This window comes from Neptunitalea chrysea (genome assembly GCF_027924145.1).
GTDB classification, from domain to species: Bacteria; Bacteroidota; Bacteroidia; order Flavobacteriales; family Flavobacteriaceae; genus Neptunitalea; species Neptunitalea chrysea.
Genome location: NZ_BRVP01000015.1, coordinates 57,672 through 106,057 on the forward strand (window position 1 = coordinate 57,672; position 48,386 = coordinate 106,057).

The 48,386-nt window shown below is 33.7% G+C and carries 51 protein-coding genes and 1 riboswitch (1 of these 52 only partly in view); of the genes, 29 read left to right on the top strand and 22 right to left on the bottom strand.

The window, feature by feature from the left end; translation table 11 throughout:
* The 3 genes from NBRC110019_RS11550 to NBRC110019_RS11560 form a co-directional block, all read left to right on the top strand.
* Window positions 1-458, top strand: partial view of an HAD family hydrolase gene (locus tag NBRC110019_RS11550; protein ID WP_281755005.1) — the 3' portion only. It extends 364 nt beyond the left edge of the window; the window shows 458 of its 822 coding nt (coding positions 365-822); its start codon lies beyond the left edge, outside the window; it ends in the stop codon at window positions 456-458.
* A gap of 80 nt (window positions 459-538) precedes the next feature.
* Window positions 539-2,428 carry a M61 family metallopeptidase gene (locus tag NBRC110019_RS11555; RefSeq protein ID WP_281755007.1) on the top strand — a complete coding sequence of 630 codons (1,890 nt, stop codon included), beginning with the start codon at window positions 539-541 and terminating at the stop codon, window positions 2,426-2,428.
* Between the two features lie 136 nt (window positions 2,429-2,564).
* The gene (locus NBRC110019_RS11560; protein WP_281755009.1) at window positions 2,565-3,287 is read left to right on the top strand and encodes a DUF4369 domain-containing protein; all 723 of its coding nucleotides are present in this window, start codon (window positions 2,565-2,567) and stop codon (window positions 3,285-3,287) included.
* 27 nt (window positions 3,288-3,314) lie between these two features.
* On the opposite strand, the gene NBRC110019_RS11565 is transcribed toward NBRC110019_RS11560, so the two are convergent.
* Complete coding sequence (locus NBRC110019_RS11565) at window positions 3,315-4,469, bottom strand: cysteine desulfurase family protein (RefSeq protein ID WP_281755011.1); 1,155 nt, start codon at window positions 4,467-4,469, stop codon at window positions 3,315-3,317.
* An 89-nt stretch (window positions 4,470-4,558) separates the two neighbouring features.
* Here NBRC110019_RS11565 and NBRC110019_RS11570 point away from each other — a divergent pair, with 89 nt between their 5' ends.
* Window positions 4,559-5,458 (top strand): hypothetical protein, encoded by a 900-nt coding sequence (locus NBRC110019_RS11570; RefSeq protein ID WP_281755013.1) that lies wholly within the window; start codon window positions 4,559-4,561, stop codon window positions 5,456-5,458.
* Window positions 5,459-5,463: 5 nt separating this feature from the next.
* Here NBRC110019_RS11570 and NBRC110019_RS11575 read toward each other — a convergent pair whose 3' ends face one another.
* Complete coding sequence (locus NBRC110019_RS11575) at window positions 5,464-6,003, bottom strand: DUF8465 domain-containing protein (RefSeq protein ID WP_281755014.1); 540 nt, start codon at window positions 6,001-6,003, stop codon at window positions 5,464-5,466.
* Window positions 6,004-6,071: 68 nt separating this feature from the next.
* On the opposite strand from NBRC110019_RS11575, the gene NBRC110019_RS11580 reads away from it, so the two are divergent.
* On the top strand, window positions 6,072-7,946 hold the full coding sequence (locus NBRC110019_RS11580; protein ID WP_281755015.1) for a DUF8693 domain-containing protein: 1,875 nt from the start codon (window positions 6,072-6,074) through the stop codon (window positions 7,944-7,946).
* A 72-nt stretch (window positions 7,947-8,018) separates the two neighbouring features.
* On the opposite strand, the gene rocD is transcribed toward NBRC110019_RS11580, so the two are convergent.
* The gene (gene rocD, locus NBRC110019_RS11585; protein ID WP_281755016.1) at window positions 8,019-9,263 is read right to left on the bottom strand and encodes an ornithine--oxo-acid transaminase; all 1,245 of its coding nucleotides are present in this window, start codon (window positions 9,261-9,263) and stop codon (window positions 8,019-8,021) included.
* Between the two features lie 208 nt (window positions 9,264-9,471).
* On the opposite strand from rocD, the gene rlmD reads away from it, so the two are divergent.
* From rlmD to NBRC110019_RS11600, 3 genes are read left to right on the top strand one after another with little or no spacing between them, the layout of a single operon-like run.
* Window positions 9,472-10,884, top strand: coding sequence for a 23S rRNA (uracil(1939)-C(5))-methyltransferase RlmD (gene rlmD / locus NBRC110019_RS11590; protein ID WP_281755017.1), 1,413 nt, complete (start codon window positions 9,472-9,474; stop codon window positions 10,882-10,884).
* Between the two features lie 5 nt (window positions 10,885-10,889).
* Complete coding sequence (locus NBRC110019_RS11595; protein WP_281755018.1) at window positions 10,890-11,399, top strand: DUF6452 family protein; 510 nt, start codon at window positions 10,890-10,892, stop codon at window positions 11,397-11,399.
* Window positions 11,365-12,153 carry a DUF6048 family protein gene (locus tag NBRC110019_RS11600; protein WP_281755020.1) on the top strand — a complete coding sequence of 263 codons (789 nt, stop codon included), beginning with the start codon at window positions 11,365-11,367 and terminating at the stop codon, window positions 12,151-12,153. Before NBRC110019_RS11595 ends, NBRC110019_RS11600 begins: the two co-directional genes overlap by 35 nt.
* A gap of 16 nt (window positions 12,154-12,169) precedes the next feature.
* Here the strand turns inward: NBRC110019_RS11600 and NBRC110019_RS11605 are convergent, their stop codons facing one another.
* Both NBRC110019_RS11605 and NBRC110019_RS11610 read right to left on the bottom strand, forming a co-directional pair.
* On the bottom strand, window positions 12,170-12,400 hold the full coding sequence (locus NBRC110019_RS11605; protein ID WP_281755022.1) for a hypothetical protein: 231 nt from the start codon (window positions 12,398-12,400) through the stop codon (window positions 12,170-12,172).
* A gap of 11 nt (window positions 12,401-12,411) precedes the next feature.
* Window positions 12,412-13,572, bottom strand: a complete 1,161-nt coding sequence (locus NBRC110019_RS11610; RefSeq protein WP_281755023.1) for a THUMP domain-containing class I SAM-dependent RNA methyltransferase — start codon at window positions 13,570-13,572, stop codon at window positions 12,412-12,414.
* 89 nt (window positions 13,573-13,661) lie between these two features.
* On the opposite strand from NBRC110019_RS11610, the gene NBRC110019_RS11615 reads away from it, so the two are divergent.
* From NBRC110019_RS11615 to NBRC110019_RS11625, 3 genes are read left to right on the top strand one after another with little or no spacing between them, the layout of a single operon-like run.
* A complete protein-coding gene (locus NBRC110019_RS11615) occupies window positions 13,662-14,408 on the top strand; it encodes a class I SAM-dependent methyltransferase (RefSeq protein WP_281755024.1) in 747 nt (248 codons plus the stop codon).
* Window positions 14,408-15,091, top strand: coding sequence for a ZIP family metal transporter (locus tag NBRC110019_RS11620; RefSeq protein WP_281755026.1), 684 nt, complete (start codon window positions 14,408-14,410; stop codon window positions 15,089-15,091). Before NBRC110019_RS11615 ends, NBRC110019_RS11620 begins: the two co-directional genes overlap by 1 nt.
* Before the next feature lies 1 nt (window position 15,092).
* Window positions 15,093-15,518, top strand: a complete 426-nt coding sequence (locus NBRC110019_RS11625; RefSeq protein ID WP_281755027.1) for a DUF4268 domain-containing protein — start codon at window positions 15,093-15,095, stop codon at window positions 15,516-15,518.
* Here the strand turns inward: NBRC110019_RS11625 and trhA are convergent.
* Window positions 15,515-16,141 (bottom strand): PAQR family membrane homeostasis protein TrhA, encoded by a 627-nt coding sequence (gene trhA / locus NBRC110019_RS11630; protein WP_281755028.1) that lies wholly within the window; start codon window positions 16,139-16,141, stop codon window positions 15,515-15,517. The genes NBRC110019_RS11625 and trhA overlap by 4 nt on opposite strands.
* Before the next feature lie 130 nt (window positions 16,142-16,271).
* Between trhA and NBRC110019_RS11635 the strand changes: the two genes are divergently transcribed.
* The 5 genes from NBRC110019_RS11635 (at window position 16,272) to thiD (ending at window position 20,889) form a co-directional block, all read left to right on the top strand.
* A complete protein-coding gene (locus NBRC110019_RS11635; RefSeq protein WP_281755029.1) occupies window positions 16,272-17,570 on the top strand; it encodes an alkaline phosphatase family protein in 1,299 nt (432 codons plus the stop codon).
* Window positions 17,571-17,844: 274 nt separating this feature from the next.
* Window positions 17,845-17,935, top strand: a riboswitch (TPP riboswitch).
* A 78-nt stretch (window positions 17,936-18,013) separates the two neighbouring features.
* Entirely contained in the window at window positions 18,014-18,817 is an 804-nt protein-coding gene (gene thiM, locus NBRC110019_RS11640; protein ID WP_281755030.1) for a hydroxyethylthiazole kinase, read from the top strand.
* Complete coding sequence (thiE, locus tag NBRC110019_RS11645; RefSeq protein ID WP_281755031.1) at window positions 18,807-19,430, top strand: thiamine phosphate synthase; 624 nt, start codon at window positions 18,807-18,809, stop codon at window positions 19,428-19,430. The genes thiM and thiE overlap by 11 nt, the downstream gene beginning before the upstream one ends.
* Window positions 19,427-20,083 (top strand): thiaminase II, encoded by a 657-nt coding sequence (gene tenA, locus NBRC110019_RS11650; RefSeq protein WP_281755032.1) that lies wholly within the window; start codon window positions 19,427-19,429, stop codon window positions 20,081-20,083. The genes thiE and tenA overlap by 4 nt, the downstream gene beginning before the upstream one ends.
* Complete coding sequence (gene thiD / locus NBRC110019_RS11655; RefSeq protein WP_281755033.1) at window positions 20,071-20,889, top strand: bifunctional hydroxymethylpyrimidine kinase/phosphomethylpyrimidine kinase; 819 nt, start codon at window positions 20,071-20,073, stop codon at window positions 20,887-20,889. The genes tenA and thiD overlap by 13 nt, the downstream gene beginning before the upstream one ends.
* Before the next feature lie 21 nt (window positions 20,890-20,910).
* Here thiD and NBRC110019_RS11660 read toward each other — a convergent pair whose 3' ends face one another.
* The 3 genes from NBRC110019_RS11660 to NBRC110019_RS11670 form a co-directional block, all read right to left on the bottom strand.
* Window positions 20,911-21,912: a 2-hydroxyacid dehydrogenase gene (locus tag NBRC110019_RS11660; protein WP_281755035.1), complete on the bottom strand. Its 1,002-nt coding sequence runs from the start codon at window positions 21,910-21,912 to the stop codon at window positions 20,911-20,913.
* 372 nt (window positions 21,913-22,284) lie between these two features.
* Window positions 22,285-22,941, bottom strand: coding sequence for a response regulator transcription factor (locus NBRC110019_RS11665; protein WP_281755036.1), 657 nt, complete (start codon window positions 22,939-22,941; stop codon window positions 22,285-22,287).
* A gap of 185 nt (window positions 22,942-23,126) precedes the next feature.
* On the bottom strand, window positions 23,127-23,816 hold the full coding sequence (locus tag NBRC110019_RS11670; protein ID WP_281755037.1) for a Crp/Fnr family transcriptional regulator: 690 nt from the start codon (window positions 23,814-23,816) through the stop codon (window positions 23,127-23,129).
* A gap of 118 nt (window positions 23,817-23,934) precedes the next feature.
* Here NBRC110019_RS11670 and NBRC110019_RS11675 point away from each other — a divergent pair, with 118 nt between their 5' ends.
* The 8 genes from NBRC110019_RS11675 (at window position 23,935) to NBRC110019_RS11710 (ending at window position 32,636) form a co-directional block, all read left to right on the top strand.
* Complete coding sequence (locus tag NBRC110019_RS11675; protein WP_281755038.1) at window positions 23,935-26,307, top strand: heavy metal translocating P-type ATPase; 2,373 nt, start codon at window positions 23,935-23,937, stop codon at window positions 26,305-26,307.
* Window positions 26,308-26,380: 73 nt separating this feature from the next.
* Window positions 26,381-26,554, top strand: coding sequence for a cbb3-type cytochrome oxidase assembly protein CcoS (ccoS, locus tag NBRC110019_RS11680; RefSeq protein WP_281755039.1), 174 nt, complete (start codon window positions 26,381-26,383; stop codon window positions 26,552-26,554).
* Between the two features lie 2 nt (window positions 26,555-26,556).
* Window positions 26,557-28,761, top strand: coding sequence for a cytochrome-c oxidase, cbb3-type subunit I (gene ccoN / locus NBRC110019_RS11685; RefSeq protein ID WP_281755041.1), 2,205 nt, complete (start codon window positions 26,557-26,559; stop codon window positions 28,759-28,761).
* 5 nt (window positions 28,762-28,766) lie between these two features.
* Window positions 28,767-28,964, top strand: coding sequence for a CcoQ/FixQ family Cbb3-type cytochrome c oxidase assembly chaperone (locus NBRC110019_RS11690; RefSeq protein WP_281755043.1), 198 nt, complete (start codon window positions 28,767-28,769; stop codon window positions 28,962-28,964).
* Entirely contained in the window at window positions 28,961-29,911 is a 951-nt protein-coding gene (locus NBRC110019_RS11695; RefSeq protein ID WP_281755045.1) for a cbb3-type cytochrome c oxidase N-terminal domain-containing protein, read from the top strand. Before NBRC110019_RS11690 ends, NBRC110019_RS11695 begins: the two co-directional genes overlap by 4 nt.
* A 35-nt stretch (window positions 29,912-29,946) precedes the next feature.
* Window positions 29,947-31,368 carry a cytochrome c oxidase accessory protein CcoG gene (ccoG, locus tag NBRC110019_RS11700; protein ID WP_281755047.1) on the top strand — a complete coding sequence of 474 codons (1,422 nt, stop codon included), beginning with the start codon at window positions 29,947-29,949 and terminating at the stop codon, window positions 31,366-31,368.
* Between the two features lie 110 nt (window positions 31,369-31,478).
* Window positions 31,479-31,931 (top strand): FixH family protein, encoded by a 453-nt coding sequence (locus NBRC110019_RS11705; protein WP_281755049.1) that lies wholly within the window; start codon window positions 31,479-31,481, stop codon window positions 31,929-31,931.
* A 3-nt stretch (window positions 31,932-31,934) separates the two neighbouring features.
* Window positions 31,935-32,636, top strand: a complete 702-nt coding sequence (locus NBRC110019_RS11710; protein ID WP_281755051.1) for a sulfite exporter TauE/SafE family protein — start codon at window positions 31,935-31,937, stop codon at window positions 32,634-32,636.
* 103 nt (window positions 32,637-32,739) lie between these two features.
* Here the strand turns inward: NBRC110019_RS11710 and NBRC110019_RS11715 are convergent, their stop codons facing one another.
* The 10 genes from NBRC110019_RS11715 to NBRC110019_RS11760 all read right to left on the bottom strand — a co-directional run bounded on the left by NBRC110019_RS11715 (window position 32,740) and on the right by NBRC110019_RS11760 (window position 42,320).
* Window positions 32,740-33,561, bottom strand: a complete 822-nt coding sequence (locus tag NBRC110019_RS11715) for a universal stress protein (RefSeq protein WP_281755053.1) — start codon at window positions 33,559-33,561, stop codon at window positions 32,740-32,742.
* A 33-nt stretch (window positions 33,562-33,594) separates the two neighbouring features.
* Window positions 33,595-34,959 carry an oxygen-independent coproporphyrinogen III oxidase gene (gene hemN / locus NBRC110019_RS11720; protein ID WP_281755054.1) on the bottom strand — a complete coding sequence of 455 codons (1,365 nt, stop codon included), beginning with the start codon at window positions 34,957-34,959 and terminating at the stop codon, window positions 33,595-33,597.
* 195 nt (window positions 34,960-35,154) lie between these two features.
* Window positions 35,155-35,328 (bottom strand): hypothetical protein, encoded by a 174-nt coding sequence (locus NBRC110019_RS11725; protein WP_281755056.1) that lies wholly within the window; start codon window positions 35,326-35,328, stop codon window positions 35,155-35,157.
* Between the two features lie 53 nt (window positions 35,329-35,381).
* Window positions 35,382-35,990, bottom strand: a complete 609-nt coding sequence (locus NBRC110019_RS11730; RefSeq protein WP_281755058.1) for a DUF6705 family protein — start codon at window positions 35,988-35,990, stop codon at window positions 35,382-35,384.
* A gap of 10 nt (window positions 35,991-36,000) precedes the next feature.
* Window positions 36,001-37,503: a hypothetical protein gene (locus tag NBRC110019_RS11735; RefSeq protein WP_281755060.1), complete on the bottom strand. Its 1,503-nt coding sequence runs from the start codon at window positions 37,501-37,503 to the stop codon at window positions 36,001-36,003.
* A gap of 190 nt (window positions 37,504-37,693) precedes the next feature.
* Entirely contained in the window at window positions 37,694-38,308 is a 615-nt protein-coding gene (locus NBRC110019_RS11740) for a DUF6705 family protein (RefSeq protein ID WP_281755062.1), read from the bottom strand.
* Window positions 38,309-38,319: 11 nt separating this feature from the next.
* Window positions 38,320-38,934, bottom strand: coding sequence for a DUF6705 family protein (locus tag NBRC110019_RS11745; protein ID WP_281755064.1), 615 nt, complete (start codon window positions 38,932-38,934; stop codon window positions 38,320-38,322).
* Window positions 38,935-39,552, bottom strand: a complete 618-nt coding sequence (locus NBRC110019_RS11750; RefSeq protein ID WP_281755065.1) for a DUF6705 family protein — start codon at window positions 39,550-39,552, stop codon at window positions 38,935-38,937.
* A 101-nt stretch (window positions 39,553-39,653) separates the two neighbouring features.
* The gene (locus NBRC110019_RS11755) at window positions 39,654-41,012 is read right to left on the bottom strand and encodes a pyridoxal-phosphate dependent enzyme (RefSeq protein WP_281755066.1); all 1,359 of its coding nucleotides are present in this window, start codon (window positions 41,010-41,012) and stop codon (window positions 39,654-39,656) included.
* Window positions 41,013-41,084: 72 nt separating this feature from the next.
* Window positions 41,085-42,320 carry an ABC transporter permease gene (locus NBRC110019_RS11760; RefSeq protein ID WP_281755067.1) on the bottom strand — a complete coding sequence of 412 codons (1,236 nt, stop codon included), beginning with the start codon at window positions 42,318-42,320 and terminating at the stop codon, window positions 41,085-41,087.
* Window positions 42,321-42,325: 5 nt separating this feature from the next.
* Here NBRC110019_RS11760 and NBRC110019_RS11765 point away from each other — a divergent pair, with 5 nt between their 5' ends.
* Entirely contained in the window at window positions 42,326-43,585 is a 1,260-nt protein-coding gene (locus tag NBRC110019_RS11765) for an exo-beta-N-acetylmuramidase NamZ family protein (protein ID WP_281755068.1), read from the top strand.
* Here the strand turns inward: NBRC110019_RS11765 and NBRC110019_RS11770 are convergent.
* Window positions 43,582-44,076: a YkgJ family cysteine cluster protein gene (locus NBRC110019_RS11770; RefSeq protein WP_281755069.1), complete on the bottom strand. Its 495-nt coding sequence runs from the start codon at window positions 44,074-44,076 to the stop codon at window positions 43,582-43,584. The two genes, NBRC110019_RS11765 and NBRC110019_RS11770, sit on opposite strands and share 4 nt — an antisense overlap.
* Window positions 44,077-44,129: 53 nt before the next feature.
* On the opposite strand from NBRC110019_RS11770, the gene NBRC110019_RS11775 reads away from it, so the two are divergent.
* Entirely contained in the window at window positions 44,130-44,843 is a 714-nt protein-coding gene (locus tag NBRC110019_RS11775; RefSeq protein ID WP_281755070.1) for a class I SAM-dependent methyltransferase, read from the top strand.
* A 9-nt stretch (window positions 44,844-44,852) separates the two neighbouring features.
* Here NBRC110019_RS11775 and NBRC110019_RS11780 read toward each other — a convergent pair whose 3' ends face one another.
* Window positions 44,853-45,281: a DUF2059 domain-containing protein gene (locus NBRC110019_RS11780; protein WP_281755071.1), complete on the bottom strand. Its 429-nt coding sequence runs from the start codon at window positions 45,279-45,281 to the stop codon at window positions 44,853-44,855.
* An 83-nt stretch (window positions 45,282-45,364) separates the two neighbouring features.
* On the bottom strand, window positions 45,365-45,997 hold the full coding sequence (locus tag NBRC110019_RS11785) for a 7-carboxy-7-deazaguanine synthase QueE (protein ID WP_281755073.1): 633 nt from the start codon (window positions 45,995-45,997) through the stop codon (window positions 45,365-45,367).
* A 224-nt stretch (window positions 45,998-46,221) separates the two neighbouring features.
* Between NBRC110019_RS11785 and NBRC110019_RS11790 the strand changes: the two genes are divergently transcribed.
* Genes NBRC110019_RS11790 through NBRC110019_RS11800 form a run of 3 tightly spaced genes read left to right on the top strand, consistent with a single transcriptional unit; the run spans window position 46,222 to window position 48,379 of the window.
* The gene (locus NBRC110019_RS11790; RefSeq protein ID WP_281755075.1) at window positions 46,222-46,788 is read left to right on the top strand and encodes a hypothetical protein; all 567 of its coding nucleotides are present in this window, start codon (window positions 46,222-46,224) and stop codon (window positions 46,786-46,788) included.
* 10 nt (window positions 46,789-46,798) lie between these two features.
* Window positions 46,799-48,010 carry an ATP-binding cassette domain-containing protein gene (locus NBRC110019_RS11795; RefSeq protein ID WP_281755077.1) on the top strand — a complete coding sequence of 404 codons (1,212 nt, stop codon included), beginning with the start codon at window positions 46,799-46,801 and terminating at the stop codon, window positions 48,008-48,010.
* Between the two features lie 3 nt (window positions 48,011-48,013).
* Entirely contained in the window at window positions 48,014-48,379 is a 366-nt protein-coding gene (locus NBRC110019_RS11800; protein ID WP_281755079.1) for a cupin domain-containing protein, read from the top strand.
* Window positions 48,380-48,386 lie beyond the last annotated feature (7 nt).

Below are 48,386 nucleotides of genomic sequence, written 5' to 3' on the forward strand. Positions count from 1 at the left end.
GGGCTAAAAGAGAAGAAAACAACACTAAAGTTACACCAGAAATAAAGTCTAATAAAGAGGCGTTATCTAAGTGGAAATTAGAAGGTAAGGGTGCACATAAAATAACATGCATGGGCGATGAGCATCTTATAGACGCAGCCTTTAAGCATTTTGCAGAGAAATTTGAAGGAATACTCCATTTATACAGGGCTAAAGATACCTATATAGAAATAGCTCCAAGAGAAGTATCTAAACTAACTGGTATTAAAAAACTACTAGCAAACAAATACACCACCTTAAATTTGAGTGATGTTATTGCCTTTGGCGACAATTATAATGACACTGAGATGATAGCAAACGTAGGATATGGAATTGCCGTATCTAACGCCCGTGAAGAGGTAAAAGCTGTTGCTAAAGACATCACTTTAAACCATAAAGAAGACGGTGTTGCTGTTTATTTAAAACAAATCTTTTCATAAATTTTTGCTTTAACTGTAACATATCTGTTTATTTACGTCGTATAGAGTAATTTTTGATAAAAACGAAACGAACAATCGCAATGAAGAAAATTGTAGTATCCTTATTTGCAGCTGCCTTAGTGTTAAGCTGTACTCCTAAAGTAAATGATCTCGCTACAGAAACTCCTGTAAAGGCGCTTATAGATCTTACAAATGTTAAAGATGACAAAGTAATGTCTACTATAGACCCGGGTAGATTTACTGAAGAAACAGTTACTTTCTACATTCCTAAAACTGTACCAGGAACCTATAGTGCAGACAATTACGGACAGTTTGTAGAAAATTTGAAAGCTTATGATTATGACGGAAATGAGTTAACAGTTACCAAACCAGATGTAAATTCTTGGGTAATTAGTAATGCTACTCAATTAGATAAAATTACGTATTGGGTTAACGATACCTTTGACTCTGAATCTGGCGCTTCTTTTACGGAAAGAGAAGATGTATTCTCTCCTGCAGGAACTAATATTTTAGAAGGAAAAAATTTCTTTTTAAACCTTCATATGCTTGTTGGATACTTCAAAGGACTATCCGAAAGACCTTATGAATTAACTTTTAAACACCCATCTGAGTTCAAAGCTTCTACATCTTTATCTGCTGAAGAAGGAAAAATTTCAACTGCTGATACTGATGTTTTCTATGCTTCAAGATATTTTGAAGTAACAGACAACCCAATTATGTACTCTAAATTAGATCAGGCTAAATTTAAAGTAAATGATATTGAAGTTACTTTATCTTTATACTCACCTACTGGAGCCATCAAAGCAAGTGACCTTAAAGATGCTATGGAAACTATGATGAAAGCTCAAAAAAGCTTCTTAGGAGAAATTAATAGCACGAAGAGTTATGACATCCTATTGTACCTTTCTACAATGGAAGACGATGATGCTAAAGGGTTTGGAGCTTTAGAACACCATACCTCTACAACAGTAGTTATGCCTGAAAGAATGGGAATAGAAGCACTAAAATCTACCTTAATAGATGTTGTATCTCATGAGTTTTTCCATATTGTTGCTCCATTAACAATTCACTCTGACGAAATTCAATACTTCGATTACTATGATCCACAAATGTCTGAACATTTATGGCTGTACGAAGGTGTTACAGAATACTTTGCTAATCTTTTCCAAATTAACCAAGAGTTAATTACAGAAGATGAGTTCTATGAAAGAATATTAGAAAAGCTTGACAATTCTAAAGCTATGTTTGACGACAATATGTCGTTTACTGAAATGAGTAAAAATGTATTAGTAGAGCCTTATAAAAAGGATTATGCTAATGTATACGAAAAAGGTGCTTTAATTGGTATGTGCATAGACATTATTATTAGAGAGCAAAGCCATGGAGAGAAAGGAATTCTATGGTTAATGAAAGAACTATCTGCGAAATATGGCATACACAAATCATTTAAAGATGATGAAATTATTGCTGAAATTACTGCGATGACCTACCCTGAAGTAGGAGACTTCATAAACACCTATGTAGTAGCTGCAAACCATCCAATACCATACGATGTGTTTTTTGATAAAGTTGGTTTAGAAAAATCTGCTATGGAGAGCGAAATATTTAACTTCTTCTTAAAGAATCAACAAACTCCATATATTGATATTAACATGGATGACAAGTCTATCTTCTTTAAAAAAGAAATTGAATTAAACAGCGCTATTAAGGCGTTAGGTATTCAACCAGGAGATATCATTAAATCAATGAATGGTACAGATTACAACTATGAAAATGCTCGTCAAATGATCATGGCTTCCTTTGGCTGGACCGTAGGTGATGAAATTACATTTGTAGTTTTAAGAGACGGGGAAGAAGTTACCTTAACAGGTAAGTATACCACTCCAAAAGCAACTGTTGAAGTTCTTACGGCGATACCAGACGCTACTAAAAAACAAAAAGACCTTAGAAATGCTTGGTTAAAAAACTAAGTTTCACATAAGAAAATACTATTATTTTAAAGGCAACCTTATAGGTTGCCTTTATTTTTTTCATAATGGGAAAAAAATTTCCTTTTTTTTAAAATATCATTGATATTTGCCTCATTAAGAACTAGACCTAATTAGCATGAAAAAATATATCACGGCTATTCTTCTTACTGCAGTATTAATTTCTTGTGGTAAAGACGAAAACACAATGACCATTAATGGTAATATTAAAGGGTTAAAACTGGGGACTCTTTATTTTCAACGTTTGAGCGATTCTGCTACCTATGTTAATATTGATACTTTTAAAATTGATGGTGATGGAAAATTCACCTTTGAAACTCCCATTGAAGAACCCGAAGTATTTTTTATCTACCTAGATAAAAAAGATCAAAATCCGTTAAACGACCGATTAATGGTATTTGGTGAGTCAGGAGAAATTAACATTGAGTCTACTAGAGATTATTTTACAGTAAATGCTAAAATCACAGGCTCTAAGCTTCAAGAAAAATATGACGAATACCGTCAAATAAAATCAAAATATTCTCATAAGAATTTAGACTGGATAGAACAGAAATTTAAAGCTGCTAAAAGAGACAAAAAAGAAAAAGTAGATTCTTTAAACAAACTTATAGACCAAAATACAAGAAGAAGCTATTTATACAGCATCAACTATTGTATTAACAATAAAAATTCAGAAGTAGCTCCTTATGTAGCGTTAACAGACTTAACACAAACCAGTGTAAAATATTTAGATACAATCAACAATTCACTTTCAGACAATGTAGCCTCCAGTAAATACGGAAAACTATTGAACGAATATATTGGTGAAATAAAAAAAGTAAAAGATAGTCTTAAGAAATAACTTCTCAAAAGCCCCGAATATCGGGGCTTATTTTTTGTCAAAGTCTATTAATTTTTGCACCGTATAATCAATGTCTTCTGTTGTTGTTTCTTTTGAGAAAGAAAATCGAATAGATGGTTTAGCTAAATCATCTTCAGACAATATAGCAGTTAACACATGAGACGGCTTATTACTACCAGACTGGCAAGCACTACCTGCGCTACAGGCAATACCTCCAAGCAAATCAAGATGAAACAATAATAATTTTCCTTTTTCAGCCGAGAACGGGAAGCATACATTTAAAATCGTATTAACACTATTTTCAATTACTCCTGAATTCCCATTAAAAGTAACTCCAGAAAAATGTTCTGTTAGCCTATTCATAAAATATTGCTTTATAAAGGTAAGCTGTTCTTCTGTTGTATCACTTGTAGAGACAGCCTTAACAAAGGCAGTTTCTAAACCAATAATATTATGCACTGCCTCTGTACCTGCTCGTAAACCTCGCTCCTGCTCTCCACCAAAGAGTAATGGTTTTATACCCAATCCTTTTTTAATATAAGTAAACCCAACACCTTTAGGTCCATGAAATTTATGAGCAGAGGCCGTTAAAAAATCGACATTCATGTGTTGTAAATCAAAAGAAAAATGAGTAATAGACTGCACGGTATCTGAATGAAAATATACTCCATAGGCCTTACATAGCAGCCCAACTTTTTCAATAGGTAATATATTCCCAATCTCATTATTTACATGCATCAAGCTAACCAACACCTTTCGCTCTTCATTTTCACCTAAAAGCCGCTCAAATTTGGTTAAATCTACATTACCGTTGGTATCTAAATCCACATACAAAACTTCTATACCATAATCACTCTGTAGCTGTAACACAGTATTCAATACCGCATGATGCTCTATATTAGAGGTAATAATAACTTCAACCTTTAAATCCCTAACAGCAGACCGTAAAATCATATTATTAGCCTCGGTTCCGCCAGAAGTAAAAATAATCTCAGTAGTATCTGCTCCTATGCATTTACTTATACTCTTTCTAGCCTTCTCCACCATTGTTTTGGCAGATTTACCAAAACTATGTGTAGATGAAGGATTTCCATAAAAATCCGTTAATACCTGACTCATTTTTTGAATCACCTCTGCATCAACCTTTGTAGTAGCTGCATTATCCAAATATACCTTTTTCATATAGCAAAATTACTTCAAATAAAATTATTTACAATTAACTTCGTTATAAACCTGTATTCAGTTATTTTTGCTTTGTTAAAAAATTGTAGATGAAAAAAGTTGTTTCTATTTTTCTGGTTATAAGTATGTTTTTTAGTTGTGATGACGGCGATATCGCTGTAGCCGATATCGATTTTTCTGATAGCGATATAGAGCTTTGCGGAGAATATCTTTTTTACAAGCTAAGAAACGATGACTCCGAATCGCTTTCGTTACACATAACTAACTCTAGTGAAGATATCACCAGACTTATTGGAGAAGAAACATATACCATAAACAATACTACCAACACCTTGATATACCGAGTATATAATGGTGTTGCTTCTGATTATTTTTGCAATGAACTACAACCTTCTACACCGATTGTAACCTCTGAATGGGCTGTTTTAAGTGGTACTGTGAGTATTACAACAACCCTTACTGAAGACGATAATGATGGTGTTGACTTTGATGATGAAGAACCTGGCTCTATGAACTCGGATGGGGAATATCCTGATGCTATAGATACAGATGGTGATGGATTGCCTAATTATAAAGATTTTGATGACGACGGAGATAACATACCTACAGAAGATGAAGACATTGACGAAGATGGCGACCCGACAAATGATGACACCGACGGTGACGGAATTCCTAACTATTTAGATAATGATGATGATGATGACGGTATATTAACCATTAACGAATCAATTGACGGAGACTTAAACCCTGCTAATGACTATGCAGCAGGTAACAATTTACCAAACTATTTGCTTAACACGGAAACTACAGCACTTATTGCTGCACAATACATTGAACATACGTATTACAAAACATACGAAAACTACATATTGCCAGATGATAACATCTCATTCACAAGTGACGACGGAATTGAACTTAGATTAGAGTTATTAGAGTTTGGAACGTATGAAGAAACAGAAACGGAAGAAATAACCCCTGATTTTAATTAGGAACTTTAGCTATTTTGTAATATGTAAATTTCCATAGCGCCTAACCCATACTTACTATAGTCGGCATCATAAAATTTAATATTATTATAGCGCCCAAACATGTACTCAAGTTCTGTTTTAAGAACTCCCTCTCCTACGCCATGTATAAACACTACTTTTTGTATACGTTTACGCATAGCAAAATTTAATTGACGCTCAGCCGTTTCTAATTGTAAATTCAATATATCAAAATTTGTCATACCACGAGTAGAAGGCACTAATTTTTCAATATGAAGATCTACCTCTAACCGAGGATCATCTCGTCTCTTTTTAGGTGTTACTTTTACAGTTTTCCGTCTCTTATTTTCCTTTTCTTTCATTGCCGCAGACACCTCATAATTTGCTACCGACATTATCTCATTTATAACAACTAACTCATTTTCAAGAAACGTCATTTCGAATCCATCTGGTGTTTCAAAGGTAACTTCATTTGTATTCACCCTCAAAACCTTACCACTTATCGAATCATCTAGTACTTCTACCGTATCTCCTTTTTTTATTTTCATTTTTAAATTAATTTTGTTATGTTATAAGATATTACACAAATAGTAGCTTCACATCAATTTAATGAGTTATGAAAAAAATAATTTTACTTTTTACACTTTTACTGGCAACAGCTTCAGTATCTTATGCTCAATTACGAGTTAATGATAGCTCATTTGTATATGTCAAAGATACATACCTTTATGTAAAACAAGACATTGATTTAAATGATGACGGATATTTGTACTTGAGAGAGAACGGTCAATTGTTACAAGGAACCAACGGTACTTCTTCTAACAAAGGAAATGGAAATATATCTATTATACAAGCAGGAAATGCGACTCAATACACCTATAATTACTGGAGTAGTCCAGTAGGTAGCGTTGTAGATACTACACAAGGGAATGGCAAATTTTACCCTTTACAATCTGGAACTATTAATGATTCCATTGGTTTAATTAACAGTAATCCGGCTGGTTTTACAAGTGGTTATAACGGTACTTCTGATTCTTTAATTATTTCCAGAAGATGGCTTTACAAATTTAACCAAGGTTCTTCTTACAATCAATGGTCGTTTATTGGTCATAGTAATGGCACCGGATACACTAATCCAGGATATGGTTTTAGTATGAAAGGAACTGATATTTCAGATCACAAACAACCATACGATTTTAGAGGTCGCCCAAACGATGGTGATATTCAAGTTGTTATTAAACCAGGAAATGAAACCTTAATAGGTAATCCTTACCCTTCTGCTATTGATATTGCCGCATTTCTTTTAGACCCTGACAATATTGGCAAGGTAGATGCTGCTTCTATATTATACTGGCAGCAAGACATGACTACTGCCAGCCACTATGTAGCAGACTACGTTGGTGGATACGGTGTTTGGGTTCCAGATTGCTCTAATGTAAATGATTGCGAAAAAGGAACTTATGCCTTAAGCACCTATAATTCCTATGATGACAATGGAAACATTACAGGTACTGCTAGTGCGACTATAGACCCCAATGCTATTTACAGCGGAAGAAGATTTGCTCCTGTTGGTCAAGGTTTTATGGTAAAAGGAAATGCTTCTTTAAGCGGCCCAACAACATTAACATTTAAAAACTCTCACAGAGTATTTTATAAAGAAGATGATAATTCATACTCAACTTTTAATAGAATTGGTAACATTAATGCTAAAAACATAGGTAACAACACTACTGCAAATGTAAACATTCCTTCTTATGAAGTTGTTTACAACAACGGTGCTGGTACACAAGCATTATCTAGCTATGAAAGACCTAAATATGTATTTCAGGTAATTGTAAACGAAACGTATACTAGAGACTTACTTTTAACATTGAATGATAATGCTACTATAGGTTTTGACTACGGTTTTGACGGTATTTCACCTTCTGAACTAGATACAGATGCTGCCTTTGATATTAATGGACAAGATTACTTTATTCAAAGTACTGCTTTTAATGTAAATGATTTAATTCCGTTACACTTTAAAACCAACGGAAGTAATACTACATTTAAAATATTAATTGGTTCATACATCAATGTAGATGCCAATCAGAATGTTTATATTTATGATAGTGCTTTAGACTTGTACACCCCTATTAGTGATTCTAGTATGTTTACATTTTCGTCTTCTGATGCCGATATTTCTAACAGATACTACGTTGCTTTTACAAGTTCTCCTTTAAGTGCGGAAACTGTATTATCTAGCAGCGATATTTATGTACATCAAAATAACGACTCACATGTTTTATTAGTTAAGAATCCAAGTTTATACACCTTAAAAAATGTTGAATTATTTAGTATGACGGGTCAACAAATTTTTAATGAAGGAGATTTAGGAACCGAAGAAAGTTATACATTTAATACATCTAACCTTACTACTGGAGTGTATTTGGTAAACATTACTACCACCAACAATCAGGTTGTAACTAAGAAAATAGCTATTAAGAATTAACAATATACTAATATATGTAAATAGAAGAGGCCGTCTAAAAAGACGGCCTCTTTTCATATAAAGAGAAAATTATTACTTCTCAAATTCTTTTAATGTTTTTACAATGATTGCAACACAATCTAACAATTGCTCTTTAGTCATTACCAATGGTGGTGCAAAACGTATAATATTACCATGAGTTGGTTTTGCTAATAAACCATTTCCTTTAAGGGCAACACAAATATCCCATGCAGTAGAACTATCTTCTGCATCGTTAATTACAATTGCATTTAACAACCCTTTACCTCGCACTAACTTTACAATATTAGAATCTTTAATGTAGACATTCAATTCACTTCTGAATAATTGACCTAACTCCTCAGCATTAGCGGCTAATCCTTCTTCCTCTATAACTGTTAAAGCAGCCATAGCTACTGCTCCTGCAACAGGATTACCACCAAAGGTAGAACCATGCTGACCTGGTTTAATAACCTCCATAATATCGTCATTAGCAAAAACGGCACTTACCGGATAAACACCTCCGCTAATCGCCTTCCCTAAAATTAAAACATCAGGCTTCACTTCTTCATGATCTACCGCTAATAATTTCCCGGTACGTGCAATTCCTGTTTGCACCTCATCTGCTATAAATAACACATTATGTTTTTCACATAATTCTTTTGCTTTCTTTAAATATCCTTCAGAAGGCACATATACGCCGGCTTCCCCCTGAATAGGCTCTACCAAGAAACCAGCTATATTTTCTTCTTCTATTAATACCTTTTCTAAGGCAGCTACATCATCATAAGCTATTTTTACAAACCCTGGTGTATAAGGCCCAAAGTTCTTTCTGGCATCTTCATCATTAGAGAAAGAAATAATAGTAGTAGTTCTACCATGAAAATTATTTGCACAAACCACTATTTTAGCTTCGTGTTCTGCTATCCCTCTTTTTTCATATGCCCATTTTCTACATAGCTTTATAGCAGTCTCTACGGCTTCTGCCCCTGTATTCATTGGTAATACTTTATCAAAACCAAAGAAACTAGTTGCAAATTTTTCATACCCCCCTAGCACATCGTTATAGAATGCTCTAGATGTTAATGTCAACTTTTGTGATTGCTCTGTTAAAGCATTTATAATCTTAGGATGACAATGTCCTTGATTTACCGCTGAGTAAGCAGATAAAAAATCATAATATTGTTTCCCTTCTACATCCCACACAAAAACCCCTTCTCCTCTGCTTAATACCACAGGTAGCGGATGGTAATTATGAGCTCCATACTTATTTTCTAAATCGATTGCGTATTGCGAAGTCATTTTATCTATCACTGACATACTTTTATTTTTAATCAAACATTCACAATTCCTTCTTGTAACTAGGAGAGAAATCACCCTGTAAATAGATGTTTGCAATTTAATAAATTAGGGCAACATCTAAAACTAAATGATCTTTCCACAACAAAATTTAACCTTAACGCGTGCATTCTTCCTTAATAATTCACAATAACTATAAAATGTAAATAAAACATTCTATTTTTGCCACATGGGTAGAAAATCTAGAAGAAAAATATTCGAGAATATTGCAGTGATCGATGCAGGTGCTAAAGGTAAAAGTGTTGCTAAAGCCCCTGACGGAAAAGTTATTTTTTTATCGAATGCCGTACCTGGTGATGTGATAGATGTACAAACCACTAAACAGCGAACTGCTTACTATGAAGGTGAAGCTATTAAATTTCATACACTTTCTAATAAACGTACCGATTCTGTATGCGAACACTTTGGTGTTTGTGGAGGGTGCAAATGGCAACATATGAAATACGAAGAGCAACTTAACTACAAAGAAAGTGAAGTTGTAAATAATCTTACCCGACTAGGAAAAGTAGAACTTCCTGAGGTGACCACTATTGCGGGTTCAGAGAAACAATATTTCTACAGAAATAAAATGGAATTTTCTTTTTCTGATAGCCGTTGGTTGACTCGTGAAGAAATAGAAAGTAACGCTGAATTTGATAATAGAAATGCACTTGGTTTTCATATCCCTGGTGCATGGGATAAAATATTAGACGTTAACAAATGTTGGTTACAACAAGACCCAAGTAACGCTATTAGAAATAAAACCAAAGAGTTTGCTACCAAAAACGATATTCCGTTTTTCAATGCCCGAAATCAAAATGGCTTATTAAGGTCTTTACTTATTAGAACGGCCTCTACTGGTGAAATAATGGTGCTCATTCAATTCTTTAAAAATGATGTTGAAAAAAGAACATTATTATTAGAATATTTAAAAACAGAATTCCCAGAGATTACCTCTTTACAATATGTTGTAAACGAAAAAGGTAATGATACGATATACGACCAGGAAGTAATATGCTACCACGGAAGAGATCATATTTTTGAAGAAATGGAAGGACTTAAGTTTAAAATTAATGCAAAGTCTTTCTATCAAACAAACTCTGAACAGGCTTATCAATTATACAAGATTACCCGAGATTTTGCTGGACTAACAGGAGAAGAATTGGTATACGATTTGTATACAGGTACTGGAACCATTGCTCAGTTTGTTGCTAAAAAAGCTAAAAAAGTAGTAGGTGTAGAAGCGGTACCAGAAGCTATTGAAGATGCAAAAGCTAATGCCGCAAATAACAACATCACCAATACGGTATTTTACGCCGGTGATATGAAAAATGTATTTAATGCACAGTTTATAACAGAAAATGGAGTTCCTGACGTTATTATTACTGACCCACCACGTGATGGGATGCATAAAGATGTAGTACAGCAAATACTAAACATAGCACCTAAAAAGGTTGTCTACGTTAGTTGTAATAGTGCCACTCAGGCTAGAGATTTAGCTTTAATGGATGCAACCTATAAGGTAACCAAAGTACAACCTGTAGATATGTTTCCGCAAACGCATCATGTTGAGAATGTGGTATTACTAGAAAAAAGAAAATAATTACTATGAAAAATAAGATTGTACCGATACTTGCTGCCATAGCCTCGATTTTTATTTTTGGAGGTTGTGAAAAAGATGATATATGTACAGACGCTGTTACCCCTAGCCTTATTATAAAGTTCTACGATGATACTAGTCTTAGCGATATTAAAACCGTTACTGAATTAAGGGTATATGGTGTTGGTAATGAAGACGAGATGATTATTGACAGAGTATCTAATTTAGATAGTATTTTAGTCCCTTTAAAAACATTGGAGAATACCACTTCTTTTGTACTAATATCTAACTCGGGGGATGATGATACTACCGGAGAAGAAGTAGGTAATATTGATACTATTTCATTTAATTATGTAACTAACGAAATATATGTATCTCGCGCATGCGGATACAAAGTAAATTATAGTCAGTTATCTAGCACAATTACCGACGACGGAGACAATTGGATAACTTCAATATCAATAGAAAATAACGAAGTAGTAGATGAAAATCAAGCACACGTTAGTATATATCACTAGTATACTTTTTGGTATATATGGGTATGCACAGAATACCGACACTACCACAACGACAAGTGAAACTCCTACCGACTCGGTAGTTTACAAGCAACGTTATGGCTTACGTGTTGGAGTAGATCTAAGCCGACTTGTTAGATCATACACAGATGATGATTACCAAGGTTTAGAAATTGTTGGTGATTATAGGCTTAACCATAATTGGTTTGCAGCCGCAGAGATTGGGTCTGAAAAGAAAACCACCGATGAGGATTATTATAACTTCACCACTAAAGGAAACTACATTAAAGTAGGTGCCGATATCAATACCTACGATAACTGGTACGGAATGGAAAATGTAATTAGCCTAGGTTTCAGATACGGCTTTGCCACTATGAGTCAAACTGTAAATAGTTATACCCCTTATGTTAATGACCCTTATTGGGGCGAAGGAGATACTTCTGGAATCAATACTGATATTTTAAGAGAGTACAGTGGTTTAAGTGCTCACTGGGTAGAATTTGTAGTTAGCATGAAGGTAGAGCTGCTTCACAACATATACTTAGGTGGTTCAGTTAGAATAAATAAACTTTTAACTGATAAGGCAGGAGGTGATTTTCCTAACTTATGGATTCCTGGGTTTAACAAAGTTACCGATGGTAGCTCTATTGGCATGGGATACAACTACTCTATTACATACCTGATACCACTTTATAAAAAATCAAAATCTCAGGAACAGAAAAAAACTGAAGAAAAGGAAAAAGCTCCTAAAAAATAATAGGAGCTTCTTAAACTTATACTGCAATAGGTGTTTTTAGAAATAATATTTTCATAAACACCTGCTCTTTTCTATCTACTTTCTGCACAAAAAACTTAGGGGCTACTATTACCGACAAAAATGCTGATATGAACATTACAAACATATCCTGCTGCATAAATAGTGGTACAATTACAAAACGTAACAAGAAAAATACGAGTGTAAAACCCAAAAAATTAAATAATAATGATTTATGTTTAGGCTTCATTATACTTTGACTTAATTATTCTGATATTTAGCTTTTTTACTACCTGCATACATCTCATACTTCACAAACCTACTTTCAAGCTTACCATTAAATAAAGCTATTTTCCTAGAAGGTCTTAACCCAACATGTTTTAACGATTCTAAGTTCGAGGTTATTAACCATGCATTAGTATCTGCGTATTGTTGTTTTAAAGTGTTGCCTATAGCTTTATAAAAGGCTTCTATATCTATTTGTAAACGCTCTCCATAAGGCGGATTAAATACCATATGTAGCTTACCGTCTACAGGCTTATAAGTTTCAAAAAAGTTATATTGCTTAATGGTTATATACTCAGAAAGATTAGCATTCTTAACATTATCATTTGCTTTCATTACTGCAGAAGGAGCCTTATCATACCCATAAATTTTATAATAAAATTCTCTGGTTTTGTTTAAACTACTTTCTACAATTTTCTCAAACAAATCGGCATCATAATCAGCCCATTTTTCAAATGCAAACTCCTTACGGTTAATATTCGCAGGAATGTTACATGCAATCATTGCAGCTTCTACAGGGATTGTACCACTACCACACATAGGATCCATAAAATCGCATTGCCCATCCCAACCACTTAGTAATAACATACCTGCTGCTAACACCTCGTTTATTGGTGCTATATTAGTAGCCGTTCTGTACCCTCTATGGTGTAATGAACTACCTGAACTATCTAATGAGATAGTAACCCTATTTTTATGGATGTGAATATTAATACTAATATCAGGATGCTTTACATCTACATTTGGTCTTTTACCCTCTGTATTTCTAAACTTATCTACAATGGCGTCTTTTGTTTTTAAAGCTACAAATTGCGAATGATTAAAAATAGCATCTGAAAGTGTTGCATGAATGGCAAATGTTGTATTTACATTCATAAGTTTATCCCAATGCATTGCAAAGACTTTATCATACAAATCGTTCTCATCTCTTACAGAAAACGTTTCAATTGGTTTCAAAATTTTCAAAGCAGTTCTTAAGCTAAGATTTGCCTTATACATAAAACCTTTATCTCCTTCAAAAAAGACACCCCTAACTCCGGTTTCAACCTTCATTGCCCCTAAGTTTCTTAACTCTGTAGCTAATACATCCTCTAAACCGTATAAAGTTTTCGCCAGCATTTTAAAATTTTGTGCCATAATCGCTTTTATGTAAAATCTTTGTTAATGATTATTGTTCGGCAAAAATACAGTAAATTTGTAAGATTAACATTTTTGGAAAAAATTAAATGCCTCCAACTGAAAATAAATCAAAAAAAGAAAACTGGTATTCCTCTTGGTTTAATACGCCTTATTATCATATACTTTATAAAGATCGTGATGATAAAGAGGCTAAATTTTTTATGGATACCCTAACCAACTACCTTAACCTACCTGAGGAAGCTAGTATTTTAGATGTAGCTTGCGGAAAAGGCAGACACAGTATTTATCTTAATTCTATTGGATACAATGTAACAGGAATAGACATCTCTGAAGAAAGTATTGCACATGCCAATAAATTTGAGAATCCAATGTTACACTTTGAAGTGCATGATATGTGCCAACCATATCACAAAACTTTTGATGCGGTATTTAATCTTTTTACAAGTTTTGGGTATTTTAAAAACGAAGAAGATAACTTAAATGCACTTAAAGCATTTAAGGCAAATTTAAATGAAACTGGATTTGGCGTAATAGATTTTTTAAATATTAGAAAGGTTATTCCAAACTTAACGTCTAATATGCAGAAAACAGTTGAAGGTATTACTTTCCATATTCATAAATATGTAGAAGACGGGTATATTTTTAAAAATATAAAATTTACCGCAGAAGGTGAAAACTTTGAATTTACTGAACGTGTAAAATCTCTGACATTAAATGACTTTGAAGCATATTTTGAAGAAGCAGATATGTATCTTTTAGATGTTTTTGGCGATTATAAACTTAAAAAATTTGACGAAAAAGAGTCAGATCGTATGATTCTAATATTTAAATAATGAACTACCTTTTACCCATAATATCCGTTTTGGTGGGATTTGGTTTTGTAATTATAGTACACCCCAAAAACTCCAATAATCTTAAACTATTACTTGCTTTTAGTGGTGCCTTTTTATTATCACTAACTGTGTTTTCTTTGTTACCCGACATTTACCTACATAACGACCATGTAAACAACAAAGTTATTGGTGTGTTTTTAATGGCAGGTATTTTGCTACAAATTTTTTTGGAATTTTTCTCTAAGGGAGCTGAACATGGTCATGTGCATTTAAACAAAAAGAAACAAACCTTCCCATGGATGCTTTTTGTTAGCTTAAGTATTCATGCTATTTTAGAAGGTTTTCCTTTACACAGCCACGAAACATTGGTTTACGGTATTGTAATTCATAAATTACCCGTAGCAATTATACTGAGCACCTTCTTTTTAGAATCTAATATAAAGAAGTCTAAAATTGCTATATTTTTGGTGTTATTCTCTCTTATGACTCCTTTTGGTACGTTCTTAAACAACAACATTACTTCTTTACATGAATATGAAACTCAAATTTCGGCTTTAGTAATTGGGGTATTGCTACATATTGCAACCACTATCTTGTTTGAGAGTTCAGAAAACCATAAGTTTAACCTCAATAAAATTATTGTTATTATACTAGGTATCGTTGTTGCATTTTTTATAGATTAATATGTTTAGTAAAGAAGATTCGAGAAAATTACGTCAAGAGTTTTGGATTTCATTCGGAAAATCATTCCCTAGAAAATGGATTTTATATAATACCAAAATAAAAGACTTTAGCTTTAAATTTTATTTTGACACGAAAAAAGCCATGGTTATGCTTGATATTGAAGACCAAAATTTGGAAAACCGGATTAACTATTATGAAAAAATGGTTTCTCTGAAAAGTCTTTTACAAGAATACATTCCTGAAATTATCTATGAAGACATCTATTTTCTTGAAAACGGAAAAGAAATTTCAAGGATTTATATTGAAAAAAAAGGAGTATCGGTGCATAATAAGAACACCTGGCAGGAAACTATGGTATTTTTAAACGAGACCATGCAACAGTTTGAAATGTTCTACTACGAGTACGAAGAGGTGATTAAAGGTTAAATAATATACCAAAATATCATGAGGTAATGACATATACTACCAGCCAAAACAAACAAATGCCATATTACATGATTAAACGGTAATTTCTCCCATACGTAAAATACAATCCCACCGCTATATGCTACCCCACCTGCAATCAACAAATTCATTCCTCCTGAAGGCAATACTTCTTTAAGTGCAGTAATATCAAACATAATAAGCCATCCCATCACCAAATACAACACCAAGGAAACTATCTCAAATTTTCCAGTAAAAAATATTTTAAGAAAAGTACCCACCGCAGCAATACCCCATACCAGCCAAAATAATAACCATCCATTGCTGTGACTTAAAGTTAGTAACACTACAGGACTGTAGGTACCTGCAATAAGGTAATAAATACTTATATGGTCTAGAATACGAAAGAAATATTTCTTCTTCTCTTTGGTTGCATAATGGTATAATGTAGACACCATATAAAGAAAGGTTAATGATACCGCATACAATATGATACTTGCAAAGTTCCATGACTTTGTTTCATTCTGATAATACAGGAGCAACACAAACCCTAATAAACTTAGTAAAAAACCTATTGCATGTGTAAGTGAGTTATAAAATTCCTCTTTGGGTGTTTGTTTCGCCATAACAACAATTTTAGTGCAAAGATAAATGGTTATAATTTTCAGTCTCTAAAAAATAACCTTTTCACAACTGAAAACCGTATAATTCAACCACTACTTTTCTTTATATTTCAATCTTTAAAAAAACATAAAAATGACTGCTCATAAACACGTCCTTATTTTAAAAAAAATCCTATTTATAGCATTAAGCTTTTTCTTTTGTAAAGTAAACTCACAAGAAGATATTAGTTACAAAAAAAGTGTAAAACTTGAAATCGTTAATAAAAAATTCAAGAATACACCTGAAGCCGAAAAGCAGCCTTATGTAATTATGGTCTCCTTAGACGGTTTCAGATATGACTATCCCGAAAAATACAATGCAAAAAACATTTTGGAAATTGGAAAAAACGGAAGTTATGTAACCAGATTAATCCCCAGTTTTCCCTCTAAAACATTTCCTAATCATTACAGTATAGCTACGGGTTTATACCCTGCTCATCATGGAATTATATCCAACTCATTTTATGATAAAAGCAGAGAAGCAGAATACAAAATAAGTAAACGCTACGCCGTAGAGGATGGAAGCTGGTACGATGGGGTTCCTTTATGGAATTTAGCGCAACAACAAGGTATGTGCAGTGCATCGTATTTTTGGGTAGGATCTGAAGCTAATATAAATGGCATGCACCCCACATATTATTATAACTTTAATCAAACTAGAAATTATGGTTACAGAGTCGATAGAGTTTTAGAGTGGCTTCAATTACCGGAAAAAAAACGCCCTCATATGATTACCTTATACTTTTCGCTAGTAGATACTCAAGGTCATAGAAACGGTCCAAACTCTGAAAAGTTGCAAGAAGCAGTATCTATAGTTGATAAACAAATAGGTAGATTAAGAGCAGGTATTGCTAAACTAGATATGCCCGTTTATTTAATTGTTACCGCCGACCATGGTATGGATGATTTAACAGAGGAAATAAATATCCATGATTTTATAGATTTAAAAGACAATGAGTTTTACAAAGGTCCTGTAGCTATGATTTACACTAAAAGTAAAGAAGAAAAAGAAAGGGTTTATAATACCTTATCTGAACAGACTAGTTTTAAAACATACAAGCAAGAAGCTGTTCCTAACTATTTAAATTTCAAAAACCAAGATAGAATAGGTGATCTTGTATTAGTTTGCGATGCGCCTTCTGAGTTAGTCTATAAAAAAAGTAAAAAATCGGGTCCTATTTCCCCAAAAGGCACGCATGGATACGATCCTTTTGAAAACAAGAATATGGGAGCCATTTTTTATATAGAAGGACCAAACATTAAAAAAGGCTATGTACAATCGGCTGTTGAAAATGTACATATCTACCCATTGGTAGCACATCTATTAGGTCTTAAAATAACACAACCTATAGATGGTAATTTGCATGCATTAGAAAGCATGATTGAACGATAGAGTATTGTAACTGCCTTAGATATCGCTGTAGGAGCAAGCTCAGGAACAGCCATTTCTTTTGCTCTAAACGTGGTAACATCGGTTATTCCAATAAATCATAAAACTACATAGAGATAACGAAACTAGTGTTTTAGAATATGCCCTAACCCACTATGGAAAAACGTTGCATACTGCCATACAAGAACTTTATAAATAGGGACTAAAACATAAAGAAAAAATAAAAGAAAAATTCTAAAGAATCGGATATTTAAACAAAAAACTTTTGTACCTTTAAAATAACATTTCGGGGTGCCCTTGGGCTGAGATGATACCCGTAATACCTGATCTGGTTAGCACCAGCGTAGGAAATGATGTTAGTAAATTAATTGTTTAGAAATTATGAATGCGTCATTTTCTCATGCTATCAGAGAATGACGCATTTGTTTTTTAATCAATTATAATATATGACTATTACTAAAAATTCCATAGCTAACAACTTAGTTCAACTAAAAGAAAAAGCTCCTCTTGTTCACAATATTACTAATTATGTTGTAATGAATACTACAGCCAATGCTTTACTTGCCATTGGTGCTTCTCCGGTAATGGCACATGCTGCAGAAGAAATGGCAGATATGGTTTCTATTGCCAGTGCTCTAGTTTTGAATATAGGTACGCTAGACAATCAATGGATTGAAGGCATGTTAGAAGCTGGTAAGGCAGCAAAGAAAAAAGGTATCCCAATTATTTTAGACCCCGTAGGTGCCGGAGCTACTCCTTTACGAACCAAAACATGTTGGAAAATTATTGAAAACTGCAGTCCAACAGTTATTCGAGGAAATTCTTCCGAGATTATGGCACTAATAAATGAAGGAATTAAAACAAAAGGTGTTGATAGTACTATGTCTACCGAAGATGCGCTTACCGCAGCTAAAGCACTAGCTCTTCAAATAAATGCAACAGTTGTAATTAGTGGAGAAACAGACTATATTACCGATGGAGTAAATACACACAGCATTAAAAACGGACATCCACTAATGCCTAAGGTTACAGGTTTAGGATGTACGGCTTCTGCATTGTGTGGTGCTTTTTGTGCTACAAATCAAAATACTATTGAAGCCTGTACCAGTGCAATGGCCATTATGGGAATAGCAGGAGAAATTGCTGCTAGAAGTTCAAATGGTCCCGGTACTTTACAGCTTCACTTTTTAGATATATTATACAATTTATCTACTACACACATTGAAGAAAACTACATCTATGAAAGCTAGTTTTAATCCTTCATTATATTTGGTTACAGACAGTACCATGGTTTCTATAACCGAACTCCCTACTATTGTTGAAAAATGTGTTTTAGGAGGTGTTACTATGGTTCAGCTAAGAGAAAAAACAGCTTCAACCAGAGCATTTGTATCTATAGCTTTTCAACTAAAAGAAATACTTGCTAAATATCATGTCCCGTTAATTATTAATGATCGTATAGATGTAGCATTGGCTATAGATGCAGATGGAATTCATATTGGTCAGGACGATATGCCCTACCATATCGCCAGAAGAATTTTAGGTCCGGATAAAATTATTGGTCTGTCTGTTGAAAGCTATAAACAGGTAGAAGAAGCTAATTTATTAGATGTTGACTATATTGGTATTTCTCCTGTATTTAATACCCCTACCAAAACAGACACTAAGACCACCTTTGGTATTGAAGGTGTTGAAAAAATAGTAGCTATGTCAAAACACAGAACAGTAGCCATTGGAGGGATCCATTTAGACAATGCGAGACCAATAATAAAAGCAGGGGCTAATGGAGTAGCAGTAGTTTCTGCACTAATGAAAGCTACTGACCCTAAAAAAGAAGCTCAAAAATTTAAAGAGATACTATGACAAAATGGAGTGAACATGCATGGGAAACTATACAGCCCATTTATAATAAAATAGTAGAACACCCTTTTATAACAGAATTAAAAGAAGGCACATTACCAGAAGAAAAATTTGCGTATTATATTCAACAAGATGCATTGTATTTAGCCAATTTTGGAAAAGTTCTATCGGGTATTGCAAGCAAACTTTCAGATGCTGAGCATATCCAAGATTTTTTAGGCTTCTCTACCGGAACTATTATGGTAGAAAAAGCACTTCACAAAACATTTATACAATCGTTCTCGGTAAACATATCTACCGAAAAATCCCCCTCTTGTATGCTCTACACAAATTATCTTCAAACGCAATTGGCAGCGCACCCTTTAGAGGTAGCTATAGCTGCCGTTTTACCCTGCTTTTGGATTTATAAGGAAGTGGGTGATTACATCTTAGCTACGCAAACAGCTACCAATAACAAATACCAAACATGGATTGATACTTATGGTGGTGAAGAATTTGCTAATTCGGTGACCAAAGCAATTGAAATTAGCGACTATATTGCCTTAAAAACAACAAAAGACATACAAAAACAAATGCTGGATGCCTTTACAACAGCCTCTAAAATGGAATGGCTATTTTGGGATAGTGCTTATCAACTTGAATCATGGAGAATATAAATCAATATTATAAAGTACTCACTATCGCAGGCAGTGATAGTGGTGGCTGTGCAGGAATTCAGGCAGATATTAAGGCTATTTCAGCCTGTGGTTGTTATGCCGCTTCCGCTATTACCGCATTAACCGCTCAAAATACGGTGGGTGTTCAAGAGATACACCCAGTACCTATAGCCTTTCTAACACAACAACTAGAATCTGTTTTATCAGACATTTCATTTGATGCTATTAAAATAGGCATGCTGCACAGCACTGAAGTTATACTTAATGTTAAAGAAATACTTCTAAAATATCAGGTTAAAAATATTGTTATAGACCCCGTAATGGTTGCTACTTCGGGCGATCCGCTTTTACAATCTGAAGCTATAGAAGCCTTAAAAAAAGAGTTACTCCCATTAGCTACACTAATCACCCCTAATTTACCAGAAGCTTCTCTTTTACTAGGCAAACAAATTAAGCATCAGGAACATCTAATTGAAGCTGCAACTACTTTAGGTCAAATCTGCGACACCTCTGTATTATTAAAAGCAGGACATTTTACAGATGATATTCTTACAGACATATTATTTGATAATAACATAAAACAAACCTATACTTTTAAAAATAAAAGAATTCAAACTCAAAATACACATGGCACAGGTTGTTCACTGTCTTCAGCCATAGCGTCCTTTTTAGCTAAGAATCAAGAACTAGATACTGCCGTTCAAAACGGCATCAATTACCTTCACCAAGCCTTAGAACAGGGCAAAAATTATAAATTAGGAAACGGTCACGGCCCTATAAAACACTTTTATAAATTTTGGGATTAGATTAAAGACTTGTTTATAATATTACAAGTTAATACTATTAGTCACTTTTTCTCCCTTAAAGAATTGAATAATATTAATAGCGGCAGCTTCGGCCATGGCCATTCTTGCCGTTACCGTTGCCGAACCAATATGTGGGGTAACGGCAACATTCTCCATTTTTAATAAAGGATTTGCTTTAGCCATTGGTTCCGGATTTGTTACATCTAATCCTGCTCCCCAAATTTCTCCAGTTTTTAAGGCTTCAATTAAGTCTTCCTCTACATGAACACCTCCCCTAGCAACGTTAACAAAAATAGAGGTAGACTTCATTTTTGAAAAAGTATTCTTATCAAATATACCTTGAGTATCAGAAGTTAAATTGCAGTGTACGGACAGCACATCACTTTCTATTAGCAATTTATCAAAAGACACATACTTAGCATTTAATTCATCATTTGCTTTTTCATTAGGCTTTCTATTATGATAGATAACCTCCATATTATAAGCTTGCTTACATAGTTTTGCCATTTCAAAACCTATGCTACCCAACCCAAAAACACCTAAGGTTTTATTATGAAGCTCCTGCCCCAAAAAATCTGTAAACTTAAAACTATCCCATGCTCCTTTTTTAATGAGCTCATACATGTAAAACATTTTTCGGGAGGCTGCCAACATCAAGGCAAACGCAATATCTGCAGTAGCCTTATTCATGGTATTAGGTGCATTTGCTACAAGTATATTCAATTTTGTAGCTGCATCAATGGCTATATTATTATAACCAGAAGAGGCCTGTGATACAATTTTCAATCTAGAGTTCCCCTCCAATAATTCTTCTTCTATTACTATTTCTCCGGTACTTAAAAAAGCATCACAGTCTAGCAGCAACTCCTTTACTTTAGTATTTGACAATGAAATATCTCCATCCCAAACCAATAAATTAAATCCAGATTTAGTTAATAACTCAATTGCAGAAGAGGGGATATTTCTATTTACAAAGATTTTTTTATTAACTGAAAAATCGTGAGGAACATAAGTATGTAGCATAAAATTTTGAGTATTATAAATTTATGATAGAAAATAATCCTCGGGGCAAGCCCTCGAAGCATTTATAAAAAATTCCATTTCTATTATCCAGACAAATCTGGGAGAATTTAATATCGATTATAACGTAAAAGTACAAAAATAAAAAAGCTGTCTTTTCAGACAGCTTTTCCCCCCAAACCAAACCCTTAAACATATAAAATGTTTAATTGTTTAAACACAATAATTATTATAAATAATAACTATTGATATTTTTAATATATATTGAAATAAATATTAGTATCTAAATCCAAATTTACAACGCTTTTTCCAATTGCGCTTCAAAACAAATATCATATATTATATTTATCAAGTCAATACGTATTTATACGTAATCTACACTTCGTCTAAAGAAAGATAATTGTTTTTAACCGCATAAACAATAACCCCAATAAAATTCTTACTCTTTGTTTTCTCCATAATGCGTTTTCTATGGGTCTCCACAGTTCTTACATTAATATTCAATTCATCAGCAATTTGTACACTATTGTATTCTTTAGCCGCAAGCTTTATTACCTCTAACTCTCTTTCAGATATCAATATCCCCAACGGATTTTCCGCCTTATCACCATACTCAATTAATTCTTTCAAAGCCCAAGATAAATCTTTACCTAAATAAAAATCTCGTTCTGTTAATATTCGTATCGTTTCTTCTAAATCTTCCGGGGATGAGTTCTTTGTAAAAAAACCATGCACCCCAAACTCCATCACTTTATGGATACTTTCGCGTGTTGTTAATTGGGAGACCATTATAATTTTAATCTCTGGATATTTTTCTCTTAACACCTCACTAGTCTCATACCCATCCATTACTGGCATTTGAATATCCAATAAAACAATATCCGGATGTATTTCTGAAGTTTCTAAAAAGGTAAGAAAATCTTTCCCATGCTCAGATTTTGAGAATACCTCAACATTCTCAAAAGTTTCCAATAAAATGGCAAGACTCTCTCTAAACAGCTTGTGATCATCTACTACACTTACTTTAATCATAGCAATTTGGGGTTGTTCTGGATTTTTCTTTTATTTTCAAGATACAAATTTACCTTGAAACATCTAAGTAATATATGAAAAAAAGACATAAATAAGAGGGTTTTCCCTTTCTTATTTATGTCTTTTTTAACTATTTATTCATTGTTACTAATGCCATAAATAGTTAAAGTAGATTTGTTATTTCATTACATTATACCATCAGAAACATTCTGTATTTTTAAAATACTGGTAATCTTAATACGTTTTCCTTTTACTTCAATAAGTCCTTTTTTAGAAAACTCAGAAAGCATTCTAATTAAAGATTCTGTTGCAGTACCAACCATTCCGGCAATCTCTTCTCTCGATAGCTGTACTTTTATAAATCCGTCTACATCTTCCCCAAAGGTATCATGAAGATATAATAAAGAATCTGCCAATCTTTGTTTTACATTCTTCTGTGCCATATTTACAGCACCATCATCAGAATTTTTTAAATCATAGCAAATATCTCTTACTACCTCAACCGAAAAATCTGGATTACCTTTAAAAGAAGTCATTATTTCTTCTCTAGGAATAAAACAAACCTCCATATCATTAACAGCTACTGCACTTAAGTTTACAGATTCGTCGCTAATAACACTACGCTGACCTAGTAGATCTCCTTTGGTAATAAACTTCACAATATGATTTTTACCATTAGGACTTAGCTTAGTAAGTTTACAAGCGCCTTCTCTAATACAAAAAACACCTTTTAAATGGTCTCCTTCTTCAAAAAGAATATCTCCTTTTTTTACTACTCTAGAAACTTTACAGCCAGAAATTTTTATTAATTCTTCCTTATTCAAAGCTCTCAAAGAACTAAATTTTCTAATAATACATTGTTCACATTTACTCATAACAAAAGGAAGATTTTAGGTTAAACAATTTAATTTGTAAATTTAAGAAACGTATGACAATTATCATATTTTTTTCACCTATTGATTATCATATTTGTTTTAGGTAAATGAGCAAATTATGGAATCACGATGTTATCACTGTGGAAACCCCTGTGAAGACACGACTATTGTACACGATGATAAAACATTCTGTTGCAATGGCTGTAAAACCGTTTATGAGATTTTCTCTGAAAACGAGTTAACATGTTACTACGACATGACCCAAACCCCAGGAACCACTCCACCGGAGATTGAAGGTAAGTACAATTATTTAAACAAACCTGAAATTACAGAAAAATTATTAGAGTTTAATGATGGTACCATTCAAATTGCTACCTTATTCATTCCAAACATTCACTGTAGTTCTTGTATTTGGTTATTAGAAAATCTTCAGAAACTTAACAAGAATATAAGTAGCTCTATAATTAACTTCCCTAAAAAAACGGTTAGAATTACCTATCATGCAACCGAAACTTCATTAAAAGACATTGTATTGCTGTTAAGTAGTATAGGCTACGAACCCTACATAAGTCTAGAAGACTATGGTGGAAACAAAAAAGGTATTAACAGAGATATTATCTATAAGCTAGGGGTAGCTGGATTTTCTTTCGGAAATATAATGCTATTATCTTTCCCTGAATATTTCGAAGTAGATGAATACTGGCTAAATCAATACAAGTTCTTATTCAGGTGGCTTATGTTTACCTTAAGTCTTCCCGTGGTATTCTATGCTGCTAACGACTATTTTAAGTCGGCCTACAAAGGATTAAAATCTAAGTTTCTAAATATAGACATTCCAATTGCTTTAGGCATATTGGTTCTATTCATCAGAAGCTTTTTTGAAATTGTAACCAATCAGGGACAAGGTTTTTTTGATAGCCTTACTGGTTTAGTTTTCTTTTTATTGCTTGGCAAATTCTTTCAACAAAAAACATACAACTTTTTATCTTTTGAAAGAGACTATAAAAGTTATTTCCCAATAGGAATAACCAAAATAAATTCAGATAAAACGGAGGAAACTATTCAGGTATATGACATTGAAAAAGGGGATAGAATACTGATTAGAAATCAAGAGCTAATTCCTGTAGACGGAATTCTTATTAACGGTAACGCTCAAATAGATTACAGCTTTGTAACCGGAGAATCTCAAACCGTATATAAACAAAGTGGAGATAAATTATTTGCCGGTGGTAAACAAACAAGTGGCGCTATAGAAATAGAAGTACTTAAAAGCATATCGCAAAGTTACCTTACCCAATTATGGAGTAATGATGTTTTCAATAAAAATAAAGAAGATGGCTTTAAATCTATTACAGACTCTATTAGTAAATACTTCACCATTGCTATCTTATTAGTAGCCATAGTATCAGGATTATTTTGGTACTTCTATAGCCCAGAAAAGTCATGGAATGTAGTTACAGCAGTACTTATAATTGCTTGTCCGTGTGCATTGGCCTTATCGGCTCCATTTACTATGGGGAATCTTTTACGCATTTTAGGTAAAAAGAAATGTTATCTAAAAAATGCAGATGTACTAGAAAAACTAGCAGATATAGATACCGTTATTTTTGACAAAACAGGAACCATTACCCATAGTAACAAAGGGGAGTTAAGTTATGAAGGCGAAGCTTTTACAAACAAAGAAGAAGTTTTTTTAAAAAACACTCTAAGAAACTCTAATCACCCCTTAAGCAGACAACTTTATAAGCTTCTTAATGCAAATGATATAGTAGCTCCTGATTACTTTGAAGAATTTACAGGAAAAGGAATGGTAGCCACTTTTAACAATCACGAGATAAAGGTAGGATCACCTGCATTTGTATCAGATACTGTGGTTGCCACCACTACTAGAACCACCGTACATATTAGTAGTGATCATAAATACAAGGGGCAATACTTGTTTAGAAATCATTATAGAGATGGTATTTCTGAATTATTTGAAAAGCTCTCTGAAAATTATAAACTAATTATACTATCAGGAGATAATAATAGTGAAAAGGAGGCTTTAACTAAGATGCTACCAGAAGGCACTGAATTACATTTTAATCAAAAACCAGATAGTAAATTGGAGTTTGTAAAAAAACTTCAAAGTAACGGTAAAAATGTATTAATGGTAGGTGATGGATTAAATGATGCCGGAGCTTTAAAACAAAGCAACGTAGGAATTGCTATTGCCGAAAATGTAAATGTATTTTCTCCTGCTTGTGATGCTATTCTAGACGCAATTAACGTACGTAATCTTAGTAAATATTTACATACATCTAAAACGTCAATTCGTATCATAAAAGCCAGTTTTTTACTGTCTTTCTTATACAATATTGTTGGATTAAGCTTTGCGGTGAGCGGAAATTTATCTCCGGTTATTGCCGCTATCTTAATGCCATTAAGCTCCATTAGTATTGTAACCTTTGTTACAGTACTCACCAATATCATTGGAAAACAACTAAAATAGTTGCCGACTATGATAAATATCATTCTTTAAGGCTAATTACAAAACTACATTTGTTTAACATTCGAAAATAGGTATGAGTGTCATTTACATTTTAATAACTGTTAGCATTATAGTTGCTATCGTATTCTTTACCCTTTTTATCAGAGCAGTAAAATCGGGACAATACGATGACAGCTACACCCCATCGGTGCGTATGCTTTTTGAAGACGAACTTGTTAAAGAAAAAACTAAGAATAAACAATCATAATTATGGAAATGCAGCAATTTTATTACGATAACAAAATTGTAAAAAAGTTTCTCTACGCCACCATGCTATGGGGTATTGTAGGAATGTTGGTAGGACTATTACTAGCATTCATGTTTATATTCCCATCCTTAACAGAAGGTATTTCATGGTTAAGTTTTGGTAGGCTAAGACCTTTACACACCAATGCTGTTATCTTTGCCTTTGTAGGTAATGCTATTTTTGCGGGTACCTACTACTCTACTCAACGCTTGCTTAAGGCAAGAATGTTTAGTGACTTTTTAAGTAATTTTAATTTCTGGGGATGGCAGCTAATTATTGTAGCGGCAGCCGTTACCTTACCTTTAGGCTTTACCTCATCTAAAGAGTACGCCGAATTAGAATGGCCAATTGATATTGCCATTACACTAGTTTGGGTTGCTTTTGGTATAAACCTTATTGGTACTTTACTAAAACGTAGAGAGCGTCACATTTATGTAGCTATATGGTTTTATATTGCTACGTTTGTAACTGTGGCTATGCTTCACGTATTTAACAACCTTGAACTTCCTGTTAGCGGATTAAAGAGTTACTCTATCTACGCCGGAGTTCAGGATGCATTAGTACAGTGGTGGTACGGACACAACGCAGTGGCTTTCTTCTTAACTACTCCTTTCTTAGGGTTAATGTATTATTTTGTTCCTAAAGCGGCTAATAGACCTGTATACTCATATAGACTGTCTATTGTTCACTTCTGGTCATTAATATTCATTTATATCTGGGCAGGCCCTCACCACTTATTGTACTCTTCTTTACCAGACTGGGCACAAAGTTTAGGAACTGTATTCTCTGTTATGCTTATTGCTCCTTCTTGGGGTGGTATGATTAATGGGTTACTTACCTTACGTGGTGCTTGGGATAAAGTTCGCGTAGATCCTGTTCTTAAATTTATGGTAGTGGCTATTACAGGTTATGGTATGGCTACTTTTGAAGGACCGATGCTTTCTTTAAAATCTGTAAATGCAGTTGGACACTTTACCGACTGGATTATTGCTCACGTACACGTAGGTGCATTAGCTTGGAATGGTTTCCTTGCTTATGGTATGATGTACTGGTTAGTTCCTAAATTATTTAAAACTAAATTACACTCTGTTTCATTAGCTAACTTCCATTTCTGGATTGGTACTTTAGGTATTCTTTTATATGCATTACCAATGTATTTCGCTGGATTTACTCAATATTCTTTATGGAAACAATTTGAGCCTGATGGACACTTAGCCTATGGTAACTTCCTAGAAACAGTTACCGAATTATTCCCTATGTACTGGATGCGCGCTATTGGTGGTACTTTATATTTAACTGGAACTATTGTTGGTGTTATTAACCTTTCTATTACTGCTGCAAATGGTTCTAAAGTAACCGATGATTTAGCAGAAGCTCCGGCGCTTAAAAGAATTAGCAAACGTAGATTAGCTAACGAAAAATTACACCCATGGCTAGAGCGTAAGCCTATCTTATTCACAGTGCTTTCTTTAGTAGCTGTTGCTATTGGTGGAATTATTCAAATTGTACCAACATTAATGGTAGACTCTAACATCCCTACTATTACAAGTGTTAAACCTTACACTCCTCTTGAGCTTGAAGGTAGAGATCTATACATTCGTGAAGGCTGTGTGGGTTGTCACTCTCAAATGATTAGACCATTTAGAAATGAAACCGAACGTTATGGTGAATATTCTAAAGCTGGAGAATATGTGTATGACCACCCATTCTTATGGGGTAGTAAACGTACTGGACCAGACTTACTAAGAGTTGGGGGGAAATATAACGACAACTGGCACTTTAACCATATGATAGACCCTACTTCTACATCTGAAGGTTCTATTATGCCTAAATATCCTTGGTTAGTTGATAATAAAAAACACAATCGATCTAACATTAAAGGTAAAATGGAAGCCATGGTTACTTTAGGAGTTCCTTATACAGAGGAAGATATTGCTAATGCTACAAAAACAATGGAAACACAAGCGGCTAAAATTCAGGAGAGTTTATATACTAACGATCCCGATTATGCAAAAAGCTATGATAAAGCGAAAGCTAGAGCTGCCAAATTAAAAGAGCCATTTGTAGAAATGAAGGATAGAGAAATCGTAGCTCTTATTGCATACCTGCAAAGGCTTGGTACAGATATCAAGATAAAAAACCCGGAAAAAGTAACTGCTAAAAACTAAGTATTATGTTAAGGTATGTAAAACATCATTTAGACACTATTGCAGACGTGGATATTTATCCGATTATTTCGCTACTTATTTTCTTCATATTCTTTACAATGATTATTGTTAAAGCATACACCAAGAAGAAAGAAGAAATTAACGAAATAAGTGCTTTACCATTAGACGATGAACTGACAACAACCAACAATAATTTATCATGAGAAGTTTCACATCATATTTAAGAGTTGTAATTATTGTTGCTATCGTAGCCGGAGCAGCAGAATATTTTATTGACTCTGGAGACAAACCGGCCTTTTTAACCTATCCGGAGGTGCCTATTTTTCTTGGCTTGTTCACCATTGCATTAATAGGTATAGAAGTTATGGTAGGTACCATGCATGCGCTTACAGAGGCTATAATGACAGAAGAACGCAAACAAGCTATGGCCGAGAAAAAAGCTTTAGCAAAAGAAAATGCGTGGTATAATAAGTTATATAAAAAATTATTAGATCAAAAACCAATAGAAGAAGAAGGTGAGATTATCTTAGACCATGATTATGATGGTATTAAAGAGTTAGATAACAATCTTCCTCCTTGGTGGTTATGGCTATTCTATATTACGATTACTTTTGGTGTTATCTACGGCATTAGATACCATGTATTAGGAGTTCCTTTACAAGCAGAAGAATATGATAATGAAATAGCACAATACGAAATTGATCATGCCGAATATCTAAAAACTGCCAAAGACTTAGTAAATGCAGATAACGTTACCCTATTAACAGACGCTAGCGATATAGCAGCCGGTAAAGCTATTTTTACAGCTAATTGTGTTGCTTGTCATGCTGCAGATGGTGGTGGTGGAATTGGCCCTAACCTAACAGATAAATACTGGATTTTAGGTGGGGGCATCAAAAATGTATTTACTACAATTACTGAAGGTGGTAGAGATGGTAAAGGTATGGTTCCATGGACACAGTTGAAACCTTTTGAAAGACAGCAAGTAGCTAGTTTTGTTTTAAGCTTACAAGGTACAACAACATTAAGCCCTAAAGATCCGCAAGGAGACATTATTTGGGAAGGTGAAAAGAGTACGGATGCTGAAGCCTCTGAAGAAACAGAAACTACTCTTGAAGAAACCACAGAAGAAGTTACTGTAGTTGAATAAATACAACCAAAAGTAATTTATAAAATCAAATAAAAGTGGAAACTCCAGATAACGAAAAATTCAGAGACTCTATAAGCACCATTAATGATGATGGGAATCGCTCATGGGTTCATCCGAAGAAACCGAAAGGATGGTTTTACGATAAAAGAAAAATAGTAAGTTATGTATTGCTTGCCTTCTTATTTTCGGCACCGTTTATAAAGATTAACGGAAATCAATTCTTACTTTTCAATGTACTGGAACGAAGATTTAACATCTTCGGTTTCCCCTTTTGGCCACAAGATTTTTACCTTTTTGTAATTTCATTAATCATCGGGGTGGTTTTTATCACCCTGTTTACAGTAGCCTTTGGTAGAATCTTTTGCGGATGGGTATGCCCTCAAACCATTTTTATGGAAATGGTGTTCAGAAGAATTGAATACTGGATTGAGGGTGACAGAAACGCGCAACGCAAATTAGACACACAATCATGGAATGCTGAGAAAATTAGAAAAAGACTTATTAAATGGTTCATCTTTTTTATTGTTTCCTTTTTAATTGCCAACGTATTCTTAGCCTATTTAATAGGTAGCGATGTACTCATACAGTATATCACTGAAGGGCCGCTAAATCATTCAGGAACCTTAATATCGTTATTAATATTCACCAGTGTTTTCTATTTTATTTTTTCATGGTTTAGAGAACAGGTATGTATTATAGCGTGTCCTTACGGAAGATTACAAGGGGTACTACTAGATAATAAATCGGTAGTTGTAGCCTATGACTACAAACGTGGGGAGGGTGAAAATGGACGTAAAAAATTCAGAAAGAATGAAGACCGTGAAGCCTTAGGACATGGAGATTGTATTGATTGTTTACAATGTGTACATGTTTGCCCTACCGGTATAGACATTAGAAACGGTACGCAGTTAGAATGTGTTAACTGTACAGCATGTATAGATGAATGCGACACCATCATGGATCGTATTAACAAGCCAAAAGGATTGATTAGATACGCTAGTGAAGATGATATTGCAAAAAATGAGAAATTTAAGTTTACTCCTAGAATGAAAGGTTACACCGCTGTTCTTGGTATCTTAATTTCGGTTTTAGTAGGGCTGCTATTCTTGAGAAATGATGTAGAAGCAAAAGTATTACGCTTACCTGGTCAGTTATATCAACACGTAGATGAAACTACTTTAAGTAACGTATATACATTTAAAATCATTAACAAAACGATTAATGAATATGATAACGTTCACCTAAAGCTGCTTAATAAAGAAGGTATTATTAAAGTAGTTACCGGTAACGACATTACCATCCCTAAACAAGGGTTAGCAGAAGGAACACTGTTTATTGAAATAGACGAAGCCTTCTTAGATGGAAATAAAACAAAAATTGAAATAGGTGTTTATAGTGGAGATAAATTAATTGAAACCACATCTACCTCTTTCATGGGACCAAGGTCCTTTAACTAAATAACATTTATCATCCACTTTTGGAAGAGCAAACTAAAAGTGGATGATTATAGAAACATCCGCTAATGTGACGGATTTATCAGATAGTTTAATTTTTTAAATCGTTAGGTATGAAACTAAAATTTAACTGGGGAATGGGCATTGTACTGGCCTTTGTACTGTTTATATCATACATCATGTATTTTATTATTACAGTAAGTACCGACAAAAGTTTTGATGTAGAAATGGTAACTGAAGATTACTATAAGCAAGAGCTAGGTTATCAAAAAGACATTAATACGTTATCACTCACCAAGTCAATGAACATGGATGTGGTATTTGAAAAAGTTGACGAAGGATTGTTAGTTCAGTTCCCTAAAAAAATAAAACCAGGGCTGGTAAAAGGTTCAATGTTCCTATATAGGCCGTCTGATAAGCATATGGATTTTGAAATCCCTATTTCATTATCTGATTCACATTTGCTCATACCTAACAATCGCTTAAAAGACGGCCGATGGAACATTACTGTTAAATGGGATTATATAAATCAATCTTATTTAACAAAAGAACAAATTACATTTTAAAAAATGTTAATCTCTGCTTTCATAATAGGTTTTTTAGGTAGTTTTCACTGTGTTGGTATGTGTGGCCCTATAGCTTTTATGTTGCCCTTAGATCGCTCTAATCACGTTACCAAATTTTTTCAGATTATGAGCTACCATATGGGCAGGTTTTTAAGCTATGCTACTATTGGAGCAATCTTTGGAATCTTAGGTACCGGATTTTACATTAGCGGCTACCAGCAACAACTATCTATTACTGTGGGTATTCTAATGTTGCTAACCGTAATTATACCGCAAAGTACCTTACAAAAAGTAAGTATAACCAAGCCCGTTTATAAATTAATAAGTAAATTAAAATCGGCACTTGGTAAACAGTTTAAAAAAAGAAGTTACTCATCTCTTTTTACTATTGGATTGTTAAACGGATTATTACCCTGTGGATTAGTTTATATGGCTGTATTTGGAGCTTTAGCGTTAGGTAATCCGGTAAAAAGCGCCTTATATATGGTACTTTTTGGGTTAGGTACACTACCACTTATGAGTGCCGCTGCCTATATTGGCAACTTTTTAAACAATACCATACGATACAAAATTCAAAAATTGGTACCAGTATTTATAGGTATTATAGCCGTATTTTTTATTCTAAGAGGATTAGGATTAGGAATTCCGTATATATCCCCATCCAATATCAATCTAATGGTTAAAGAAGCACCTAATTGTCATTAAAAAGAAACAACTAAATCAGTAATCTATATAAAAGAAAACTGGATGTAATTAAATTACATCCAGTTTTTTTATATGATTTAAGTTTAATCTTAAATAAGTATCCTTAGATTTTAAAAGTTACCACTGGTAACGTAGAATGATTAGCGATATCTTCACCAATACTACCATTAAAGAAGTGAGACATACCCGTTCTTCCATGTGTTGGAATTGCAATAAGATCTGCACTAATAGTATTACTATAGTTAATAACACCATCTTCAACAGTATAATCTGAATAATATGCTACTGGAAAATCTGGTTCTTTAGCAGCTTTAGCCAAGAAGTTTTCTGTTAACTCTTTAATTTCATGAGTACTCATAAAATAATCGTTAGGCAAGTTTACATAAAGTAACTGTACCTTAGCACCAATAGCGTTAAAGATTTTCTGAGCTTTGTTATAAGCAGCTACATTTTCTTCTTTAAGATCGCAAGCAAAAACAACCGTTTCAAAATCTAAATCGGCTACTTTATTTTTAATTACTAATACAGGGGCATCAGAAGTTCTAACTACCTTCTCCGTATTAGACCCCATAAAAAACTCCTCTACTCCAGAACTACCATGAGATCCCATAATAATTAAATCATCTTCCTTAGCCATTTCAGCTAATTCAGAAAATACTTTAAAATGCTTAATTACCGGAGTAATTTTAAATCCTTTTAAATAGTCTTTGTCTAAGAATTCTTCAAATTTCTTTTCAGCCAATCTTAAATAATAGATAGACTCTAACTGTTGTTGACCTTCTGATTTGTTTAATAACGCCTCAGAAAGTTCTAACATGTGAACTATCTCAATTTCGGTGTTGGTTTTTTTAGCAAGAACAGACGCCGTATACAATGCAAATTCTGAATGCTCAGAAAAGTCAACGGGTACAATAATTTTGTTCATAGTTATAATAGCTTAAAGTTTAAGTAATAGTTTTTAAATTGTCATAGAAAATAGTTTGGTCTCTGGTTTTTTGCGTTGTAAATGTAAATCAAAAGCCATACATACATTCCTTACAAAGGGTTTCCCCTTTTCAGTTACGATTATTCCATTTGAAGATACACACAAGAGTCCATCCTGTTCCATTTCAGTCAATTTTATAATGACCCTAGGAATATCGTCAAAGTACATATCGGCATCGTCCCAAGAAGTTTTAAAATTGCACATCAAATTTAAAATATGTTTACGAACTACCAAATCTTCTTTTGATAATAAATGCCCTCTATATACAGGAATGACGTTTTTGTTCAATATTTGATAATAATTTTCGATATTCTTTTCATTTTGAGCAAAACCATACCAGCTATCACTGATACTAGAAACGCCTAGCCCTATCATTAATTGCGTCTTGCTTGCCGTATACCCCATAAAGTTTCTGTGCATGGTTTCCTGATCCATTGCCTTAAACAAGGTATCTTCGGGTAAGGCAAAATGATCCATTCCAATTTCAACATACCCCATATCGGCTAATTTCTTTTTACCTTCTTCGTAAAGCGCTCTCTTTACTTCCCCTGAAGGCAAATCATCTTCATTAAATCCTCTTTGCCCGTTTCCTTTAATCCATGGCACATGGGCATAACTATAAAATGCAATTCTGTCTGGCATTAAAGTTTCGGTTTTGCCAATTGTTTCCATAACATCTTCCAATGCTTGAAAAGGCAATCCAAAAACCAAATCGTGCCCCACAGACGTATAGCCAATTTCTCGTGCCATTTCGGTTGCTTGTTGTACATATTCATATGGTTGAATTCTATTTATAGCTTTCTGTACTTTTAACGAATAATCTTGCACCCCGTAGCTTACTCTTCTAAAACCTACATCGTATAAGGCTTGTAAATGCTCACGAGTGGTATTGTTAGGATGCCCTTCAAAGCTAAACTCATAGGTTTCGCAACACTCGGCACGTTCAAAAATACCATTGATTAATTGGAGTAAATTTTCAGGTGAGAAAAAAGTAGGAGTCCCACCTCCCAAGTGTATTTCTTTAATCTTGGGTGTACGCTCAAATAAGTCGGTATACAATTCCCACTCTTTAAGCAAAGCTTCTATGTATGGGTGCTCTACATCGTGGCGTTTTGTAATACGCTTATGACACCCGCAAAAAGTACACATACTTTCGCAAAAAGGTAAGTGAATATACAGGCTTATTCCTTCTGCCTCATTACTCTCGTTAAACGCCTGTTGTACACTACTTATCCATCCGGAATAGTGGTACGATTCAGGGTTCCAATACGGCACCGTAGGGTAGCTCGTGTAGCGTGGCCCCGCCACGTTATACTTCTGAATTAAAGAATTGCTCATATCCTTTTATTTAATACAAAGGTATTTAAGGAGTTACTTAATTAACATGACAATTATCATGTTTTGATAGCGCCCAAAAAAGCGAAGTTATTTATAGAGTATTGATTAAAAAATGAAAGCTCTATAATTACCGTTTGATAATTATAGAGCCTCAAAACTATATTTTCAACAATTCTTTAAAACAATCAGTACTAGTTAACTCCAAACATAGTATTCTATGTTAGTAATCAAATTACTCGCTTGGTCATATTCAGTACTTCCTTTGGTAGCTTCAAGGGTTTTAAAAGATACTCCGTTAAACTGAATGTTATAAAATTCTTCCGAAGTTAACTCGTTAGACTGTGCAAACACCGTTAAGGCACAACACATAAAAAAATAGATTTACAACCGTTTTTACCATAGTATGTTTATTTAATATTCATTTATTGTTTCGTTAATATCACATAATTAGGAATCGTAAACTCAGGATCTCTATGCTCCGCAGCACCTAAAGCCCAATGCTCACTATTTTCTAAAATTAACTGCACTTTAGATGGTTCTCCTACTTGGGTTAACTGCAATACCAATTTCATAGATTCTGATTTATCTTTTAAGTAATCTTCAAAAAATAATCCCGCATAATCATCATTTCGATACCGCCCTCCAAAAATAGGAACCAATGATCCAGTATATACAGGATGAGCACTAAATATATTAGTATTTGTAATAGGGTAATTTAAGGTATTTATAACTTCATACCCATCCTTTACATAACGATATTTTCCAACCAATACATCTCTATAATAATGTGGGGGTAAACCTAACGTATCATATACCATTGTATATTTTGCCATTTCAATAGTTAGGGTATCTGCACCACTACACCATTGCCAAGTACCAACATAAGGAGCAAATGAGTTGGTTACATCTTTAAGATAACAATTCTCTACTATTTGGTCACTATTATAATCTGAAGCGATATCTACAATAGGAAATTGCGCTTTTACAAGCATACTCGATAAACAAAGTAATAAAGTTATAATATTTTTCATTTTTCTTTTTTTATTCACAAGGTGTTTCTATTAAATTTCCATCTTCATAATCCAATTGTGTAAACTCAGTAAAGGTACTATTGGATCTATATAAAGTTAAGGCCAATTCTTTATTAGATAAAAATTTCACAAACTGCTCTTCAACACCAGCTATCGGTTTATCAACTGATATTCCATATGTATATGTAAACTCATACACTGCTTTCTTATTCGACATAAGGAAGTCTGGATTTGTATCTTCCCAATGTGCAAAATATTTCTGAGCATATTCAGAATTTTTAAAAGAATCACCATCATTGATAGTCAATACATAATGCGTACCATGCTCTGTAGACAAAGTTGACATAAATGTATTTGGACTAAAAATATTTCCTGTCATTACAAACTTATATATAGTGTAAATATCATTTAAAGAAAATACAGATAATTGTTTTTTACCTGGAGCAGGAGTTTCTGTATTGTAATGGATATGCATTAATATACTTATCGCTGTATTAATCGTATTTAATTGAACTATAACCTCATCTTCACCGGCAACACCTTCAGTATAATTAGCCTGAAAACTATCCTCCGCTGTCGTTAGAGGAGTTAAAACATAAGACATTTCTCCGGTAGCAGCATTTACAGCATTCGAAAGGTCGTTTAGTAAAAGATTCACATCAGCCGTTCTAGAAGAATGATTTGCTATAGACTTGCTCATGGTATTCTTTATTTGTTCACAATCAGATAAACTGATAGAATCGTCAATAATTGGTTCTGTTATTACAAAATCAGGATCATCATCGCATCCTTTACACCCTAAATCTCCTAAATCATCACCATCACTCCCTGAATCACTTCCACTTGAACCGCCTCCAGAGCCACCACTTCCTCCATCACCTGTACCTCCCGTACCACCATTTCCAGAGCCACCACCATGACAATACAACTGAGAAACCATTGTATGTACAGTACAATACCCTTCTTCATGTGGACAATATCCCTCATAAACATAGGTGCCATAAGGATTAGAATGATAAGTAACAACGTCTTCCCAACATTGTGTATCCTCATTAAATTCAACTTTATTAAACAAATCTGCCTCTGTAAAACCATTAAGTTCTATAAACTCGAAGTGAAAATCTCCCAAGACTTCAATTCCTGATTTAAACTGTAACATTTGGGCATCATCAAAATCATACCTAACCAAATATATGGTGGTAACATTATTATTAATTGATATAACTAAATTTTCTAATGCAAATGAAGATGTAAACCGCTTTACAGGAAATGTAAATGATTCATAGGTTCCCTGATTATCTACTACGTAATTATAAATATTGGTATCAACAAAAAAGTCAAAATCATCAAAATACAAAATTTTACTAGCCTCGTGATTCTTAAAGTTAAGGTTATTCTTGCTTAAAAAATCAACAACAGCAGAATTATGCTTAACATCAAAGCCCTTTTCTTTTCTCACAGTATAAGCTGCTTCGATAAGATGTTCTGTATTTGAAATGGATTCTACATCCACTTCCTTTTTACAGTTTAAAAAAAGTAAAGTGTTTAGCAATAAGCAATAAGCAATTTTCTGATTCTCATTTTGTCCTATTTATATTTACCTGCTAGAAGTAAGTGAATTAATCGCAGTACCAATATACAAATCTTTCATATAAAAACAAATAAAATACATAAAAAGATTACTAAAACTTAAAGTTTAATCTTTATTGTTTCGTTAATATCACATAATTAGGAATCGTAAACTCAGGATCTCTATGCTCTGCTGCACTAAAAGCCCAATGCTCACTATTTTCTAAAATTAACTGCACTTTAGAGGGTTCTCCCACGAGTGTTAACTGCAATACCAATTTCATAGATTCTGATTTACCTTTTAAGTAATCTTCAAAAAATAAATGTGCATAATCCTCATTTCTATATCTCGCCCCTATAATAGGCACTAATCCAAATTTAGTGTAGATAGGATGACTATCATAAATATTAGTATTTGTAATAGGGTAATTTAAGGTATTTATAACCTCATAGCCATCTTTTACATAACGATATTTTCCAACTAACAAATCTTCATAAGATGGTATTGGACTTATAGAATCATATACCATTGTATATTTTGCCATTTCAATAGTTAGGGTATCTGTACCACTACACCATTGCCAAGTACCAACATAAGGAGCAAACGAGTTGGTTACATCTTTAAGATAACAATTCTCTAATAATTGGTCACTATTATAATCTGAAGCTATATCTACAATAGGCATTTGTGCTTGCATACCTAATGCAAACCATAATAAACCAATGAATAATATAACTTTTAAATTCATCTATACACTCCCTATATTTTCGTTAATATCACATAATTAGGTATGGTAAACTCAGGATCTCTATGCTCTGCTGCACTAAAAGCCCAATGCTCACTATTTTCTAAAATTAACTGCACTTTAGATGGTTCCCCCACTAGCGTTAACTGCAATACCAATTTCATGGGCTCTGACTTATCTTTTAAGTAATCGTTAAAATGCAAGTAGACGTAATCTTCATTTCTGTACCTTGCTCCTATAATGGGAGACAGCCAAAACTTATTATATATAGGATGTAAATCATAAACATTAGAACTTGTAATAGGGTAATTTAAGGTATTTATAACCTCATATCCATCTTTTACATAACGATATTTTCCAACCAATATATCTCTATAATGTGGGGGTAAACCTAACGTATCATATACCATGCTATATTTTGCCATTTCAATAGTTAAGGTATCTGTACCACTACACCATTGCCAAGTACCAACATAAGGAGCAAACGAGTTGGTTACATCTTTAAGATAACAATTCTCTACTATTTGGTCACTATTAAAATCTGAAGCGATATCTACAATAGGCATTTGTGCTTGCATACCTACTGCAAACCATAATAACCCTATAAATAATATAACTCTTAAATTCATCTATATTTTCGTTAATATCACATAATTAGGTATGGTAAACTCAGGATCTCTATGCTCAGCTGCGCTAAAAGCCCAATGCTCACTATTTTCTAAAATTAACTGCACTTTAGAGGGTTCTCCCACGAGTGTTAACTGTAATACCAATTTCATAGATTCTGATTTTTCTTTTAAGTAATCTCTAAAAAATAATCCCGCATAATCATCATTTCGATACCGTGCTCCTATAATAGGTGGTAATCCGAATTTTGTATATATCGGGTGAGCGGTATATACATTAGTATTTGTAATAGGGTAATTTAAAGTATTTATAACCTCATACCCATCCTTTACATAACGATACTTTCCAATTAATAAGTCACTATAGTGAGGTGTCAAACTTAGCGTATCATGTACCATGCTGTATTTTGCCATTTCAATAGTCAAGGTATCTGTACCACTGCACCATTGCCAAGTACCAATATAAGGAGCAAATGAGTTGGTTACATCTTTAAGATAACAATTCTCTACTATTTGGTCACTATTATAATCTGAAGCTATATCTACAATAGGCGTTTGTGCTTGCACACCTAATGCAAACCATAACAAACCTATAAATAATATAACTTTTTTTGAAACCAATTAAAATAGTATATAGCAATTTCCTTTACTTAAATATACAACTATCTGTAATAAAAAACAAAAGTTTTTAAAAACTTTAGGAAACGTGATTATACCTCTTATTAAATAGCACTAATAATATCGTGCTTGGTTATAATATGATGGGTACCATCTGCTAACGCTACTAAAACAGCATCGTTTTCTCGGGTTATTAATTTTGAGAGTTTATCTAAAGGCGTATCTACCGTTACTACCGGAAACGGCGCTCCCATTACTTCTTTAACAGGTTTATCAGACATGTTCTTATCTTCTATAAAAGCACGTAGCAAATCAGACTCATTAACCGACCCAACAAAACCATTGACATCTTCTACCGGTATTTGCGAAATTTTATATTTCCGCATACGCTCAATAGCATGCGAAACCAACTCTTCTGTTCGTAGGGTAACTAAAGGTACATTTTTATGTTGTGCTATAAGATCGCCCGCCTTGGTAACCGCAACCTCTAAAAAGCCACGCTCACGCATCCAATCGTCGTTAAACATTTTAGCCACATAACGACTTCCGGAATCATGAAACAACACTACCACTACATCATCTTTGGTAAAGTGTTGTTTTAGTTGCAACATCCCTTTAATAGCAGCTCCGGCTGAATTTCCAACAAAAATACCTTCTTCTTTGGCTATCTTTCGGGTATACACAGCAGCATCCTTATCTGTCACTTTAGTAAAACCATCTATGATGCTAAAATCTACATTTTTAGGTAGAATATCTTCTCCAATACCTTCGGTTATATAAGGGTATACTTCATTTTCATCGAAGACTCCGGTTTCATGGTATTTTTTAAATACCGAACCGTAGGTATCTACTCCCCATATTTTAATATCCGGATTCTTTTCTTTTAAATACTTACCTACGCCAGAAATAGTTCCTCCGGTACCAACCCCAACAATAAAGTGGGTTATTTTACCTTCGGTTTGTTCCCATATTTCGGGACCGGTTTGCTCATAATGAGCAATTGCGTTAGATGGATTATCATACTGGTTTACATACCACGCATTAGGTGTTTCTTCTGCCAAACGTTTGGAAACCGAATAATACGAACGCGGATCTGTAGGCTCTACATTGGTAGGGCACACCACTACCTCTGCACCAACAGCGCGTAGAATATCTATTTTTTCTTTCGATTGTTTATCGCTAATAACACATATTAGTTTATACCCTTTTATAATAGCTGCTAAGGCCAATCCCATTCCCGTATTACCACTGGTACCCTCTATAATGGTTCCGCCTGGTTGTAGGCGCCCATCGGCTTCTGCATCCTCAATCATCTTAACCGCCATACGGTCTTTAACAGAATTCCCCGGGTTAAAGGTTTCTACTTTAGCTAGCACTAAAGCATCTATATCTTCAGTTAGTTTATTCAGTTGTACCAAAGGGGTATTCCCAATAGTCTCTAATATATTTTTAGCGTATTTCATAGCATTCAATGTTCTGCCATAAAGATAGTATAGTTTTTATGCAATTGAAATACTATTCGATAAAGTTGTTTCTTACTCAAACTTAATGGCTTTCACCGGAGCAATACGAGTAATGATATATGAAGGTAATAAAAGCATAAGCAGACAAACTACTAACACCCCTGCATTAAGTAATAGAATATGCAATGGGTTAAGATATATAGGAGCTTCAGTTACATAATAGGTCTCTGGTGGTAACTTCACAAATCCGAATTTTTGCTGAAGTAATAGCAAACCGATACCTATTGCATTTCCCCAAAGTATTCCTTTTCCTATTAGATACACTGCGTTATATAAAAATATTTTTCGGATGCTCCAATTGGTGTTTCCAAACGCTTTTAGCATTCCAATCATTGGGGTACGGTCTAATACCAACACCAATAGCGCAGTGATCATATTAATGCCCCCCACCAAAATCATAATACTTATAATAAGTACAATATTAAAATCGAAATATGAAATCCAATCAAAAATAAACGGATACTTATCTAGTATACTTTGTGAATTTAAATTAGAAGGAATCTGATTATAAATCAAGTTTTCGGTTTCGTTAATTTTGTCAAAATCATTGACAAAAATTTCGAAATTTCCAATCTCGTTAGCTTCCCATTTATTTATACGTTGAATATGGCGTAAATCCATAATTACATACGAAGCATCAAACTCCTGAAAACTACTATCGTACAACCCAACAATATGTAACTTCATCTGATTAGGAATATCGCTGCCGTTATCTTTTAGGAAAAAGGCTGTCACCACATCGCCTACTTTCACCTCTAACCTGTTAGCCATGTAAGAAGACATTAAAATATCTTCATTTCTATCCCCTGTATAATCGGGTAATACTCCTTCTACCAAAAAGTCCTGCATATACTCCCAATTATAGGCGGCACCTACTCCTTTGGCAATAATACCTTCAAAGGTTTTTTCAGTACGTATAATTCCGCCTTTACCGGCAACTGCCTGTATATGCTGAATATTAGGAATATTAGTAAAGTTGGGATAAAATTTTTGTTCCTTAGAAATAGGATTTACGGAAACATCAGATTGATTGGTACCATATTCAAATATCTGAATATGACCATTAAAAGCCGCAACCTTCTCACGTATTTTGTGTTGCAATCCAAAACCAGTAGCAATAGCTGTTAGCATCATTACCAAACTAATAGCAATAGCTACAATTGCTATTTTTATTATTGATGCCGAAATACTATTTTTATCTTCTTTAGCAGTAGCAATTCGCTTTGCTATAAAATATTCAAAATTCAAGCTATATGGTTTCTTTATTACGTCTCAAAAATACATTTTTATTATTGGCTATACTACTTTTTTCCTGCGGAAACAATTTGGCCGCCGATAATAAAACCACCACTCCTATAAAATCTGAAACCGTTAAAGCCCCCCAAATACGCACCGGAGCCGAAAACATAGAGGCATACCTACCGCTACTAAAGGATAAAAAAGTTGGTGTGGTTACCAACCAAACCGGCATCTTACAACATACCACTACACAACGTATGCAAGGAGGTGTTTTATCTACTTCTGAGAATATTCATTTGGTAGATTTCCTTCTTAGTAAGCACATTCACCTTACCAAAATATTTGCTCCAGAGCATGGGTTTAGAGGTACTGCAGATGCTGGTGAACATATTAAAAATGGTAAAGATATTACTACCGGACTACCTATTATTTCGTTATACGGAAATAATAAAAAACCAACAGATAAGCAACTAGAGGGTTTAGACGTTTTAGTTTTTGACTTACAAGATGTTGGCGCCCGATTTTACACCTATATTTCTACGTTGCACTATGTAATGGAAGCCTGTGCAGAAAACAACATTCCATTAATTGTTTTAGACAGACCTAACCCGAATGCACATATTATTGATGGCCCTGTATTAGAAAAAGAAAATAAAAGTTTTGTAGGAATGCATCCAGTACCTGTGTTATACGGAATGACCATTGGAGAATATGGTAAAATGATTAATGGTGAAAAATGGTTAACAAATGGCATACAATGCAACCTTACGGTAATACCTTGTAAAAACTACACGCATAATAGCACCTATAGTTTACCAGTAAAGCCTTCTCCTAATTTACCTAACGACAGGGCTATTGCATTATATCCTAGTTTATGCTTTTTTGAAGGGACAAATGTTAGTGTAGGTAGAGGTACCAATATACAGTTTCAGGTATATGGAGCCCCCTATTTTTCTGATACGAAATTTGAATTTACGCCTGGTCCTAATGAAGGTGCTAAAAACCCTAAATACAATGGCACTAGGTGTTATGGATATAACCTAACAGGTATTAACCGCCTAGAGAAACTAGAATTAAAATGGTTGCTAAATGCATATAATATAACCCCCGATAAATCGGAATTCTTTATATCTTTTTTTACAAAATTGGCTGGCACTAAAAAGCTACAACAACAAATTAAACAAGGTTTATCTGAAGAAGCTATTAGAGCCAGTTGGACAAAAGACCTTAACAGTTTTAAACTTACCAGAAATAAGTACCTTATCTATGATTAAAGCTTAATACGCTTTTTCATCTCTTCCACTATATTAAATGCAGCCGGACAAATAGCCGTATTTTTTAAAGTAAGGTTGGTAATCTGATGAAACTTTTTTCGATCGGTATGCGGATATTCTCTGCATGCCTTTGGGCGTACCTCATAAATTAAACAGTAATTATCGGTATCTAAAAATTTACATGGTACCGACTGTAATACATGGTCGTTATCTTCATCTACTCTCAAATACTGATCTATAAATTGCTGAGGTTTTAATTTTAAATGCTTGGCAATACGATCAATATCTGCATTGGTAAACAATGGTCCTGTAGTTTTACAGCAATTGGCACATGAAAGGCAATCGGTTCTTTCAAACTCCTCCTCATGTAATTCCTCCATAACATAGTCAAGATTTTTTGGAGGCTTTTTTTTAAGCTTTGCAAAGTACTTCTTATTCTCGTTATGTTTATCTTTGGCCAGTTGCGGCAATTGCTTTAAAATAGTTTCCAAAATATAACTGTTTCTACTGCAAAAATCTTAATTATAAATTTATTTCGCTACATATGAAGGATCTTTTTGGAAAAGCTATACTAGATTATCAGTTGGGGAACTATACCGAGGACATTAAAACAGAAACTTCTATTTCTGAAGAAGATGATTTACCTCTTCCTTATTTATTTAGAGACTATGATGAAATGCCGAGCCTAGAAAAAAAAGCATTGGATATAACATCTGGTAGCGTTTTAGATATTGGTTGTGGAGCAGGGAGTCATTCCTTATACCTTCAAAACACCAGAGGTTTAGAGGTTACAGCCGTAGATATTTCTCCTAATGCTATAGAAGCCTGTAAATTAAGAGGTGTTAAAAATGCTATTAGCCTAGATGTTATGACTATGACCTCTAACAACAAATACGACACGCTATTGTTATTAATGAATGGTGCGGGAATGTGTGGACGTTTAGAAAAACTTACTGCATTTTTAGAAAAACTAAAAACACTAATTGCTCCGGGGGGTCAAATACTTTTAGACTCTTCTGATATTATTTACATGTTTGAAGACGATGAAGAAGATGGTGGCGTATGGATACCGGCCGATAAATCGTATTACGGAGAAGTAGACTATATAGTAAAATACAAAGGTGAAGAAGAACCCGCTTTTGACTGGATGTATATTGACTATGACACATTAAAAAAAGCCGCTGATTACAACGGCTTTAAATGTACTTGTATTTTAGAAGGAGAACATTATGACTATTTAGCCCAGCTCTCTTTATAATCTTTTATCTTATAAAGATCCTAACCAATCTGACTGGATTTCAGTTTCTTGAACTCCAATATTCTTAGCATTAGTCACAAACTTTTTCATAGCTTCAGTTTTAGAAAACTCTTCATAAGCTACTGCTATAGACTGATCTTCTCTAGCAAAAGAGCCATCAGCTATTTTTTTACCTACTTCAGTGCTATAAAAGTCAATCATTACTTGCATGTCTTCTGCACTCAAGTATTGCGAATAAACAACTGCAAGATTATCTAACACCATATCAACTTTTTCTTTTGAAGTAGATTCATCTCCTCCATTAGAAAGGTATAAATTAGAATAAAAAGTAGCTTTTCCATTAACCTTAAACAACTCCACTGCCTTATCTTTAGCAGAAGTTTGAGCCGAAACCTGTAGTCCAATAAATGCTATTAAAACAAAAATAATTTTTTTCATGAGCTTATATATATTAGTAGTTTAGCGTAAAAATAGAACTTTCTACTAATATTAAATAACTTATAACATTTTTTTTTAATTTGTTACGGAATGTTTAAATATTTATGAGTTTGTAAAGAAACTTTCCATTTCGGGTTTTTCATTACATAATTTACAATATCAGGAACCACCTCATTTCGCTTACTCCATTCCGGTTGTAAATATAAAATACAATTGTTATTTACCTTTGCCGCTTGTTCTTCCGCAAACTTAAAATCGTGTTTGTTATACACAATTACCTTAAGTTCATTGGCAGCTTCATAAACCTCTTTAGTCGGTAATTTTATTTTTTTAGGCGATAAACACACCCAATCCCAAGTACCTGTAAGTATATATGCACCTGAAGTTTCTATATGTGTTTTAACCCCTTTAGCTTTTAATGCCTCTGTTAAAGGCCCCATATCCCAAGTTAAAGGCTCACCTCCGGTAATTACTATAGTATCAGAATACTTTATGGCATTCTCAACAATTTCAGATATTTCTGTAGGAGGGTGTAAATTTGCATTCCAGCTTTCTTTAACATCGCACCAATGACAACCTACATCGCATCCTCCAACTCTAATAAAATACGCTGCGGTACCTTTGTAGTATCCTTCTCCCTGAATAGTGTAGAACTCCTCCATTAATGGCAACCATAATCCTTGGTCTACCAGATTCATTACTTCTTCTTTACTCATTTTCATTTTGCAAAGATACTAACTTAAACCCTAACGCCTATAGCGGTAACTTAAAGAACTTTAAATATTATAAAACTTTATTAATTTCTTTATCAATGGTTTTCTTTTCCTTGATAATACCCTAATTTTACGTAAAAATGGTATCGAAATATTTATCATAACAACAAAGCTTTGGTTGGTTATAATTTTTTTCACCCTTTTATCTACGATAAATTTATTTACCTATGAAAAAGTACACCCTTAAAATATCAATAATTGTGATTATCATATCACTTGTAATTACATCCTGCGCAAGTGATGCCGAAAACGAATTCTTAATCACTAAAGATCAGGTAGGATTACTAACCCCTACCACACATTTAGATGAATTAGAAACTATTTTTGCTAAAGATTCTGTTTCTGAAAGTGCCTACGAAGGTGAATTACGCTATGCAAGTACCGAGCGTTTTGAAATTTTTGATAAAACCGGTGCACCTTTACTAGAAATAACGCCAGCTAAGGATAGTATTCACACCATTAGAAGCATTAAAATTATAAGTCCTAAATATTATACCAAGTCGGGCATTACAGTTAATAGTACATTTAAGGATATAAAAAAACAGTATCCCATAAGTTCTATTGATAATTTATGGACCTCTGTAGTAATTCATGTAAATGATTTGAATGCTCACTTTACCATTGATAAAAAGAATTTAGATCCTAAATTTTTAAAAAACACCCTTTACGATGTAACCGAAAATGATATTCCGGAAACAGCTCCGATAAAATACTTTATGATTGGGTGGTATTAAAAACAGATTAATGAATAGTATTTTAATTTTTCACGATAATAGCTGCTCTTCCTCTATACTAATAAAAAAAATAGTAGAGAACACATTTTCTGAAATTGTAATAGAGGACAAAACTAAAGTAAAGATATTTAGTCCGGCGGTGTTAGAATCTTTTATTAAGGAGGAAGAAATTCACGAGCATAATATTTTTGGAAACCAGTTACAATCTATTAAAACTTTATCGGGAGGCGAACAGAAGAAGGCTCTACTACAATACCTTATACATGAGCAACCTGAGATATTACTACTAGATAATCCTTTTGATCATTTAGACGCTCAATCGCAACAAGAACTTCATCATACCTTAAAAGATATTTCAACAAAAGTGCAATTGGTATTATTACTAAGTCGCAAAAAAGATATCCCTGACTTTATGACCAAAAAGTATCTTGCCAACAACAATAAGCTTTCTGCTTATAAGGAGTTTTCAAAAAGTACATTTGTTAACGATAGTATTACTATTCCAAAACCTATAGAAGCACAACACTATAACGACACCTACCTTATTCAATGTAAAGAGATTTCTGTTTCATATGGAAATAAACACATTCTTAAAAATATTAATTGGAATATTAAACCAGGAGAATTTTGGCAATTAACAGGGCCAAATGGATCAGGTAAAACCACTTTGCTAAGTATGATTACTGGAGACAATGTGAAAGGGTATGGTCAAGAATTATATCTATTTGGACACAAAAAAGGATCGGGTGAAAGTGTTTGGGAACTTAAAAAAAACATAGGCTACTTTACTACTAATCTCACCCAACAATTCACAGGGAGATATACTGCCATTGAAATGATTATTGGCGGTTTCTTTGATGCTGTTGGGTTATACAATAAACCTACTGAAGTACAGCTAAAAATTGCCTCACAATGGTTATCGGTAATGGGATTAGAAAATTTTGAAAAAACCTATTTCAAAGAACTCTCACTTGGCTACCAACGCATGATTATGATTGCTAGAGCCATGGTAAAACATCCTTTATTACTTATCTTAGACGAACCTACAACCGGATTAGATGAAGATAATGTGCGTATACTGGTTAATTTTATCAATAAAATAGCTGCAGAAAGTACTACCGCTATTTTATATGTTTCACATCGCAAGGAAGAAGGATTAACCCCTAAATACCATTTTACACTATCGCCATCCGAAAACGGTTCAACAGGCAAAATACACTAAGACATGAAAAAGTTTATCATTCAGAAAACCCCTTTTGTAGTACCCACTACCGACGGAAAACTTATAGAAGAGCATTTTGGTAATGCAACCAATGAGAATAAAGATATAAGCATTGCCCATATGATTGCCCCACCGGGATGGAGCGAGCCATTCCAAACTCCCGAATTTGACGAGTACACCTATATCATTAAGGGTAAAAAACAATTTATTATAGAGGATAAAACTGTTGTTTTATCTGCAGGAGAATCCATAAAAATTTTAAAAAATACCCGAATTCAATACTCAAATCCATTTGAGGAACCTTGTGAATATATTGCTATTTGTACTCCAGCATTTTCAATGGATTTAGTATATCGGGAAAACGAATGATATGAAT

What these genes read in the sequence shown, in the direction of transcription:
- NBRC110019_RS11755 (WP_281755066.1), bottom strand. Translation starts at nt 41,012, where the DNA reads ATGAAATACGCTAAAAATATATTAGAGACTATTGGGAATACCCCTTTG.
- NBRC110019_RS11765 (WP_281755068.1), top strand. Translation starts at nt 42,326, where the DNA reads ATGGTTTCTTTATTACGTCTCAAAAATACATTTTTATTATTGGCTATA.
- NBRC110019_RS11675 (WP_281755038.1), top strand. Translation starts at nt 23,935, where the DNA reads ATGGAATCACGATGTTATCACTGTGGAAACCCCTGTGAAGACACGACT.
- NBRC110019_RS11665 (WP_281755036.1), bottom strand. Translation starts at nt 22,941, where the DNA reads ATGATTAAAGTAAGTGTAGTAGATGATCACAAGCTGTTTAGAGAGAGT.
- NBRC110019_RS11745 (WP_281755064.1), bottom strand. Translation starts at nt 38,934, where the DNA reads ATGAATTTAAGAGTTATATTATTTATAGGGTTATTATGGTTTGCAGTA.
- NBRC110019_RS11670 (WP_281755037.1), bottom strand. Translation starts at nt 23,816, where the DNA reads ATGAGTAAATGTGAACAATGTATTATTAGAAAATTTAGTTCTTTGAGA.
- NBRC110019_RS11570 (WP_281755013.1), top strand. Translation starts at nt 4,559, where the DNA reads ATGAAAAAAGTTGTTTCTATTTTTCTGGTTATAAGTATGTTTTTTAGT.
- thiD (WP_281755033.1), top strand. Translation starts at nt 20,071, where the DNA reads ATGGAGAATATAAATCAATATTATAAAGTACTCACTATCGCAGGCAGT.
- ccoS (WP_281755039.1), top strand. Translation starts at nt 26,381, where the DNA reads ATGAGTGTCATTTACATTTTAATAACTGTTAGCATTATAGTTGCTATC.
- rocD (WP_281755016.1), bottom strand. Translation starts at nt 9,263, where the DNA reads ATGTCAGTGATAGATAAAATGACTTCGCAATACGCAATCGATTTAGAA.
- hemN (WP_281755054.1), bottom strand. Translation starts at nt 34,959, where the DNA reads ATGAGCAATTCTTTAATTCAGAAGTATAACGTGGCGGGGCCACGCTAC.
- thiM (WP_281755030.1), top strand. Translation starts at nt 18,014, where the DNA reads ATGACTATTACTAAAAATTCCATAGCTAACAACTTAGTTCAACTAAAA.
- NBRC110019_RS11800 (WP_281755079.1), top strand. Translation starts at nt 48,014, where the DNA reads ATGAAAAAGTTTATCATTCAGAAAACCCCTTTTGTAGTACCCACTACC.
- NBRC110019_RS11555 (WP_281755007.1), top strand. Translation starts at nt 539, where the DNA reads ATGAAGAAAATTGTAGTATCCTTATTTGCAGCTGCCTTAGTGTTAAGC.
- NBRC110019_RS11565 (WP_281755011.1), bottom strand. Translation starts at nt 4,469, where the DNA reads ATGAAAAAGGTATATTTGGATAATGCAGCTACTACAAAGGTTGATGCA.
- tenA (WP_281755032.1), top strand. Translation starts at nt 19,427, where the DNA reads ATGACAAAATGGAGTGAACATGCATGGGAAACTATACAGCCCATTTAT.
- NBRC110019_RS11790 (WP_281755075.1), top strand. Translation starts at nt 46,222, where the DNA reads ATGAAAAAGTACACCCTTAAAATATCAATAATTGTGATTATCATATCA.
- NBRC110019_RS11710 (WP_281755051.1), top strand. Translation starts at nt 31,935, where the DNA reads ATGTTAATCTCTGCTTTCATAATAGGTTTTTTAGGTAGTTTTCACTGT.
- NBRC110019_RS11595 (WP_281755018.1), top strand. Translation starts at nt 10,890, where the DNA reads ATGAAAAATAAGATTGTACCGATACTTGCTGCCATAGCCTCGATTTTT.
- NBRC110019_RS11775 (WP_281755070.1), top strand. Translation starts at nt 44,130, where the DNA reads ATGAAGGATCTTTTTGGAAAAGCTATACTAGATTATCAGTTGGGGAAC.
- NBRC110019_RS11605 (WP_281755022.1), bottom strand. Translation starts at nt 12,400, where the DNA reads ATGAAGCCTAAACATAAATCATTATTATTTAATTTTTTGGGTTTTACA.
- NBRC110019_RS11740 (WP_281755062.1), bottom strand. Translation starts at nt 38,308, where the DNA reads ATGAATTTAAAAGTTATATTATTCATTGGTTTATTATGGTTTGCATTA.
- NBRC110019_RS11620 (WP_281755026.1), top strand. Translation starts at nt 14,408, where the DNA reads ATGAACTACCTTTTACCCATAATATCCGTTTTGGTGGGATTTGGTTTT.
- NBRC110019_RS11560 (WP_281755009.1), top strand. Translation starts at nt 2,565, where the DNA reads ATGAAAAAATATATCACGGCTATTCTTCTTACTGCAGTATTAATTTCT.
- NBRC110019_RS11660 (WP_281755035.1), bottom strand. Translation starts at nt 21,912, where the DNA reads ATGCTACATACTTATGTTCCTCACGATTTTTCAGTTAATAAAAAAATC.
- NBRC110019_RS11780 (WP_281755071.1), bottom strand. Translation starts at nt 45,281, where the DNA reads ATGAAAAAAATTATTTTTGTTTTAATAGCATTTATTGGACTACAGGTT.
- NBRC110019_RS11600 (WP_281755020.1), top strand. Translation starts at nt 11,365, where the DNA reads ATGAAAATCAAGCACACGTTAGTATATATCACTAGTATACTTTTTGGT.
- NBRC110019_RS11575 (WP_281755014.1), bottom strand. Translation starts at nt 6,003, where the DNA reads ATGAAAATAAAAAAAGGAGATACGGTAGAAGTACTAGATGATTCGATA.
- NBRC110019_RS11580 (WP_281755015.1), top strand. Translation starts at nt 6,072, where the DNA reads ATGAAAAAAATAATTTTACTTTTTACACTTTTACTGGCAACAGCTTCA.
- NBRC110019_RS11730 (WP_281755058.1), bottom strand. Translation starts at nt 35,990, where the DNA reads ATGAAAAATATTATAACTTTATTACTTTGTTTATCGAGTATGCTTGTA.
- NBRC110019_RS11795 (WP_281755077.1), top strand. Translation starts at nt 46,799, where the DNA reads ATGAATAGTATTTTAATTTTTCACGATAATAGCTGCTCTTCCTCTATA.
- NBRC110019_RS11615 (WP_281755024.1), top strand. Translation starts at nt 13,662, where the DNA reads ATGCCTCCAACTGAAAATAAATCAAAAAAAGAAAACTGGTATTCCTCT.
- NBRC110019_RS11785 (WP_281755073.1), bottom strand. Translation starts at nt 45,997, where the DNA reads ATGAGTAAAGAAGAAGTAATGAATCTGGTAGACCAAGGATTATGGTTG.
- NBRC110019_RS11635 (WP_281755029.1), top strand. Translation starts at nt 16,272, where the DNA reads ATGACTGCTCATAAACACGTCCTTATTTTAAAAAAAATCCTATTTATA.
- NBRC110019_RS11690 (WP_281755043.1), top strand. Translation starts at nt 28,767, where the DNA reads ATGTTAAGGTATGTAAAACATCATTTAGACACTATTGCAGACGTGGAT.
- NBRC110019_RS11695 (WP_281755045.1), top strand. Translation starts at nt 28,961, where the DNA reads ATGAGAAGTTTCACATCATATTTAAGAGTTGTAATTATTGTTGCTATC.
- NBRC110019_RS11610 (WP_281755023.1), bottom strand. Translation starts at nt 13,572, where the DNA reads ATGGCACAAAATTTTAAAATGCTGGCGAAAACTTTATACGGTTTAGAG.
- NBRC110019_RS11705 (WP_281755049.1), top strand. Translation starts at nt 31,479, where the DNA reads ATGAAACTAAAATTTAACTGGGGAATGGGCATTGTACTGGCCTTTGTA.
- rlmD (WP_281755017.1), top strand. Translation starts at nt 9,472, where the DNA reads ATGGGTAGAAAATCTAGAAGAAAAATATTCGAGAATATTGCAGTGATC.
- NBRC110019_RS11715 (WP_281755053.1), bottom strand. Translation starts at nt 33,561, where the DNA reads ATGAACAAAATTATTGTACCCGTTGACTTTTCTGAGCATTCAGAATTT.
- ccoN (WP_281755041.1), top strand. Translation starts at nt 26,557, where the DNA reads ATGGAAATGCAGCAATTTTATTACGATAACAAAATTGTAAAAAAGTTT.
- trhA (WP_281755028.1), bottom strand. Translation starts at nt 16,141, where the DNA reads ATGGCGAAACAAACACCCAAAGAGGAATTTTATAACTCACTTACACAT.
- NBRC110019_RS11725 (WP_281755056.1), bottom strand. Translation starts at nt 35,328, where the DNA reads ATGTGTTGTGCCTTAACGGTGTTTGCACAGTCTAACGAGTTAACTTCG.
- thiE (WP_281755031.1), top strand. Translation starts at nt 18,807, where the DNA reads ATGAAAGCTAGTTTTAATCCTTCATTATATTTGGTTACAGACAGTACC.
- NBRC110019_RS11625 (WP_281755027.1), top strand. Translation starts at nt 15,093, where the DNA reads ATGTTTAGTAAAGAAGATTCGAGAAAATTACGTCAAGAGTTTTGGATT.